General features: G+C 71.3%; 54 protein-coding genes (1 of these 54 running past the window's edge). 31 read left to right on the forward strand and 23 right to left on the reverse strand.

The window, feature by feature from the left end; genetic code table 11:
• Positions 1-15: 15 nt before the first annotated feature.
• Entirely contained in the window at positions 16-573 is a 558-nt protein-coding gene (locus FB047_RS03280; RefSeq protein WP_136585765.1) for a CGNR zinc finger domain-containing protein, read from the forward strand.
• Between the two features lie 368 nt (positions 574-941).
• On the opposite strand, the gene FB047_RS03285 is transcribed toward FB047_RS03280, so the two are convergent.
• A complete protein-coding gene (locus FB047_RS03285; protein WP_136585766.1) occupies positions 942-1,820 on the reverse strand; it encodes an alpha/beta fold hydrolase in 879 nt (292 codons plus the stop codon).
• Between the two features lie 236 nt (positions 1,821-2,056).
• Between FB047_RS03285 and FB047_RS03290 the strand changes: the two genes are divergently transcribed.
• The 3 genes from FB047_RS03290 (at position 2,057) to FB047_RS03300 (ending at position 5,645) form a co-directional block, all read left to right on the forward strand.
• Complete coding sequence (locus tag FB047_RS03290; RefSeq protein WP_205822613.1) at positions 2,057-2,791, forward strand: exonuclease domain-containing protein; 735 nt, start codon at positions 2,057-2,059, stop codon at positions 2,789-2,791.
• A gap of 242 nt (positions 2,792-3,033) precedes the next feature.
• On the forward strand, positions 3,034-4,608 hold the full coding sequence (locus FB047_RS03295; protein ID WP_136585768.1) for an HNH endonuclease signature motif containing protein: 1,575 nt from the start codon (positions 3,034-3,036) through the stop codon (positions 4,606-4,608).
• A gap of 221 nt (positions 4,609-4,829) precedes the next feature.
• Positions 4,830-5,645, forward strand: coding sequence for a carbon-nitrogen hydrolase family protein (locus FB047_RS03300; protein WP_136585769.1), 816 nt, complete (start codon positions 4,830-4,832; stop codon positions 5,643-5,645).
• On the opposite strand, the gene FB047_RS03305 is transcribed toward FB047_RS03300, so the two are convergent.
• The gene (locus FB047_RS03305; RefSeq protein ID WP_136585770.1) at positions 5,579-6,208 is read right to left on the reverse strand and encodes an RBBP9/YdeN family alpha/beta hydrolase; all 630 of its coding nucleotides are present in this window, start codon (positions 6,206-6,208) and stop codon (positions 5,579-5,581) included. The genes FB047_RS03300 and FB047_RS03305 overlap by 67 nt on opposite strands.
• A gap of 122 nt (positions 6,209-6,330) precedes the next feature.
• Here FB047_RS03305 and FB047_RS03310 point away from each other — a divergent pair, with 122 nt between their 5' ends.
• Positions 6,331-6,780: an Lrp/AsnC family transcriptional regulator gene (locus FB047_RS03310; RefSeq protein ID WP_136585771.1), complete on the forward strand. Its 450-nt coding sequence runs from the start codon at positions 6,331-6,333 to the stop codon at positions 6,778-6,780.
• A gap of 84 nt (positions 6,781-6,864) precedes the next feature.
• Here FB047_RS03310 and FB047_RS03315 read toward each other — a convergent pair whose 3' ends face one another.
• The 3 genes from FB047_RS03315 to glgA all read right to left on the reverse strand — a co-directional run bounded on the left by FB047_RS03315 (position 6,865) and on the right by glgA (position 9,507).
• Positions 6,865-7,116, reverse strand: a complete 252-nt coding sequence (locus FB047_RS03315; protein ID WP_055837630.1) for a type B 50S ribosomal protein L31 — start codon at positions 7,114-7,116, stop codon at positions 6,865-6,867.
• A 250-nt stretch (positions 7,117-7,366) separates the two neighbouring features.
• Positions 7,367-8,149, reverse strand: a complete 783-nt coding sequence (locus FB047_RS03325) for an ABC transporter ATP-binding protein (RefSeq protein WP_136585772.1) — start codon at positions 8,147-8,149, stop codon at positions 7,367-7,369.
• A 161-nt stretch (positions 8,150-8,310) separates the two neighbouring features.
• Positions 8,311-9,507: a glycogen synthase gene (gene glgA / locus FB047_RS03330; protein WP_136585773.1), complete on the reverse strand. Its 1,197-nt coding sequence runs from the start codon at positions 9,505-9,507 to the stop codon at positions 8,311-8,313.
• A gap of 76 nt (positions 9,508-9,583) precedes the next feature.
• Between glgA and glgC the strand changes: the two genes are divergently transcribed.
• The gene (glgC, locus tag FB047_RS03335) at positions 9,584-10,828 is read left to right on the forward strand and encodes a glucose-1-phosphate adenylyltransferase (RefSeq protein ID WP_136585774.1); all 1,245 of its coding nucleotides are present in this window, start codon (positions 9,584-9,586) and stop codon (positions 10,826-10,828) included.
• Positions 10,829-10,895: 67 nt separating this feature from the next.
• Here glgC and FB047_RS03340 read toward each other — a convergent pair whose 3' ends face one another.
• Positions 10,896-11,369, reverse strand: a complete 474-nt coding sequence (locus tag FB047_RS03340) for an S-ribosylhomocysteine lyase (RefSeq protein ID WP_136585775.1) — start codon at positions 11,367-11,369, stop codon at positions 10,896-10,898.
• Between the two features lie 211 nt (positions 11,370-11,580).
• Here FB047_RS03340 and serB point away from each other — a divergent pair, with 211 nt between their 5' ends.
• Together serB and FB047_RS03350 are read left to right on the forward strand one after the other, a co-directional pair.
• Entirely contained in the window at positions 11,581-12,222 is a 642-nt protein-coding gene (gene serB / locus FB047_RS03345; RefSeq protein ID WP_136585776.1) for a phosphoserine phosphatase SerB, read from the forward strand.
• Between the two features lie 207 nt (positions 12,223-12,429).
• Entirely contained in the window at positions 12,430-13,107 is a 678-nt protein-coding gene (locus FB047_RS03350) for an alpha/beta fold hydrolase (protein WP_136585777.1), read from the forward strand.
• 281 nt (positions 13,108-13,388) lie between these two features.
• On the opposite strand, the gene fabG is transcribed toward FB047_RS03350, so the two are convergent.
• On the reverse strand, positions 13,389-14,099 hold the full coding sequence (gene fabG / locus FB047_RS03355) for a 3-oxoacyl-ACP reductase FabG (protein ID WP_136585778.1): 711 nt from the start codon (positions 14,097-14,099) through the stop codon (positions 13,389-13,391).
• Between the two features lie 142 nt (positions 14,100-14,241).
• Between fabG and FB047_RS03360 the strand changes: the two genes are divergently transcribed.
• From FB047_RS03360 to FB047_RS03375, 4 genes are all read left to right on the forward strand, one after another.
• Positions 14,242-14,982, forward strand: coding sequence for a DUF4190 domain-containing protein (locus FB047_RS03360; protein ID WP_136585779.1), 741 nt, complete (start codon positions 14,242-14,244; stop codon positions 14,980-14,982).
• A 124-nt stretch (positions 14,983-15,106) separates the two neighbouring features.
• On the forward strand, positions 15,107-15,481 hold the full coding sequence (locus tag FB047_RS03365) for a DUF3099 domain-containing protein (RefSeq protein WP_136585780.1): 375 nt from the start codon (positions 15,107-15,109) through the stop codon (positions 15,479-15,481).
• Positions 15,478-15,684 carry a hypothetical protein gene (locus FB047_RS03370; RefSeq protein WP_136585781.1) on the forward strand — a complete coding sequence of 69 codons (207 nt, stop codon included), beginning with the start codon at positions 15,478-15,480 and terminating at the stop codon, positions 15,682-15,684. The genes FB047_RS03365 and FB047_RS03370 overlap by 4 nt, the downstream gene beginning before the upstream one ends.
• A 155-nt stretch (positions 15,685-15,839) precedes the next feature.
• Complete coding sequence (locus FB047_RS03375) at positions 15,840-16,766, forward strand: SURF1 family cytochrome oxidase biogenesis protein (protein ID WP_136585871.1); 927 nt, start codon at positions 15,840-15,842, stop codon at positions 16,764-16,766.
• A gap of 120 nt (positions 16,767-16,886) precedes the next feature.
• On the opposite strand, the gene FB047_RS03380 is transcribed toward FB047_RS03375, so the two are convergent.
• The gene (locus FB047_RS03380) at positions 16,887-18,485 is read right to left on the reverse strand and encodes an ABC-F family ATP-binding cassette domain-containing protein (RefSeq protein ID WP_136585782.1); all 1,599 of its coding nucleotides are present in this window, start codon (positions 18,483-18,485) and stop codon (positions 16,887-16,889) included.
• A gap of 235 nt (positions 18,486-18,720) precedes the next feature.
• Between FB047_RS03380 and FB047_RS03385 the strand changes: the two genes are divergently transcribed.
• The 4 genes from FB047_RS03385 to FB047_RS03400 all read left to right on the forward strand — a co-directional run bounded on the left by FB047_RS03385 (position 18,721) and on the right by FB047_RS03400 (position 22,786).
• Positions 18,721-19,752 carry an iron-siderophore ABC transporter substrate-binding protein gene (locus tag FB047_RS03385; protein WP_136585783.1) on the forward strand — a complete coding sequence of 344 codons (1,032 nt, stop codon included), beginning with the start codon at positions 18,721-18,723 and terminating at the stop codon, positions 19,750-19,752.
• A 25-nt stretch (positions 19,753-19,777) separates the two neighbouring features.
• Entirely contained in the window at positions 19,778-20,824 is a 1,047-nt protein-coding gene (locus tag FB047_RS03390; RefSeq protein WP_136585784.1) for a FecCD family ABC transporter permease, read from the forward strand.
• Positions 20,821-21,897: a FecCD family ABC transporter permease gene (locus FB047_RS03395; RefSeq protein ID WP_240752536.1), complete on the forward strand. Its 1,077-nt coding sequence runs from the start codon at positions 20,821-20,823 to the stop codon at positions 21,895-21,897. Before FB047_RS03390 ends, FB047_RS03395 begins: the two co-directional genes overlap by 4 nt.
• Before the next feature lie 64 nt (positions 21,898-21,961).
• Complete coding sequence (locus tag FB047_RS03400; protein WP_136585785.1) at positions 21,962-22,786, forward strand: ABC transporter ATP-binding protein; 825 nt, start codon at positions 21,962-21,964, stop codon at positions 22,784-22,786.
• A gap of 151 nt (positions 22,787-22,937) precedes the next feature.
• Here the strand turns inward: FB047_RS03400 and FB047_RS03405 are convergent, their stop codons facing one another.
• The 8 genes from FB047_RS03405 to sufB all read right to left on the reverse strand — a co-directional run bounded on the left by FB047_RS03405 (position 22,938) and on the right by sufB (position 31,149).
• Complete coding sequence (locus tag FB047_RS03405) at positions 22,938-23,867, reverse strand: siderophore-interacting protein (protein ID WP_136585786.1); 930 nt, start codon at positions 23,865-23,867, stop codon at positions 22,938-22,940.
• Positions 23,868-24,059: 192 nt separating this feature from the next.
• Positions 24,060-25,223, reverse strand: coding sequence for a MalY/PatB family protein (locus FB047_RS03410; protein WP_136585787.1), 1,164 nt, complete (start codon positions 25,221-25,223; stop codon positions 24,060-24,062).
• Between the two features lie 66 nt (positions 25,224-25,289).
• Positions 25,290-26,888 (reverse strand): serine hydrolase, encoded by a 1,599-nt coding sequence (locus tag FB047_RS03415; protein ID WP_136585788.1) that lies wholly within the window; start codon positions 26,886-26,888, stop codon positions 25,290-25,292.
• Positions 26,889-27,061: 173 nt separating this feature from the next.
• On the reverse strand, positions 27,062-27,391 hold the full coding sequence (locus FB047_RS03420; RefSeq protein ID WP_013586729.1) for a metal-sulfur cluster assembly factor: 330 nt from the start codon (positions 27,389-27,391) through the stop codon (positions 27,062-27,064).
• Between the two features lie 9 nt (positions 27,392-27,400).
• Positions 27,401-28,171 (reverse strand): Fe-S cluster assembly ATPase SufC, encoded by a 771-nt coding sequence (gene sufC / locus FB047_RS03425; protein ID WP_058625386.1) that lies wholly within the window; start codon positions 28,169-28,171, stop codon positions 27,401-27,403.
• Between the two features lie 42 nt (positions 28,172-28,213).
• Positions 28,214-28,543 (reverse strand): non-heme iron oxygenase ferredoxin subunit, encoded by a 330-nt coding sequence (locus tag FB047_RS03430; protein WP_058625385.1) that lies wholly within the window; start codon positions 28,541-28,543, stop codon positions 28,214-28,216.
• A complete protein-coding gene (sufD, locus tag FB047_RS03435; protein WP_136585789.1) occupies positions 28,540-29,730 on the reverse strand; it encodes a Fe-S cluster assembly protein SufD in 1,191 nt (396 codons plus the stop codon). Before sufD ends, FB047_RS03430 begins: the two co-directional genes overlap by 4 nt.
• Positions 29,731-31,149, reverse strand: a complete 1,419-nt coding sequence (gene sufB, locus FB047_RS03440) for a Fe-S cluster assembly protein SufB (RefSeq protein WP_136585790.1) — start codon at positions 31,147-31,149, stop codon at positions 29,731-29,733.
• Between the two features lie 249 nt (positions 31,150-31,398).
• On the opposite strand from sufB, the gene FB047_RS03445 reads away from it, so the two are divergent.
• From FB047_RS03445 to FB047_RS03455, 3 genes are all read left to right on the forward strand, one after another.
• Positions 31,399-32,385 (forward strand): COX15/CtaA family protein, encoded by a 987-nt coding sequence (locus FB047_RS03445; protein WP_136585791.1) that lies wholly within the window; start codon positions 31,399-31,401, stop codon positions 32,383-32,385.
• A 174-nt stretch (positions 32,386-32,559) separates the two neighbouring features.
• Positions 32,560-33,042, forward strand: coding sequence for a hypothetical protein (locus tag FB047_RS03450; RefSeq protein WP_136585792.1), 483 nt, complete (start codon positions 32,560-32,562; stop codon positions 33,040-33,042).
• Positions 33,043-33,129: 87 nt separating this feature from the next.
• Positions 33,130-33,684 carry a GNAT family N-acetyltransferase gene (locus tag FB047_RS03455; RefSeq protein ID WP_136585793.1) on the forward strand — a complete coding sequence of 185 codons (555 nt, stop codon included), beginning with the start codon at positions 33,130-33,132 and terminating at the stop codon, positions 33,682-33,684.
• Between the two features lie 95 nt (positions 33,685-33,779).
• Here the strand turns inward: FB047_RS03455 and FB047_RS03460 are convergent, their stop codons facing one another.
• Positions 33,780-34,706 (reverse strand): heme o synthase, encoded by a 927-nt coding sequence (locus tag FB047_RS03460; protein WP_136585794.1) that lies wholly within the window; start codon positions 34,704-34,706, stop codon positions 33,780-33,782.
• A 228-nt stretch (positions 34,707-34,934) separates the two neighbouring features.
• Between FB047_RS03460 and tkt the strand changes: the two genes are divergently transcribed.
• The 7 genes from tkt to FB047_RS03495 all read left to right on the forward strand — a co-directional run bounded on the left by tkt (position 34,935) and on the right by FB047_RS03495 (position 45,869).
• Entirely contained in the window at positions 34,935-37,034 is a 2,100-nt protein-coding gene (tkt, locus tag FB047_RS03465) for a transketolase (protein ID WP_136585873.1), read from the forward strand.
• Positions 37,035-37,052: 18 nt separating this feature from the next.
• Positions 37,053-38,174 (forward strand): transaldolase, encoded by a 1,122-nt coding sequence (tal, locus tag FB047_RS03470; RefSeq protein WP_136585795.1) that lies wholly within the window; start codon positions 37,053-37,055, stop codon positions 38,172-38,174.
• On the forward strand, positions 38,171-39,799 hold the full coding sequence (locus FB047_RS03475; RefSeq protein WP_136585796.1) for a glucose-6-phosphate isomerase: 1,629 nt from the start codon (positions 38,171-38,173) through the stop codon (positions 39,797-39,799). The genes tal and FB047_RS03475 overlap by 4 nt, the downstream gene beginning before the upstream one ends.
• A gap of 3 nt (positions 39,800-39,802) precedes the next feature.
• Positions 39,803-41,353: a glucose-6-phosphate dehydrogenase gene (gene zwf / locus FB047_RS03480; RefSeq protein WP_136585797.1), complete on the forward strand. Its 1,551-nt coding sequence runs from the start codon at positions 39,803-39,805 to the stop codon at positions 41,351-41,353.
• Positions 41,350-42,297 (forward strand): glucose-6-phosphate dehydrogenase assembly protein OpcA, encoded by a 948-nt coding sequence (locus FB047_RS03485; RefSeq protein WP_136585798.1) that lies wholly within the window; start codon positions 41,350-41,352, stop codon positions 42,295-42,297. The genes zwf and FB047_RS03485 overlap by 4 nt, the downstream gene beginning before the upstream one ends.
• On the forward strand, positions 42,294-43,085 hold the full coding sequence (pgl, locus tag FB047_RS03490; RefSeq protein ID WP_136585799.1) for a 6-phosphogluconolactonase: 792 nt from the start codon (positions 42,294-42,296) through the stop codon (positions 43,083-43,085). Before FB047_RS03485 ends, pgl begins: the two co-directional genes overlap by 4 nt.
• A 165-nt stretch (positions 43,086-43,250) precedes the next feature.
• Positions 43,251-45,869: a LuxR family transcriptional regulator gene (locus FB047_RS03495; protein ID WP_167494127.1), complete on the forward strand. Its 2,619-nt coding sequence runs from the start codon at positions 43,251-43,253 to the stop codon at positions 45,867-45,869.
• Positions 45,870-46,085: 216 nt separating this feature from the next.
• Here FB047_RS03495 and FB047_RS03500 read toward each other — a convergent pair whose 3' ends face one another.
• Positions 46,086-47,399, reverse strand: coding sequence for a glycosyltransferase family 2 protein (locus tag FB047_RS03500; protein ID WP_136585801.1), 1,314 nt, complete (start codon positions 47,397-47,399; stop codon positions 46,086-46,088).
• A gap of 318 nt (positions 47,400-47,717) precedes the next feature.
• On the opposite strand from FB047_RS03500, the gene FB047_RS03505 reads away from it, so the two are divergent.
• From FB047_RS03505 to FB047_RS16810, 5 genes are read left to right on the forward strand one after another with little or no spacing between them, the layout of a single operon-like run.
• A complete protein-coding gene (locus FB047_RS03505) occupies positions 47,718-49,091 on the forward strand; it encodes a nucleotide sugar dehydrogenase (protein WP_167494128.1) in 1,374 nt (457 codons plus the stop codon).
• Positions 49,088-50,149 carry an NAD-dependent epimerase/dehydratase family protein gene (locus FB047_RS03510; RefSeq protein WP_240752538.1) on the forward strand — a complete coding sequence of 354 codons (1,062 nt, stop codon included), beginning with the start codon at positions 49,088-49,090 and terminating at the stop codon, positions 50,147-50,149. The genes FB047_RS03505 and FB047_RS03510 overlap by 4 nt, the downstream gene beginning before the upstream one ends.
• Positions 50,149-51,957 carry a glutamine--fructose-6-phosphate transaminase (isomerizing) gene (glmS, locus tag FB047_RS03515; protein ID WP_136585803.1) on the forward strand — a complete coding sequence of 603 codons (1,809 nt, stop codon included), beginning with the start codon at positions 50,149-50,151 and terminating at the stop codon, positions 51,955-51,957. The genes FB047_RS03510 and glmS overlap by 1 nt, the downstream gene beginning before the upstream one ends.
• 38 nt (positions 51,958-51,995) lie before the next feature.
• A complete protein-coding gene (locus FB047_RS03520; RefSeq protein WP_136585804.1) occupies positions 51,996-53,519 on the forward strand; it encodes a polysaccharide deacetylase family protein in 1,524 nt (507 codons plus the stop codon).
• Positions 53,516-54,265 carry a hypothetical protein gene (locus FB047_RS16810; RefSeq protein ID WP_167494129.1) on the forward strand — a complete coding sequence of 250 codons (750 nt, stop codon included), beginning with the start codon at positions 53,516-53,518 and terminating at the stop codon, positions 54,263-54,265. Before FB047_RS03520 ends, FB047_RS16810 begins: the two co-directional genes overlap by 4 nt.
• 102 nt (positions 54,266-54,367) lie before the next feature.
• Here FB047_RS16810 and FB047_RS03530 read toward each other — a convergent pair whose 3' ends face one another.
• The 5 genes from FB047_RS03530 to gap all read right to left on the reverse strand — a co-directional run.
• Positions 54,368-54,721, reverse strand: a complete 354-nt coding sequence (locus tag FB047_RS03530; protein ID WP_055955187.1) for an RNA polymerase-binding protein RbpA — start codon at positions 54,719-54,721, stop codon at positions 54,368-54,370.
• A gap of 1 nt (position 54,722) precedes the next feature.
• The gene (gene secG / locus FB047_RS03535; RefSeq protein ID WP_013586744.1) at positions 54,723-54,971 is read right to left on the reverse strand and encodes a preprotein translocase subunit SecG; all 249 of its coding nucleotides are present in this window, start codon (positions 54,969-54,971) and stop codon (positions 54,723-54,725) included.
• A 114-nt stretch (positions 54,972-55,085) separates the two neighbouring features.
• On the reverse strand, positions 55,086-55,877 hold the full coding sequence (gene tpiA, locus FB047_RS03540) for a triose-phosphate isomerase (RefSeq protein WP_136585805.1): 792 nt from the start codon (positions 55,875-55,877) through the stop codon (positions 55,086-55,088).
• Positions 55,865-57,082, reverse strand: a complete 1,218-nt coding sequence (locus tag FB047_RS03545; protein WP_136585806.1) for a phosphoglycerate kinase — start codon at positions 57,080-57,082, stop codon at positions 55,865-55,867. The genes tpiA and FB047_RS03545 overlap by 13 nt, the downstream gene beginning before the upstream one ends.
• Before the next feature lie 6 nt (positions 57,083-57,088).
• Positions 57,089-57,109: the 3' portion of a type I glyceraldehyde-3-phosphate dehydrogenase gene (gap, locus tag FB047_RS03550; RefSeq protein ID WP_136585807.1), read on the reverse strand. The gene runs 990 nt beyond the window's last position; only the last 21 of its 1,011 coding nucleotides appear in the window; its start codon lies off the right edge, out of view — the gene reads right to left on this strand; the stop codon is at positions 57,089-57,091.

Genomic DNA, 57,109 nt, shown 5'->3' on the forward strand with positions numbered 1-57,109 from the left:
ATGTCAGGAGTCAACATGGTCTTCATCCGTGACACCGAACTGGTGCTGCGAGCGACCGTCGAACTGGTCAACACCCTGCCCCACACCGAGGTGAGCGGGGTCGACACCCTCACGACGATGGCGGAGCTCGACGACTTCGCCGAACGCCACACCTACACCGGCTCGCGCTCGCGCGACGACCGCGAACTGGCCGCCGTGCGCGGCATCCGGCGCCGGATCCAGGAGCTGTGGAGCGTCGATCGCGACGAGGCGGTCCCCCTCGTCAACGCGATGCTGCGCGACGGACGCGCCCTCCCCCAGCTCGTGCGGCACGACGAGTTCGACTGGCACATCCACGCGTCCGAGGCGTCGGACCACCTCGCCCAGCGCATGCTCGTGGAGACGGCGATGGCGTTCGTCGACGTCATCCGCGCCGACGAGTACGGCCGGGTGCGCGTGTGCGAGGCCGACGACTGCGACGGCGTCTACGTCGACTTCTCGAAGAACGGCTCGAAGCGGTACTGCGACTCCGGCAACTGCGGCAACCGCATGAACGTCATCGCTTATCGCAAGCGGAAGGCCGAGACGGCGTAGAGCGCGACCACGGCTGCCGGGTGGGGTCCCGCATCGCCCGCGGGATCTGTCCTGCCTAGCCCCGAGGCGCTGTCACGGCTGCCGGGCGGCGTCCTGCATCGCCCGCGGGATCTGTCCTGCCTGGCCCCGAGGCGCTGTCACGGCTGCCGGGCGGCGTCCCGCCTCACCGCCGGGCAGCGTCCCAGCGCACCCCCGGACGCCGTCCTGCCTCACGGGCCGGGCGCGGTCGCCCACCACCGGGCATCGTCCCGACTCACCGCCGGGCGCAGTCCTGCCTCACGGCCGGGCGCCGCCCCGCCGCCCCCGGGCGCCGCCCCGCCGGGCAGCGTCCTGCCTCGTCCTCCGAGTCACCGGGCTCGGGCCCTCCCTCAGCCCGCGTCGAGGAACTCCCTGATCGCGGATGCCGCCGCCTCGGGCGTCTCGTAGTGGATGAGGTGTCCGACGTCGGGGATCTCGACCAGCGCGGCATCCGGGAACAGTGTCGCGAGGTGCCGCTCGGCCTCGATCGGCGTGATGTCGTCCTTCTCGGCGGCGATGAGCAGCGTCGGCTGAGCGATATGCGGGGCGGATTCGCGGACGTCGTGCGACACGCTCGTGACGAACGCCTCGTGCAGCACGTCGCGGTCGGCGAAGCGCGAAAAGTACTCGTCGTGCTGCTCGTGCACGAAGCGGCGCAGGTCGGGGTCGCGCGTCTTGGCCATCGCGTTGCTCATGACGCGCACGATCAGCCCGTTGCGCAGCAGGGCCTCGCCGATCGGGCGCGGCAGTCTCGCCCCGGCCAGGTAGTAGAACACCGCGAGCCGGGTCAGCACACCACGCGGCCCCTCCAGCGCGGGGGCGCCGATGGGATTGACGAGGATGAGCCTCGGCGTCTCGAGCCCCGCCGCGACCGCCGCGGACGACACGATCGAGCCGAACGAGTGCCCGAGCACGACCGCACCCGGGGCGACGGCGTCGACGAAGTCGCGCAACCAGGCGGCGTAGGTGTCGAGGTCGTGGCGCCGACCGGGCAGCGGCGCCGTCTCGCCGAAGCCCGGAAGATCGGGAGAGACGACCCGGATGCCGGGGAGGTAGGCCACCACGGGATCGAGCCCGTGATGCTCGCCGCGGAACCCGTGCACGGCGACGATCGTCGTCGCGGCGTCGTCGTCTCCGTAGACCCAGTAGGCCGTGGTGCCGCCCAGGACGTCGATCTCGCGGCGCGCGACGGCGATCTCGGCGAGGCGCTCGGCGTAGGGGTTGGGCATGGGTCGAGTCTACGAGTGGGCTCCGACATCGCCGGCTCCTCGCCGCCGGGGCGGCCCCCTGGTCCGTATCGCCCGGTCCGGCCACCGGGTTGGCCGCCCGGGGTTGCCGCCGGCGTTGGCCGCCGGAGTTGGTCACCCAGGCCGACCGCCCGGGGTTGGCCGCCCGAGCCGGCCGTGCACCCCCGTCTCTGCGCGCCTGGTCGGCGATGTCGGACGCCCGTTCTACCGTGGGGCGCATGACCACGTGGCAGGCCGAGCCGCTCCCCCTCTTCCAGACGCCCGAGTGGGCGCGCCTGATCGGCGTCTTCGATCTCGAGACGACGGGTGTCGACGTCGAGAACGATCGCATCGTGACGGCGCACGTGGGAGTGCTCGACGCCGACGGCCACGTCGTCGACGCGCGCGACTGGTTGGCCGACCCCGGAGTCGAGATCCCCGCCGGCGCCGCGGCGATCCACGGCATCTCCACCGAGCGCGCCCGTGCCGACGGCGCGCCGGCTCCCCGCGTGGTGGCCGAGGTCGTCGAGGCTCTCTCGGCGCTCTTCGCCGCCGGCATCCCGGTCGTGGCGTACAACGCGCCCTTCGACTTCTCGATGCTCAAGAACGAGGCCGTGCGGCACGGGGTGGCGCCCATCCACGCCCCGTCGCCGGTGATCGATCCCCTCGTGGTCGACAAGACCTTCGACCGCTACCGTCGCGGCAAGCGCACGCTGTCGGTGGTGGCCGAGCATTACGCCGTGCCCCTCGACGCCGCTCACGAAGCCTCCGCCGACGCGGTCGCCGCGGGACGTCTGGCCCTGGCCCTCGCCGAGAAGTTCGGACCCTGGATGCCACCGACCCTCGACGAACTGCACACGCGCCAGATCGCGTGGGCCCGGGCGCAGGCCGCGAGCCTGACCGAGTACTTCGTGAAGATCGGGCGGTTGGATGCCGCGGCACCCCCGCTCGACGGAGCGTGGCCGATCCGCTGAGAGACGGAGCAGGATCGTCGACCGCGGTCGATCAGGGAGGACGCACGCGCACGGTCGTCACGAGCCGCCACCATCGGTGTTTCGAGGCTTCTCAGCGAGCGTGATCGCCTGCACGTCGGCCATCCCGCCGAGGCGTCCCCCGTCGCCGATCGATACGTCGCGCACATCGGCGATCCGATCGGGAGTCCCCCGTCATGCCGCCCCGCCCCGCCGATGTCGGAGGTCCCGGATACCGTTTCGACATGGACGCTGCCGCCCCTCTCACTGACCGGCCGTCACCGGCGGTGCGGGCGTGCGACGGGGTCCCGTGGCCGGCTGATGAAGAGCTCGACGACGAAGCGGCGTGGGCGCGGCTGCTCGATCTCGGCGCCGCGGGCCACGCCGACGACCCATTCGCCGCCGCCGAGCACTTCGCCGACGATCCGGGCACCCCGTTCGACGGCGCGTCCGTCTCGGTATCCGATCTCGACGCGGTTCTCGGTCATCTCGAGCTGATCGCCGCCGAGCGGCGACGCCTCGCGGCCGAAGAGGGCCGCCTCATCGCGACCGTGCTGCGCGACGCCGCCGCCGATCCGACGCCGTGGGTAGGCCCCGACCCGACCCTCGACCCCGCGTGGGACGATTCGCGGGGCCGCACCCTCGGTGCGGTACGACGTGACCGCATCGATCTCGCCCAGCGCGCTGCGGCTGCCGAAATGGCGGTGCGTCTGCGCCTCTCGGAGCAGACGATCCGCACGCGCGCTGCGCATGCCGAGGTGTTGCAGGAGCGCTGCCCGCGCCTGTGGGCCGAGTTCGCCAACGGGAACACGTCCGATCGCCATGCCGTCGAGGTGGCTCGGCTCGCGACCACGCTGCCACACGACGACACGGCTTGGAGCGCGTTCGACGACGGCGTCACCGATACGGCGACCACCCTGACACCCACGAAGTTCGCCATCGCCGCGCGTGCGCTCCGCGAGCGCGTCCACGCCGAGTCGATCGACGCACGCCACCGCCGCGCCGCGCGTGATCGCGGAGTGTGGATGACGCCCGAACTCGATGGGATGGCGTCGCTCAACGCCCTCCTGCCGGCCGAGAGAGCGCGCAGCATCCTGGCTCGCCTCGATCGTGCCGCTCGACACCTGCGCGCCGCACCCGACGAAGAGCGAACCCTTGCGCAGCTCCGCGCGGACGTGCTCGCCGACCTGGCGACCGCTCCCGCCCCCGGCGCGGCGATGACCGATGTCCCTCCCACTCCCGCCTCCCGCGGGGAGTCCGCGGGCGATCCGTCATCACCCCCCGCGCAACCGCGCGAGGCCGCCCGCCGCGACGAGCCCGCGCCCGCGGCAGCGCGCACGAGCCCCTCCGCTCCCACGGTCGTCGTCACCATCCCGGTGCTCACACTGCTCGGCGCTGGGCACGACCCCGCGACGCTCGAGGGTTACGGCCCGATCGACCTCGACACCGCGCGCCGCCTCGCCGGTGAGGCCAGGTCCTGGATCCGCTTGCTCACCCACCCCGTGACGGGCGCCCCGCTCGTCCTGGATCGCCAGACCTACCGCGTTCCTGCCGCCCTGCGCCGCTGGCTCGGCGTCACCTCGCCCACCTGCATCTTCCCCGGTTGCAACCGCGTCGCCCGCGACTGCGACCTCGACCACCTCACCGCCTGGGCCGACGGCGGCGCCACGAACGCCGACAACCTCGCGCCGGAGTGCCGACATCACCACCGCCTCCGACACGAGACCGGGTGGACCCCCGCGGTCGACCCCGTGACCGGCGACGTGCGATGGACGTCTCCGCTCGGGAGCACCTACGACACCGATCCGCCCCCGTTCTGATCGCGCGGCGGTGCCCCACCGCTCGCAACGCAACCCGACCACCCGCAACGCCCCACCCGCCGCAGCGCTGCCCCCGAGCCACGAGCCGCTGCCCACGAGCCGCTGCCCGCGACCCACGAGCCACGACTCACGAGCCACGAGCCACGAGCCGCGAGCCGCGAGCCGCGAGCCGCGGCGAAGCCTCGCCTCCCGCCCCTCGCCGCGGATGCCAAACTGAACCCGTGACCTGCCGCATCGCGACCGTGCAGATGGAGGCCGTCCCGGGCGACGTCGATGCGAATGCCGCGCTCATCGCGCGCCTCGTCGACGACGCCGCGGCGGGGGGAGCCTCTCTCGTCCTCTTCCCCGAGGCCGCCGTCACGGGGTATGACGAGCGTGCTTTCGCCGAGCCACTACCCGCGCTCACCCCCGGCGGGTGGTGGACCGCCGTGCAGGATGCCGTCGACCGCACCGGTGTCACCGCCGTCGTCAACACCGCCATGCAGCGGGCGGGATGCCGTTTCCTCAGCGACGTGATCTTCGCCCCCGGCCGCGAACCGCTCGCCGCCTACGACAAGCAACACCTTCATGACAGCGAGCGCACCCTCTTCACCCCCGGCGACCACGGCGCATCGTTCGTCCTCGACGGCCTCCGCTTCGCGCTCTCCGTCTGCTACGACGCGAACTTCCCCGAGCACGCGGCCGCCGCGGTCGGAGCCGGGGCGGACGTCTACCTCAACAGCGGCGCGTACTTCCCCGGGGGCGGACACCGTCGAGACCTCCACTACGCCGCTCGCGCTCTCGACAACGGCATGTACGTCGCGTTCAGCGGCCTCATCGGCGCGCCCCACGCGTTCATCGGCGGTTCAGCCGTCTTCGATCCCGTCGGCCGACGCATCGCCGCCGTCGGCGAAGGCGAACACCTGGCCTTCGCCGACCTGGACGCGGGGGTCATCGCCGAGACGCGCGAGCAGCAACGGATGTGGGCCGATCACCGCGACGGGCTCGGCCCCCACCGGCGCCTCGGGTCACTCGAGACGCCGGGCGCCGCGCGCTGACCGGTACACGCCCCCGAAGTCCGAACGAGGTCCGCGAGAACCGCCTTCCCCCACTCCCACTCGCCCAGGCCACTCGCGGTGTTGAGGTGCCCGAACCCGCCGGCGTCACGGAAGGCGCTTCCCCATCCGGAAGCGAACCGTTCGGCCACCTCGATCGGGCAGTACGGATCGTCGGAACTGGCGACGACCACGCTCCGGCACGAAAGCGGTCGCACCTCGACGCCGACGAAGCTCGACGCAGCCGCGCGCGGGAAGGCCTCGCCGGCGGGGTCCGGAGGTGCAACGAGCAGCATCCCCGCCACCGCCGCACGGGCGGGCCGCGCCTCCCACTCGGCCGCCGCCCAGCAGCCGAGGCTGTGCGCCACCAGGATGACCTCATCGTCCGACGCCGCAAGACGGGTGACAGCTCGATCCACGGCATCCACCCAATCCTCGAGCTCGGGCTCATCCCATGAGCGGGGCGCCATCCGCACGGCCTCGGCATCCCCTCGCCTCTCCCACCAGGTCTGCCAGTGCTGCTCCCCCGAGCCCCCGATGCCGGGAACGATGACCAATGCGACCATCGATGACCACCCCCTCACTTGTGCACCGCGCGAAATCGCGGCATCCCTCCCGAGAGAATGGAGGATGCACTCGCCAGATGCATCGAGCGCAAGCGATGTACAAGTGATCGGAGCCGAACACGATGGAATCACTCGACGCGATCGATCGCCGCATCCTCGAACTGCTGCAGGATGACGGTCGGCTGACCGGGGCCGAGGTGGGGCGGCGGGTCGGACTCTCGCAACCTGCCGCGAGCGCCCGCATCCTGCGGCTCGAACGCGCGGGTGTGATCGCCGGATACCGCGCGGTCATCGATCCCGCCGCCGTGGGGCTCGTCATCCACGCCGTCATCAGACTGCGCACCACCCACGCCCAGCTCGGCCCCGCCCGCGAGCTCGCCGAGCGCCTGCCGGAGGTCACGTCGATGGTCCGGGTCACCGGGGAGGACTGTCTCCTTTTCGACGTCAATTGCCCCGACGCCGCGCAGCTGGAGAGGGTGGTCGATACCCTGGCACGCTTCGGCCCCGTGACGACGTCCCTCGTCCTCAGTACCTACCCGCCGAAGCCGCTGCTGCCTCCGCGGAGCGCGTGATCGGCAGGCTTCGCATCCTCGACGAAAAGACGAGAGCCCCCCGTCCCGAAGGGCGAGGGGCTCTCGAAGCGGAACCGCTGCGGATCAACGACCGCCGAAGTTCTTGAAGCGCTGGTTGAACTTCTCGACGCGGCCGGCCGAGTCCATGATGCGCTGCTTACCCGTGTAGAAGGGGTGCGAGGCGGACGAGATCTCCACGTCGATGACGGGGTACTCCACGCCGTCGAGCTCGATCGTCTTGTCGCTCGAGACGGTCGAACGGGTGAGGAAGGTGTCGCCCGAACCGAGGTCGCGGAACACGACGGCCTTGTACGTGGGGTGGATGTCAGTCTGCATGGGAGGTCCTTTGAGAAGTGGTGCCCTGGATTCTGCCAGGACGTCAAAGTCTGCGGCGCCGGAGGCACCAACGGAAGAGTCTACCAGGCTCGAGCCGAAGCCGAAGCCGAAGCCGAAGCCGAAGCCGAAGCCGAAGCCGAAGCCGAAGCCGAAGCCAGAGCCAGAGCCAGAGCCAGAGCCAAACCTCGAGGCGTCACCCCGAACGGCTCACCCCCGACCCGACGTGGGCGGAACAACCCGCCCCCTCGGCTCAGACCGCGCGAGCGGCGTACCGCCCCGCCTCCTGCGTGAGGGTGATGTCGAGCCCGAAGGTGGCCGAGAGGTTCTCGGCCGTGAGCGCCTCGCTCAGGGGTCCGGATGCCACGACCTCGCCGTCCCGCAGCAGCAGCACGTGCGTGAACCCGACGGGGATCTCCTCGACGTGGTGCGTCACCATCACCATCGCGGGGGTCGTCGGCGCCTGCGCGTAACCCGACAGCAGCGACAACAGCTCCTCGCGGGCTCCGAGGTCGAGGCTCGCCGTCGGCTCGTCGAGGAGCAGCAGCTCGGGGTCGGTCATCACGGCGCGGGCGATCTGCACCCGCTTCTGCTCGCCGTCGCTGAGCGTGCCGAACGTGCGGTCGGCGAGGTGGTCGAGCTTCCACTCGGCCAGCACCCGCAGCGCGCGGCGCTCGTCGATGTCGTCGTAGTCCTCGCGCCAGCGCCCGACCACCGAGTAGGCGGCCGTCAGGACGACGTCGAGCACGGTCTCCTCCGGCGGCACACGACGAGCCATCGCCGACGACGCGAACCCGATGCGCGGACGCAGTTCGAACACGTCCGTGCGTCCCAGCCGCTCGCCGAGGATCGTCACCGCCCCGGACGTGGGGTGCAGCAGGGTGTCGGCGAGCTGCAGCACGGTGGTCTTGCCGGCACCGTTCGGGCCGAGCACCACCCACCGCTCGTCGTCCGACACCGTCCAGTCGAGGTGGGACACGATGTCCCGCGCGTTCCGGCGGACGACGACGTCGGAGAACTCGAGCACCTGAGGCATGTGGCTAGCCTAACGGGCGCGGCGGTTCGACCCGGATGCCACACGGCCCGCCCCCAGGGCTGTCGCGGCGTTCCTGCTCTCTCGGCGCGAAGTCTCCACGGGCCGCGATACCGGCGTCCCCGCGACCTCGACGCGAAACCCGCGCCGCCCGCCCGGAGCTGCTACCGCGCCGCCCCCGCGACCTCGGCGTACAGCGCCGACGTCTCCTGCGCGATCGCGCTCCAGCTGAACGCGTCGACGGCGCGCTGACGCCCGGCCTCGCCGTACGCGCGAGCCGTCTCGGCATCCGTCACGACCTCCGTGAGCACGCGGGCGAGATCGTCGACGAAACGGTCGGGATCCACGGGCGTCCCGGTGCCGTCCTGCACCTGCTCGATCGGCACGAGCCGCCCCGTCACGCCGTCGACGACGACCTCGGGGATGCCCCCGGTCGCGGTGCCGACGACCGCCGCGCCACAGGCCATCGCCTCGAGGTTCACGATCCCGAGAGGCTCGTACACCGAGGGGCACACGAACGTCGTCGCGGCGGTCAGGATCGCGCACAGCTCGTCGCGCGGAAGCAGTCGCTCGATCCACACGACGCCGTCCCGGGTGGCCTGGAGCCCCCGCACGAGCTCCTGCACCTCCGCCATGATCTGGGGCGTGTCGGGCGCACCGGCGCACAGGATCAGCTGCACCTCGGGCGGCAGCTGCTCCGCCGCGCGCAGCAGGTACGGCAGCCCCTTCTGCCGCGTGATGCGTCCGACGAACACGACCGACGGCCGCGCGGGATCGATGCCCTGCGCGCGCAGGAACGCTTCATCCGACACCGGATGCCACGACCCGGTGTCGATGCCGTTGTAGATCACGCGCACCTTCGCGGGATCCAGCGACGGGTAGCTGCGCAGGATGTCCTGACGCATGCCCTCGCTCACCGCGACGACGGCCGCGGCTCCCTCGTAGGCCGTCTTCTCGATGAAGCTCGACACCGCGTAGCCGCCGCCGAGCTGCTCGGCCTTCCAGGGCCGCAGCGGCTCCAGGCTGTGCGCGGTGACGATGTGCGGGATGCCGTGGAGGAGGGATGCCAGGTGCCCGGCGAAGTTCGCGTACCAGGTGTGGGAGTGCACGACGTCGGCGCCCGCGACGTCGGAGACGATCTCGAGGTCGGTGCCGAGCGTCTGGATCGCACCGTTGGCGGAGCCCAGTTCGACGGGCACGCCGTACGACGTGGTGTCCGCCTCGTCGCGCTGCGCACCGAACGCGCGCACCTGCACCTCGGTGCCCTCGGCCCGCAGCGCCTTGACGAGTTCGGTGGCGTGGACTCCGGCTCCCCCGTAGATCTCCGGCGGGTACTCCTTGGTCACGATGTCGACGCGCATGAGACGAACGGTAGTACAGCGAAGGGCGCGCCGACGACGTGTTTCCGCATCCCCCTCGGACCCCTAGGGTGGTGCCATGCCTGCAGCGCCGAAGGTCTTCGGAATCATCCTCGCCGGCGGCGAGGGAAAGCGACTCATGCCCCTGACGGCGGATCGCGCCAAACCCGCCGTCCCCTTCGGCGGCCAGTACCGCCTCATCGACTTCGCGATCTCGAATCTCATCAATTCGGGCCTGCGCCAGCTCGTCGTGCTGACGCAGTACAAGTCGCACAGCCTCGACCGCCACATCTCGCAGACGTGGCGCATGTCGCCCATGCTCGGCGCGTACGTGGCATCCGTCCCCGCCCAGCAGCGTCTCGGCAAGCGCTGGTTCTCCGGCTCGGCCGACGCGATCCTGCAGTCGATGAACCTGATCCGCGACGAGAAGCCCGACATCGTCGTCGTCATCGGTGCCGACCACGTGTACCGCATGGACTTCAAGCAGATGCTCGACGCCCACATCGCCTCCGACGCGCGGGCCACGGTCGCCGGCATCCGTCAGCCGATCTCGCTCGCGAACCAGTTCGGCGTCATCGACACCGACCCGAGCGACCCGACGAAGATCCGCGAGTTCCTCGAGAAGCCGCAGAACCCCACCGGTCTCGCCGACGCCCCGCACGAGGTGCTGGCGTCGATGGGCAACTACATCTTCGACGCCGACGCGCTGGTCGACGCCGTCACCCACGACGGCGAACTGCCCACCTCGGCGCACGACATGGGCGGCGACATCGTGCCGTACTTCGTCAACCGCGGAGAAGCGGCCGTCTACGACTTCAACCGCAACGACGTGCCGGGCTCGACGCCCCGCGACCAGTCGTACTGGCGCGACGTGGGCACGATCGAGTCGTTCTACGACGCGCACATGGACCTGATCTCGACCCTGCCCGTGTTCAACCTCTACAACAACGACTGGCCGATCTACTCGCAGACGTTCAACGCCCCGCCGGCGAAGTTCGTGCGCGACTCGGTCGGCCGCATCGGCAACGCGATCGACTCGATCGTGTCGCTCGGCTCGGTGCTGTCGGGAACCCACCTCGAACGCAGCGTCGTCGGCCCGTGGGCCCTCGCCGGGGGCGGGTCGACGATCACCGATTCGGTGCTCTTCGACAGCGTGCAGGTCGGTGCGGGAGCGCGCATCCACCGCGCGATCCTCGACAAGAACGTCGTCCTCGAGCCGGGAGCGACCATCGGCGTCGACCGCGAACGCGACCTCGCGCGCGGATTCACCGTCACCGAGACGGGCATCACCGTCGTCGGCAAAGACGTGCACGTCCACGCCTGAACGGACGATTCCGCCGACGCCACGGGGCGGTGACCGACATGGTCACCGCCCCGTTCGGCATCCGGGATCAGACGCCGACGCGCGCGAACGCGTCGCGCGAGATGCCCTTCTCGAGCACGGCCTTCGACCACTCGCGCGCGCTGTGCAGGCTGTGGTCGCGGTAGTTCCCGCAGCTGAACGCGTCGGTGCCGGGCACGTCGTCCCAGGTGACGTCCTCGGCGATCGCGCGCAGCGAATCGGAGATCGCTGTGACGAGCGCCTCAACGTCGGGCTCGCCCCACATGATCACGTGGAAGCCGGTGCGGCATCCGAACGGCGAGATGTCGATGAGACCGTCGATGCGGTCGCGCACGAGACTCGCGAGCAGGTGCTCGATGGTGTGGAGGCCGCCGGTCGGGATCTCCTGCTCGTTGGGCTGCACCAACCGCAGGTCGAAGTTGGAGATCACGTCGCCGCGGGGACCGGACTCGGTGCCGATCAGGCGGACGTACGGCGCCAGGACGGCGGTGTGGTCGAGGGTGAAGCTTTCGACGTCGGCCATGGGAGGGTCCCTTCTCAGGAGGCGGCGGAAACTCCCAGCCTACGGGCGGCCCCGCCCCCGGGCGCCGATCGTGACGCCGTGCGACGCCGCCGCGCGCGGCGCTCGGCGTGGGCGTATGGCGTGAGTGCCGTCACGCGCGGCGGTGAGCTGTTCGCGCGAGCTCCGGTCGGGGCGACGCGGGGCCCGGATGCCAGGCGCTAGGGTCGAGCGCGTGCCTGACACCGCTCGCTTCCTCGTCGTCCTCGACGCCGATTCGACCCTAATCCGCAACGAGGTCATCGAACTCCTCGCCGACGAGGCCGGCCGCGGCGCCGAGGTGGCCGCCGCCACCGAGGCGGCCATGCGCGGCGAGGTCGACTTCGCGACGAGCCTGCGCTCCCGCGTCGCCGCCCTCACCGGGGTTTCCACCGACGCCTTCGCCCGCGCGATCGCCCGGATCGAACCGACCCCGGGCGTCGACGAACTGGTCGCCGCGGTGCACGAGCGCGGCGGCGCGGTCGGCGTGGTCTCGGGCGGCTTCCACGAGGTGCTCGACACCGTCGCCCCCGCGCTCGGCGTCGACGTCTGGCGCGCGAACCGCCTCGCCGTCCGCGACGGCGCGCTCACCGGAGAGGTCGACGGCGAGATCGTGGATGCCGCGGCCAAGGCCGACACGCTGCGCCGGTGGGCCGACGAGTTCGGCGTTCCCCTGTACCTCACCTTCGCGATCGGCGACGGCGCGAACGACCTCGAGATGATGAAGGTCGCCGGACTCGGGATCGCGTTCAACGCCAAGCCCGCGGTGCGCCGGCAGGCCGATCTCGTGGTGGGGGACGTCGACCTGGCACAGGTCGTGGCGCTGCTGCCGCGCTGAGTTCGTCGGGGCGCCGGGGGCGGCGACGTGGCGGGGCGCCAAGCGGGACGGTGAGCGGGGCGCGACGCCGGGCGCGACGGTGAGCGGGGCGCGACGCCGGGCGCGATCGCGTGGCGCGGCACCGGGCGCGGCGGCGTGCCGCGACGCCGATCCCGCGCGACAGGGAGCCCTCTCGACGATGTCGGAGGGGCGTTCTACGCTGCGGTCATGGACGTGATCCTCGTACCCGGTCTCTGGCTCGACGCCTCCTCTTGGGATGCCGCACTCCCGGCCCTGCGCGCCGCGGGCCACCGCCCGCATCCCCTCACCCTCCCCGGTCCGGCCGCGGGCGACCTCGTCGTCGACGACTGGGTCGACGCGGTCGTCGCCGAGATCGACCGCCTCGACGCCCCGGTGGTGCTCGTCGGCCATTCCGGCGGCGGCAACGTCGTCTGGGGAGCCGCCGATCGCCGCCCCGAGCGCGTCCGGCGCGTCGTGCTCGTCGACACCGCGGTGCCCCCGCCCGGCGCGATGATCTCGGAGTTCCCCGTCGACGACGGCGTCGTGCACTTCCCCGGGTGGGACTTCTTCGACGACGACGACGTCTCCGACATCGACGACGCCACCCGTCGCCGCACCGCCGCGCAGGTGGTCGACGTACCCGGACGCGTCCCGAGCTCGCCGATCACCCTGACCGACGATCGGCGCTACGACATCCCCGTCACGATCCTGTCCGGTCGCCTCGACGCCGAGACGCTGCCGCGCATGCTCGCCGAGTGGGAGGCCTTCGCGCGGGAGTTCGAACGTCTCGCCGACGTCGAGGTGGTGCACCTCGACTCCGGCCATTGGCCGCAGTTCTCCCAGCCGGAGCGCTTCGCGGAGAGGCTCACTGCGTCCGTGAGGTGACGGGAGGGGCGGAGCGGGGTGTCTGAGCAAGACGCGACTCGCTGTACGGGCAAGCGCTCCCCGCGCCTAGACGTGCTGGCCTCGCCGTCAGTACCCCACGCCGAGGCCGCCGCCCACGGGAATCACCACACCGAGACGTGCTGGCCTCGCCGTCAGTGCCCCACGCCGAGGCCGCCGCCCACGGGAATCACCACACCGAGACGTGCTGGCCTCGCCGTCAGTGCCCCATCCCGAGACCACCGCCCACGGGAATCACCCCGCCGGGACGTGCTGTCCGCCCGTCAGTGCCCCATCCCGAGACCGCCGTCGACGGGGATCACCGCGCCGGAGATATATGCGGCGTCGTCACCGGCGAGCCAGGTGACGACTCCCGCGACCTCGTCGGACGAGGCGAACCGGCCCGCGGGGATGTTCTTCTTGTATTCCGCCTGCGTGTCAGCGGGCAGCTCGGCCGTCATGTCGGTCTCGATGAACCCGGGAGCGACGACGTTCGCGGTGATCCCCCGACCGCCCAGCTCGCGGGTGAGCGAACGCGCGAAGCCGACGAGCGCGCTCTTGGACGCGGCGTAGTTGATCTGCCCCGCCGAACCGTAGAGTCCCACGACGCTGGAGATCAGGATGACGCGGCCCCAGCGGGCCTTCAGCATCCCCTTCGACGCGCGCTTGACGACGCGGAACGCCCCGCCGAGGTTCGTGCTGACCACGCTGTCGAAGTCGTCCTCGCTCATGCGCAGGAGGAGGGTGTCTTTGGTCACCCCGGCGTTCGCGACGACGACGGCGATCGGACCGAGCTCCGCCTCGACCTGCGAGAACGCCGCGTCGACGGCGGCGGCGTCGGTCACGTCGGCGCGCACCGTGAGCGTGCCCTCGGGGCCCTCACCCGAGCGGGCGGTGACGGCGACCTTCCATCCCTCCGCCACGAAACGCTCGGCGATGGCACGGCCGATGCCCCGGTTTCCTCCGGTGACGACGACGACGCGGTCCTGGGACATGGCGGAACTCCTGAGATGCGAGGGACGGAATCGCCCCAGCCTACCGAGCGGGGGTCGGACGACCGTCGATCGGCGGCCGCGAGGTTTGACACGGGACGAGCGGCGCTGGAACGCTGGAACGAGCGCGACGAAAGGGAACACCGTGAGCGACGACCGCACCCCCGCCTCGAATCGACCCGAGGACACGACGGAGAACGGTACGCCCCTCTCCGCGTCGTCCCCGTCGGAGACTCCTTTCGCTCCCCGCGACGAGTCGAACGCTCGCGACGAGACGAGCGCTCGCGACGAGACGAACGGATCGGACTCCGCGGCGCACACCGACGCGGCCGCCGCGCGCGGTTCGGCGGACAGCGCCCCGGCGGCATCCGCCTACGGCGCGTCATTCGCACCGTACGGCGCGCCTGCCTCGGCCGCCCCGGCGCAGCCCGCGACGCCGCCGTACGACACGACCGGATCGCAGGAGGTCCCCGCGTACGGCGCTGCCCCCGCGTACGGCGCTCCCCCCGCCCCCGACGCCCCCGCGTACGGCGCCCCGGCCTACAGCGCCCCGGCCTACGGTGCTCCCGCCTCCGGTGGCGGCGCGTACGGGGCCTCCGGATACGGCATGGCCTCCATGCGCACGAACTCCCTCTCGATCGTGTCGCTCGCGGCATCCCTCATCGGTCTGCTCGTCATCCCGGTGATCGGCCAGATCGTGGGCATCGTGACCGGCCACATCTCCCTTCGGCAGATCAAGGCGACCGGCGAACGCGGTCGCGGAATGGGACTCGCCGGCCTGCTGATCGGCTACATCAGCCTCGGCCTCGGACTGCTGTTCGCCGTCGGGATCGCGATCCTCATCGCCGTGACCACCGGGTCGAGCGGCTCCCGCTACGGCGTCTGATCCTCTCCGGCGACATCCCGCCCGCCACCGCGACGGCGGGCGGGATGTCGCTTGTCATGACGTCGAGAAGACCGTCCGCCGAACGCGCCGCCCCTCCCCCGGACGGGCGTACCCTGAGACCACTGTGAAGACAAACCGCGCCCAGTCCGCGACGTCGCTCCCCAAGGCTCCCCGGGAGGACGCCGACAGCCGTTTCGCCAAGTACATGGTGATGATGGGGATCCGCATCGCGTGCTTCATCGCGATGGCGGTCGTCACGCCCTACGGCTGGTACACGTTCGTCTTCGCCGCCGGCGCGATCTTCCTGCCGTACCTCGCGGTCATCGTCGCCAACGTCGGCCAGGATGCCGCCGACACCACCGCCATCAGCCCCGAGCGGGCGATCGAGGCTCCCCGTCCCGCACCCGCCGCCGCCGCAGCCGGACCCGATGCCCCGGTGGTCATCCGCATCGCCGAGACCCCGCGGCTCGACGCGCGCGACCGCGACGACCGCTCGTGAGCGACGCCCCCGTCGAGTGCTCCCGAGCAGGATGCCGCGACGTCGCGGTCTGGGCCGTGCGGTGGCGCAATCCGCGCATCCACGCCGCCGACCGCCGCAAGGTGTGGGTCGCGTGCGACGCGCACGTCGCCTACCTGCGGGAGTTCCTCGCGGCTCGCGACTTCCCCGTCGAGGTCGCGGCGCTGACGGTCGAATCGGCCTGAGCGCCGACGCGACGTACCCTGGTTGACGTGGATGCGAGGCGTGGAGTGAGCGTGCGCGACGCGAACGGCGCGGGTGCGACGCCCGCGAACGCGTCACGCGCGGATGCCGTGCGCGCGGACGCACCGCCGGAGGCGGCCGCGTGAGCGCCCGCGAGATGCCCGCCGCCGGACGCTGGGCGATCTACGTCGGCATCGCCGTCGTCTTCGCGATCGCGTGCGCGTTCCTGTCGAACTGGCAGTTCTCGCGCAACGCCGAACGCAGCGAGCAACTGCAACTGGTGGCCGAGAACTACGACGCACCGGTCGTCCCCCTCGGCGACCTGCTCTCCCCCGGAGCGGACCTCACCCCCTCCGACGAGTGGCGGCCCGTGCGCCTCGAGGGGCAGTACCTCGCCGACGAGCAGCTGCTGGTGCGCAACCGCGCGCACGGGGGCTCCGCGGCGTACGAGCAGCTGGTCCCCTTCCGTCTCGACGACGGACGCGTCTTCCTCGTCGACCGCGGCTGGCTGCCACCCGGGAATCAGCAGGCCGAGCCCGACGACATCCCCGCTCCCCCCTCCGGAGAGGTGGTCGTCGAGGTGCGCCTGCGGCCGGGAGAGGCCGCGCCCACCTCGGGCCGGACCGCCGAGGCGGGACAGGTGCCCACCATCAACCTGGGCCTCGTCGCCGAGCAGACGGGGCCGCTGGAGCAGGGCGCCTACGGACTGCTGATGTCGGAGACCCCCGCGCCGGCGACGGCGCCCCTCGCGGTCGACCCGCCCAGCAACGACCCCGGGCCCTATCTCTCGTACGCGATCCAGTGGATCCTCTTCGCCGTGATGGGCTTCGGCTTCATCACCTACGTCATCATCAACGAGCGCAAGCTCCGTCGCGAGGATGCCGAAGAAGACGACGACGCGGATGCCACCGCCACCGCCACCGCCACTGACGCTGACGCTGACGCTGAGGTCGAGGTTGCGGCCGAACCCGTCGCGGCCGGATCGGGCCGTCGCCGCGTCGACCCGGTCGCTCTGCACCGCGCGCGCAAGCGTCCGCGCGACCGCGACGCCGACGACGAAGACGCCCTTCTCGACGCGCACTGATCGACGCGCACTGACCGACGCGCACTGACCGGCGCGCACCGACCGACGCGCACCAACCGGCGCACGCGAGCGACGATCCCGCGCTTTCACGCTCGAGACCGTTCGCTCAGCCCCTCGCGCTCAGGCCAGCGTGATCAGGTCGGCGTAGTCGCGACCCCAGATGTCCTCGACGCCGTCGGGGAGGATGAGCACGCGCTCGGGGTTGAGCGCCTCGACGGCGCCCTCGTCGTGCGAGACGAGCACGACGGCGCCCTCGTAGTGCGCGAGCGCGCCGAGGATCTCCTCGCGCGAGGCGGGGTCGAGGTTGTTCGTGGGCTCGTCGAGCAGCAGCATGTTCGCCGACGACACCACGAGCGTCGCGAGCGACAGACGGGTCTTTTCTCCACCCGAGAGCACCCCGGCGGGCTTGAGCACGTCGTCTCCGACGAACAGGAACGAACCGAGCACCTTGCGCGCCTCGGTGGCCGTGATGTGCGGCGCCGACGACATCATGTTCTCGAGGACCGACCGGTTCACGTCGAGGTTCTCGTGCTCCTGCGCGTAGTAGCCGATCTTGAGGCCGTGACCCGGCTCGAGCTGGCCGGTGTCGGGCTGGTCGACGCCCGCGAGGATGCGCAACAGCGTCGTCTTGCCGGCACCGTTGAGGCCCAGGATGACGACGCGCGACCCGCGGTCGATCGCCAGGTCGACGTCGGTGAAGATCTCGAGCGACCCGTACGACTTCGACAGACCGGATGCCATGAGCGGCGTCTTGCCGCAGGGCGCGGGCTTCGGGAACCGGAGCTTGGCGACGCGCTCGTCCTGACGCACGTCGTCGAGGCCCGACAGCATCTTCTCGGCGCGCGCGACCATCTGGTGCGCGGCCGCGGCCTTCGAGGCCTTCGCGCCGAAGCGCGCGGCCTGCAGCTGCAACGCCGTGGCCTTCTTCTCGACGTTGGCGCGCTCCTTCTTGCGACGCTCCTCGTCGGCCACCCGCTGGCGCAGGTAGTTCTTCCAGTTCATGTTGTAGACGTCGATGACCTGGCGGTTGGCGTCGAGGTAGAACACGCGGTTCACCGTCTCGCCGACGAGCTCCACGTCGTGCGAGATCACGATGAGCCCGCCCTTGTAGCCCTTGAGGAACTCGCGCAGCCACACGACGCTGTCGGCGTCGAGGTGGTTGGTCGGCTCGTCGAGGATCATCGTCTGCGCGTCCGAGAAGAGGATGCGCGCGAGCTCGATGCGGCGCCGCTGACCACCCGAGAGGGTCTTCAGCGGCTGGTCGAGGATGCGGTCGGGCAGCGACAGGTTGTGCGCGATCGAGGCCGCCTCGGCCTCGGCGGCGTAGCCGCCCGCCGCTTCGAACTGCTCGGTGAGGCGCGCGTACTTCTTCATGGCCTTCGCCGCGACCGCGGCGTCGTCGTCACCCATCGCCATCGACGCCTCGTGCATGCCGAGGGCGAGCGAGCCCAGCCCGCGGGCATCGAGGATGCGCGTACGCGCGAGCATCTCGGGGTCACCGGATCGCGGATCCTGGGGCAGATACCCCAGTTCGCCGGAGCGGTCGACGCCGCCGTTCGAGGGCAGCAGGTCGCCGGCGAGCACCTTGGTGAGGGTGGTCTTTCCGGCTCCGTTGCGTCCGACGAGGCCGATCTTGTCGCCGTCGGAGACGCGGAACGCCACGTCGGACATGAGCACGCGGGCGCCCACGCGGATCTCGAGGTCGTGCACGGCGAGCACAGCGAACGTCCGTTCAGTCGGGGAAGGGTGAGAGGCCGAGAGAGGCCAGCCATCCAGTATACGGCGCGCCGCGAGCGGCCTCGGCGCGACCGCCGTCGCCCGACGGAGGAGACATCGGATGCCGGTACCTCGGCGTCGAGACGATCGCCCGGTTCATCGGCATCCGGGTTTGCGTTCTCACCCGGAGCCTGACCTAAACTAAGCCTATCCTTACCTAACACGCAGGAGGCTCTTCGTGTCCCGATTCCGCGCTCTGGCGGCCCTCGCCGTCGGTTCCGCCCTCGTCCTCACCGGCTGCGCCGGCACCTCGGCCGCGCCCGGCGAGGAGCAAGCCGCGTCCGACGACGCCGGGTTCCCCGTCACGATCGAGCACGCCCTGGGCGAGACCACGATCCCCGCCGCGCCGAAGCGCGTCGTCACCGTCAGCTGGGGCAACCAGGAGGCTGCGCTCGCTCTCGGCGTCGTCCCCGTGGCCATGCCCAAGGTCACCTGGGGCGACGAGGACGGCGACGGCATGCTGCCCTGGGTCAAAGACAAGCTCGACGAGCTCGGCGCCGAGACCCCCGTGCTCATGGACGAGACGAACGGCTTCGACTACGAGGCCATCGCCGACGCCAAGCCCGACGTCATCCTCGGCGCCTACTCCGGCATGACGCAGGAGCAGTACGACACCCTGAGCAAGATCGCGCCCGTCGTGGCCTACCCCGAGATCGCCTGGGGCACCACGTGGCAGCAGATGACGCTGACGGATGCCAAGGCCCTCGGCCTCGAGGACGAAGCCGAGGCCCTCGTCTCCGACCTCGAGAAGCACGTCACCGACACGGCGGCGGAGTACCCCGCACTCGCCGGCAAGAAGACGCTCTTCACCTACATCGACCCGACCGACCTCAGCACGGTCGGCTACTACTCGACGAAGGACCCCCGCGCGACCTACCTCACCGAGCTCGGGATGACGCCGTCGTCGGCGGTCGAGACCTCCAGCGCCGCGGGAGACACGTTCTGGTTCACCGAGAGCACCGAGAACATCGAGAACTTCTCCGACGTGCAGGTGCTCACCGGATACGGCACCGACGCCACCCTCGCCCAGCTGCAGGCCGACCCGCTGTGGTCGCGCATCCCGGCCATCGCCCAGGGAGCGGTCGCGTTCCTGCCCGACGACACCACGATGGCCGCGGCCGGCAACCCCAGCCCGCTGTCGATCGGCACCTCCTACGGCGACGACTACATCGCCCTCGTGGGGGCCGCCGCCGCCAAGGCCACGTCCTGATGCACGGCCTCCGTCCCTCGACGCGATGACCGCTCACGCACCGACCGTCACCGCCCCCGGCGCCGCCCCCGCGCGTCGCTGGGGGCGGCGACGCGTCGTCGGCGTGACGGTCCTCGTCGCGCTGCTCGTCGCCGCGGCGGTGCTGTCGGTCACCTTCGGTGCGCGCGATGTCACGGCCGCCGACGTCTGGGCGGGCCTCGCCGGCTCCACGGACTCCACCTCGGCCGCCGCCGTCGCCAAGCGCATCCCGCGCACGGTCCTCGCGATCCTCGTGGGAGCCGCTCTCGCCGTCTCCGGCGCCGTGCTGCAGGGGGCGACGCGCAATCCGCTCGCCGACCCCCAGATCCTCGGGATCAACGGGGGCGCGGGACTGGCCATCGTCACCGGCATCGCGTTCTTCGGCCTCAGCTCGCCCTCCACCTATATCTGGGTCGGCATGGCCGGCGCCGGCGCCGCGGCCGTGCTCGTCTACGCGATCGGTTCGCTGGGCCGCGGCGGGGCGACCCCTCTCCGCCTCGCGCTGGCCGGAGCGGTCACCGCGGTGGCGTTCAGTTCTCTCACCAGCGCGATCCTGCTGCCCCGCACCGAGGTGATGAACGTCTTCCGCTTCTGGCAGATCGGCGGCGTCGGAGGCGCCACGGTCGAGACCATCGGCCAGGTGCTGCCGTTCCTGATCGTCGGTCTGATCGTGTGCCTCGCGAGCGCGCCGGCGCTGAACACCCTCGCGCTGGGCGACGAGCTCGCCGCGGGCCTCGGCGCCCGCGTGCGCACCGCCCGCCTCATCGCCACCGCCGGCGCCGTCGTCCTGTGCGGCGCCGCGACCGCCGTCGCTGGCCCCATCGGCTTCGTGGGACTCGTCGTCCCGCACATGCTGCGCCTCATCGTGGGCGTCGACCACCGCTGGCTGCTGCCCGTCTCGGCCCTGGGAGGCGCGACCCTGCTCACCCTCGCCGACGTCGTCGGTCGCGTCGTCGCCCGCCCCGAGGAGATCGAGGTCGGCATCGTCACCGCGCTCATCGGCGCCCCCTTCTTCATCGCCCTCGTCCGCCGCCAGAAGATGAGGGCCCTGTGACCACGTCCCTGACCCGCCCCGGCGCCCTCGCGTCCGCCGCGCCCGACACCCTGGCATCCGTCGTCTCCGGCCGACGTCGCCGCCGCCGCCGCTGGGTGGCCGTCACCGGCACGCTCGCCGCACTCGTCGTCGTGGCGTTCGTGCTGAGCCTCATGCTCGGCCAGACCTTCTACACGCCCGCCGAGGTGTGGGGCGTACTGACCGGCCAGCGCGTCGCGGGCGCGTCGTTCACGGTCGGCGAGCTGCGCCTGCCGCGCGCGATGACCGCTCTGCTGACGGGACTGTGCTTCGGCATGGGCGGTGTCGTGTTCCAGACCATGCTGCGCAACGCCCTCGCGAGCCCCGACGTCATCGGCATCAACACGGGTGCGAGCGCCGCCGCGGTGATCGGCATCGTCGTGCTGGGCTGGGGCGAGACCGCGGTGTCGTTCCTCGCGATGGCGGCGGCCCTGATCGCCGCCCTCGCGATCTACCTGCTGTCGTACCGCGACGGCAGCTCCGGCGCCCGGCTCATCCTCGTCGGCATCGGCGTCGCCGCGATGTGCCAGGCGGTGGTGTCGTACGTCGTGGCGCGCGCCGCGCAGTACGACCTCCCGGCCGCGATGCGGTGGATCACCGGCAACCTCAACGACGCGACGTGGGATCGCGCGCTCCCGGTGCTGTTCGCCGTACTCGTGCTCGGGCCGGTGCTGCTCGTCCTGTCGGGGCGCCTCGAGATCCTGCGGATGGGCGACGACACCGCCGCGGCGATCGGCCTCCCCGTCGAGCGCAGCCGCCTGCTGCTCATCGTCGCCGCCGTCGGTCTCCTCGCCTTCGGCACGGCGGCGGCGGGCCCGATCGCGTTCGTGTCGTTCCTGGCCGGGCCCATCGCGGTGCGCCTGCTCGGACCCGTCGGTTCGCCGATCCTCCCCGCCGGCCTCGTCGGCGCCCTGCTCGTGCTGGTGGCCGACTACGTCGCCCAGTACGCCTTCGGCACGCGCCTGCCCGTCGGTGTGATCACCGGCGTGCTCGGCGCGCCCTACCTCATCTTCCTGCTCATCCGCAGCAGCCGATCCGAAGGAACCTCGCTATGACGCGAGCCGCCATGACGCTAGCCGCCTCGGCATCCGCCGCCACCCGCCTCGAAGGAACGACACGATGACTCTTGAGCGCAGCCTGACCGCCGAGGGCGTCACCCTCGGCTACGGAGACCGGACGATCGTCGACTCCCTCGATCTCTCCCTGCCCCCGGGCAAGGTCACCGCGATCGTCGGCGCGAACGCGTGCGGCAAGTCGACGCTGCTCAAGGCCATGGCGCGTCTGCTCTCCCCCACCACCGGACAGGTGCTGCTCGACGGCAAGGCGATCCACCGGATGCCGACGAAGCAGGTCGCGCGCGTGCTCGGGCTCCTCCCCCAGTCCCCCGTCGCCCCCGACGGCATCGCGGTGTCCGACCTCGTCAGCCGCGGTCGGCACCCGCACCAGGGCGCGCTCTCGCGGTGGACGCGCACCGACGACGACGCCGTGGCGCGCGCGCTCGACGCGACCGACACGGCCCACCTCGCCGACCGTCACGTCGACCAGCTCAGCGGTGGTCAGCGTCAGCGCGTGTGGATCGCGATGGCCCTCGCGCAGGAGACCGACGTCCTGCTGCTCGACGAGCCCACGACGTTCCTCGACATCAGCCACCAGATCGACGTGCTCGACCTGCTCACCGACCTCAATCGCGAGCGCGGCACGACCGTGGCGATGGTGCTGCACGACCTCAATCTCGCGGCGCGCTACGCCGACCACCTCGTCGCGATGGCGGAGGGCCGCATCGTCGCCGCGGGCGACCCGGCCGAGGTGCTGACCGAGGAGACGGTCGAGGAGGTCTTCGGCTTGCGCAGCCGCGTCGTCGCGGATCCGCTCACGGGCCGGCCGATGATCGTGCCGATCGGTCGGCACCACACGGTCGTCGACGAGCCGGCGACGGCTCGCTGAGGGGGTTCGGCGCGGAGGGTACGCGCGGACGCGCAGGTCCGGCACGCGGGACCGGGTGTTGCGCACGCCCACGTTCGACACGCGCAAACCGGGCGCTCCGCGCCTCGGGTCGCACGCTCGGCGCGCCCGACCCGATCCCCTCGGCGCCGCGTCAGGCGGTGCGCTCGACCTGGCCCTCGCGCCAGTAGCCCATGAACGCGACGCGCTTGCGGTCGACGCCGTGCCCCTGTACGAGCAGTCGGCGCAGCGTCTTGACCGTCTGCGACTCCCCCGCGATCCAGGCGTAGAACTCGCCCTCCGAATCGGCGGGGCTGTCCCAGAGCAGGTCGACGTCGAGGTCGATGTCCTCGAGCACCTGGGGGCGGGGCGCCGCGGCACGCGAGAGGACGGCCCCGGATGCCGCGGTCCACGCCTCGACCGCGTCGATCAGCGCCTCGCCGTGGGGGCGGTCGTCGCGGGCGATCCAGGTGACGGGCAGCGTCCCGGGCGCGAGCGCGAGGGCGTCGTCGATCGTGGGCACCTCGACGAAGGCGTCGACGACGAAGCCGGAACCCAGGCCCTCGAGGATCGCGCAGATCGCCGGGGCGGCCGTCTCGTCGCCCACGAGCAGCAGGCGCTGCGCCGTTCCGGGGTGGAAGTCGATGCCCTGCGCCGAGTCCTCGCTGCGCGCGTCGGGGCCGACCACGAGGATGCTCTCCCCCTCCGCCGCCGTCTCCGCCCACGTCCCCGCGGGACCGGCGTCGTGGTGCAGCACGAAATCGATGTCGAGCTCGAGCGCCTCGGGGTCGATCCGTCGCACGGTGTAGGTGCGGAACGGCATCCGCTCCGCCTCCGGAAGGTCGCGCCAGCGCGTGTACCACTCGCCGCCGTCGATCGCCGCGGGGTCGTCCTGCCCGATGTCGCACAGGCGGCCGTCGGAGCCGGGGAGCACGAGCTTCACGCGCTGGTCGCGCCGGTCCGTGCCGAACACGGCGAAGTCGGGGCAGGTGAACGTGATGCGGGCGAAGTGCGGCGACAGGCGGCGGGCCCTCTTCACCACGGCGACGTACGGACGGTAGGCGGGGCGCGTGGCGGTCTTCACTCGCTAAGGATATCCTTACCTATCCTCGGATGCCAGGCGAGCGCCGCGCGAAACCTCGCGCGTGGACGAACACCCGGTCACGGCGCGCCGGTCAGGGAACACCGTCACGGCACGCCGGTCACGGGACGAAAGTCACGACCCCGACGGTCACGACACGCCGATCGTCCCCTGTGACCCGCGTCGTTCGGGGCCTCAAGCCCCGGAAGCCAGTCTCCCGATGCGCTCCACCGCGTCGCGCAGCACCTCGGGCGCGCACCCGACGTTGATGCGCACGTGACCGATGCCCTCCGTGCCGAACAACGGACCGTGATGCAGCGCGACGTGCGCCTCGCGGCGGATGAACGGGGCCGGATTGTCGCCCCACCCGTAGGCCGACACGTCGACCCACGCGAGGAAGCCCGCGTCCGGCATCCGGTAGCGCGCACGCGGAAGGTGCTCGGCCAGCAGGTCGGCGAGCAGCCGTCGGTTCTCGTCCAGCGCCGCCAGCAGCGACGCGAGCCACGGGTCGCTCTCCGCGGCGAAGGCCGCGCGGTTGGCGATCACTCCGAACAGGCCCGCGCGCCACTCCACCTCCCAGGGCAGCGAGCGCACGACCTGGGCCGTCTCCTCCGCCCCGGTCACGATCACCGCGCACTTCAGCCCCGCGAGGTTGTAGGTCTTGCTCGCGCTCGTCACGGCGTAGCCGACCGCGGCGGCCTCAGGGCCGGCATCCAGGAAGGGCGTGAACACCGCGGGAGCGTGCGTGAGGGGGGCGTGGATCTCGTCGCTCACCACGCTCGCGCCGTAGCGCGCCGCGAGGCGGGCGAGGGCGGCGAGGCTGTCGCGCGTGTGCACCGTTCCGGTCGGATTGTGCGGATTGCACAGCAGCACCGCACGGGCCCCGGATGCCAGGGCCCTCTCGATCCCGTCGAGGTCGAGGCTCCACCGGTCCCCGTCGTCGACCAGCGGCACGCGCTCGACGACCGCGCCGGCCTCCTCCACCGTGTCGTAGAACGGCGGATAGACCGGGGGCGTCACCACCACGCGATCGCCCGGGACGGTCACGGCGCGGAGCACCTCGACGACGCCCATCATGACATCACCCGTCCACCGCACGCGCGACGGGTCGATCGTCCAGCCCCACCGCCGGTCGGCGTAAGCGGCGAAGTCGAGATCGATGCCCGGACGCGGCGGGGTGTATCCGGTGTCGCCGATCTCGACCGCGCGCTGCAGCGCCGCGGTGATCGCGGGCGCGAGGGGGAAGTCGGTCTCGGCGACGAACATGGGGATGACGTCGTCGCCGTACGAGCGCCACTTCGTGCTGGAGCGCTGGCGGAGGAGGTCCAGGGGCAGGGCCTTCAGGGGGGTGACGCTCATGTCATCGAGGCTACCGAAGGCGCGCCGGCGCCTCGCGGTCCCTCGACACCCTGCGTCATGCGCGATTCACCGCCGGAACGTCCCCATCCGATGCTGGTCGAAGTACTCGAGCACGAGCGAGCCGTCGGAGCCGAACGTCGCTCGCGAGACCGTTCCCTCGGTGGCGTTCTCCCCCGTGGGGGCGAACGTGAACACGTCGCCGTCCCAGGGGCTCAGCGTCCATCGCCCGGTCGGGCCCAGCGCCAGCTGCAGCGCGCCGTCGACGACGCTCACCGTGGCGTCGCCGAAGTAGTCGTTCCGGTAGACGCCCGCGTACCGGTCCAGCGCGGCCGGGGGCGTCGCATCCGCGGGGCGGTCCTTCCCGGCGAGGGTCCCCAGCGGCGCGGCCATGTCCGCGAAGATCCCGGTGTACAGCCCGAGCCAGTCCTGACGCTGCGCGCCGTACTGCGCGATGTCGGCGAAGCGACCCGCGATGCCCTCCGCGACGCCGTTGGCCTCGCCATTCGAGAGCACCACGATCCCGAGGTCGGCCGCGGGCAGCATCTTCACCGTCGTGCCGGTGCCGAGCCGGAACGCACCCGAGTGGTTGACGTCGACGAGACCGCCCGCGGTCGTCGTGACGTTGAAGCCGTACCCGTAGAAACCCGCCCTCTGGCTCATCGTCGACACGGCCGGGTCCCGCCCCGTCATGATCTGCGGGGTGACGGCGGGCAGCAGCGCCTCTCGGCTGACGAATGCGTCGTCGCCCGCTCCGGCGGCGAGCACCATCGTCATCCAGCGCGCCATGTCGGTGACACTCGAGCTCACCCCTCCGGCCGGCGACTGCGCGTCGGGCCGGCGCGGCTCGGGACTCACGACCCACGCGCCGTCCACCCGCTGGTGCCCCAGGGCGCGGTTCTCGCGCGCCTCGAGATCCGAGAACCGCGACGAGGTGGAGGTCATGCCGAGGGGCGCGTAGAGCCACCGCTCGGAGAGGTCGGCCCAGTCCTCACCGGCCGCGGCGGCGACCGACTCGGCCGCGGCGGTGATGTCGAAGTTGCCGTAGGCGTAGGTGCGGCGGAACCCCTCGAGCGGGACGAGCCGCAGCCGCTCCAGCACCGCGGCGCGGTCGTAGCCGATCTCCTCCAGCTCGTCGCCCGCGTGCTCGAACAGCCCGGACCGGTGCGCGTACAGATCGCCGATCGTGAGGTTCGCCGACACCCACGGGTCCGACAGCGCGAAGGAGGGCAGGTTCTCCTGCACGGGCGTGTCCCACGTGACCACGCCCTCGTCGATCGCGCGCGCGATCACCGTCGCGCCGACGGACTTCGACACGGATGCCATCGCGAACACCGTGTCCTCGTCGACCGGCTCCCCGGTGTCGAGGTTGCGCACGCCGTATCCGCGGGCGAACACGGTCTCTCCCCCGTGGACGACGGCGACCGCGACACCGGGAGTCCCGGTCGCGTCCATCGCCGCTTTCACGGAGGCGTCGATGTCGGCCACGGCGGCCGCCACGGTGGCATCCGTCACGTGAACCAGAGCGTCGACGCGAGGGTCCGCGGCGACGGGGGCGGAGGTCGTCTCTACCGCCGGAACGGGGTCGGCGGTGCATCCGGATGCCACCGCCGGGAGCAGCAGCACGGGGACGACGACCGCGGCGATGCGGGGTGCGCGCGTTCTCATGCGCGAAGTGTGCTCGCCGGGGACACGGACGGCAACGGCCCGCGGGGCAGTGTTGTCGTTTCGCAACGCGACGCCGCCCGGGACGACCGCGGATGCCGCGCTCTCGACGTCCCTCGACTGCCGCGAACGACGAACGCCCGCCCCCGGAGGGGCGGGCGTTCGTGCAGCGGGCGTCAGATCGCGAAGCCGAGGGCGCGCATCATGTCGCGGCCATCGTCGGTGATCCGCTCGGGGCCCCACGGCGGCATCCACACCCAATTGATGCGGAAGCGATCCACGACGTTGTCGAGGGCCTGAGCCGTCTGCTCTTCGAGGACGTCGGTCAGGGGGCACCCGGCCGAGGTCAGGGTCATGTGGATGACGAGCGCGTCGTTCTCGTCGTCCCACGCGAGGTCGTAGATGAGGCCGAGGTCGACGACGTTGATCCCCAGTTCGGGGTCCATGACGTCTTTCAGGGCCTCGGTGACCTCGTCGTACTTCTCGGGAGCGAGCGTTGCGGTCATGTAACGATCTTACGCGTCGATCGGCGTACCGGCCTCGAGGAAGCGGTCGTAGCCCTCTTCCTCGAGTCGGTCGGCGAGCTCGGGGCCGCCCTCTTCGACGATGCGGCCCTTGACCACGACGTGCACGAAGTCGGGGCGGATGTAGCGCAGGATGCGCGTGTAGTGCGTGATGAGCAGCACACCGAGGTCGGTCTGCTCCTTCGCGCGGTTCACGCCCTCCGACACGATCTTCAGCGCGTCGACGTCGAGACCGGAGTCGGTCTCGTCGAGCACGGCGATCTTCGGCTTGAGCAGCTCGAGCTGGAGGATCTCGTGGCGCTTCTTCTCGCCGCCCGAGAAGCCCTCGTTGACGTTGCGCGACGCGAACTTCGCGTCCATGCGCAGGTTCTCCATGGCGCCCTTGACGTCCTTGGTCCAGCTGCGGATCGCCGGCGCCTCGCCGTCGATGGCCGTCTTGGCCGTGCGCAGGAAGTTGGTGACCGTCACGCCCGGGATCTCGACCGGGTACTGCATCGCCAGGAAGAGACCGGCGCGGGCGCGCTCGTCGACGCTCATCTCGAGAACGTCCTCACCGTCGAGGGTGATGGAGCCGCTCGTGACGGTGTACTTGGGGTGACCGGCGATCGTGTACGCCAGGGTCGACTTGCCGGAGCCGTTGGGGCCCATGATGGCGTGGGTCTCACCGGTGCGCATGGTCAGCGTCACGCCGTTGAGGATCGGGGTCGTACCGTTCTCCGTCTCGACCGTCACGTGGAGGTCGCGGATCTCGAGGACAGACATGGGGGTGATTCCTTACTCGTAAAGTCTCGGGTCGGGCGCGGCTCAGGCCGTCGCCTTGGTGACGGACGGATCGATGAGCACGTCGTCTCCGTCGATCACGACCTCGAACACGGGGACCGGCTCGTAGGCCGGGAGGTTCAACGGGCGGCCGGTCTTCAGCGAGAACGCCGAGCCGTGGGCCCAGCACTCGAGCGTCTCGCCCTCGACGAAACCGTCGGAGAGCGAGATGTCGCCGTGCGTGCAGACGTCGCCGATGGCGTGCACGTCACCGTTGCCGTCGAGCACGACGGCGATCGCGACGCCGTCGATCTCGACGCGACGGGCCTCGTCCTGGACGAGTTCGCTCAGCGCGCAGGCGCGGGTCGCGCTCACGCGGCAGCCCCCTCGGCCAGCTCGTGCTCGATGGCCTCGATGAGCTCGGTCTCGAGCTCGGGGATGCCGATGCGCTGCACGATCTCGCTGAGGAAGCCGAGCACGACCAGGCGGCGCGCCTCGTCTTCGGCGATGCCGCGGGCCTGCAGGTAGAACAGCTGCTCGTCGTCGAAGCGACCCGTGGCGCTGGCGTGACCCGCGCCCTGGATGTCGCCGGTCTCGATCTCGAGGTTCGGGATCGAGTCGGCGCGCGCGCCGTCGGTGAGCACGAGGTTACGGTTGGCCTCGTAGGAGTCGGTGCCGGTGGCATCCGGTCCGATGAGCACGTCGCCGATCCACACGCTCCGGGCGCTCTCGCCCTGCAGGGCGCCCTTGTAGAGCACGTCGCCGACCGTGTGGGGTCCCTTGTGGTGCAGGTACACCTGCGACTCGAGGTGCTGGCCGGCGTCGGAGAACGACAGGCCGTACAGGCGCCCCTCGGCCCCCGGACCCGAGAGCTCCACGGAGGGGTTGACCCGCACGACGCCGCCGCCGAAGCTCACCACGACGTGCGTGAGCTTGGCGTCGCGGTCGACGCGGGCCTGGTGCGAGGCCGCGTGCACGGTGTCGTCGTTCCAGCGCTGCACCGACACGACGGTCAACTCGGCCCCGTCGCGGACGATGATCTCGACGTTCTGCGCGTGGTTCGCCGAGCCCTCGTGACGCAGCACCACGGTGCCGCGCGAGTTCGGCTGCGCCTCGATCACGACGTGGGCGTGCGCGAGGCCACCCGTGCCGGTGAGGCGCACGACGACGGGCTCGTCGAGCTCCACGTTCGCGGGGATGCGCAGCAGCGGAGCCTCGGCCTCGTGCGTCCAGGCGAGGGCGGCGGGCAGGTCCTCCGGACGGAAGTGCTCCCCGCGCGGCGCGTCGCCGGCCGCGAGACGCAGCTGCTCGACAGCGGCGGGCGCCTCGACGTCGACGGTCATGACGCCGGTGGGACCGGCCTCATCGACGAAGAGCGGCGCGAGCCGGTCGATCGGGCTGAGCTTCCAGTTGACCTCGCGCCCCGTGGGGGTGCCGAAGTCGGCCGGGTCGAACGAGGTCTTCCGCTCCGAGCGCGTCTGCACCGGAACGACGGATGCCACGAGGGCTGCCGGGTCGATGTGACCCTCGGCGGCTGCGGGGGTTTCGGTCGCAGTCGTCACTTAACCAACACTGCCTTCCATGCCCATCTCGATGAGCTTGTTGAGTTCGAGCGCGTACTCCATCGGGAGCTCGCGGGCGATCGGCTCGATGAAGCCGCGCACGATCATCGCCATGGCCTCGTCTTCGGGGAGGCCACGCGACTGCAGGTAGAAGAGCTGCTCCTCGCTGACCTTCGAGACCGTGGCCTCGTGGCCGAGCTGCACGTCGTCGACACGGATGTCGATCGCGGGGTACGTGTCGCTGCGCGAGATCGTGTCGACCAGCAGGGCGTCGCAGCGCACCGTGTTCGCGGAGTGGTGCGCGTTGGCGTCGACGCGGACCTCGCCGCGGTAGCCGGCGCGACCGCCGCCGCGGGCGATCGACTTCGAGACGATCGACGACTGCGTGTACGGCGCCATGTGGATCATCTTCGCGCCGGCGTCCTGGTGCTGACCGGGACCGGCGAAGGCGACCGAGAGCGTCTCGCCCTTGGCGTGCTCGCCCATCAGGTAGATGGAGGGGTACTTCATCGTCACCTTGGAGCCGATGTTGCCGTCGACCCACTCCATGGTCGCGCCCTCGTGGGCGACGGCGCGCTTGGTGACGAGGTTGTAGACGTTGTTCGACCAGTTCTGGATCGTCGTGTAGCGCACGCGGGCGTTCTTCTTCACGATGATCTCGACGACGGCCGAGTGCAGCGAGTCGGACTTGTAGATCGGGGCCGTGCAGCCCTCGATGTAGTGCACGTAGCTGTCTTCGTCGGCGATGATCAGGGTCCGCTCGAACTGACCCATGTTCTCGGTGTTGATGCGGAAGTACGCCTGCAGCGGGATCTCGACGTGCACGCCCTTCGGGACGTACACGAACGAACCGCCCGACCACACCGCGGTGTTCAGCGCGGCGAACTTGTTGTCACCGGCCGGGATGACGGTGCCGAAGTACTCCTCGAAGAACTCGGGGTGCTCGCGCAGGGCCGTGTCGGTGTCCATGAAGATGACGCCCTGCTGCTCCAGGTCCTCACGGATCTGGTGGTACACGACCTCGGACTCGTACTGCGCGGCGACGCCGGCGACGAGACGCTGGCGCTCCGCCTCGGGGATGCCGAGCTTCTCGTAGGTGTTGCGGATCTCCTCCGGGAGGTCCTCCCACGACTGCGCCTGCTTCTCGGTCGAGCGCACGAAGTACTTGATGTTGTCGAAGTCGATGTCGCTGAGGTCGGCGCCCCAGGTGGGCATCGGCTTCTTTCCGAAGAGCTGGTACCCCTTCAGACGGGTCTTCAGCATCCACTCGGGCTCGGACTTCAACGCGGAGATGCCGCGCACGACGTCCTCGTTGATGCCGCGCTGCGCGACGGCGCCCGCGGCGTCGGTGTCGTGCCAGCCGAACTCGTATTGCCCCAGGCTCTCGAGCTCTGGTCGGTCGATGAGGACATCGGACATGGTGATCACTCTCCTTCTCGGGCCTCAACGGTGTCATCCGCCCCGACATTCCGGACTTCGGTCGAAGTCCCAGGTTCGTCGCTGGTGGGCCCGCTCGAAGGCGCTGGCTGCGCGCCTAGACTGTCTCTCGTGCGGATCGCGTGAGCGCTGCACACGGACCCTTCGATTCTACAGGCAACACCCGCTCCCGGCATGGCAGACCCGCTCCCCCGCACGCCGGGACCGCCCCGACGCCAGGAAGCCGCACGCATGCCCTCCGCCCCGTCCTCCTCCCCCTCGACCCGCATCCCCGCGGTGCTGCAGCGCGTCGTCGCCTGGCTGCCCGCGCAGGTCGACCGCCGGGTCCGCGTCTTCGCCTGGCTCTCGTTCGTAGCCGAGGTGCTCATCATCGGCACCGGCGGCGCCGTCCGCCTCACCGGCTCCGGCCTCGGCTGCCCCACGTGGCCGCGATGCACGCCCGACTCCCTCGTGAACACCCCCGAGATGGGCATCCACGGGATCATCGAGTTCGGCAACCGCACGCTGACGGGTCTCGTCGGCATCCTCGCCCTCGCCGTCGTCGTGCTCGTCTGGCGCATGCGGCACGAGCGCCGCGTGCTGTTCGTGCTCTCGCTCATCGTGCTGGGCGGCATCGTGGCCCAGGCGATCGTGGGCGGCATCACGGTGCTCACGGGCCTCAACCCCTTCATCGTCGGCTTCCACTACGTCGCCTCGGTGTCGCTGGTGGCGGTGTGCGCGGCCTTCCTCGTGCGGATGTACCAGCCCGCGGGGGCGCGCACCCTCGCCGTGCCGCGGTGGTTCGCCGGTCTCGTGCACGCCACCACCGGAGTGCTCGCCCTGACGATCGTCTTCGGCGTGCTCACCACGGGGGCCGGCCCCCACTCCGGCGACGAGGCCTCGGTGCGCAACGGTTTCGATGCGCAGACTCTCGAGCACGTCCACGCGTGGCCCGGGTACGCCCTGTTCGCCCTCACCCTCGTCGTCGTGGTGACCGCCTGGCGTCTGCGTCTGCCGGTGCGCCGCTGGGCGACCGCGCTGCTGGCGGTCGAGCTCGTGCAGATCGCCGTGGGCCTCTACCAGGCGCGCAACGGCCTGCCCGAGATCGCCGTGGGCACGCACATGGTGCTCGCCGCCCTCGCCGCCGCGACCATGACCGTCGTGGTGCTGCGGCTGAAGAAGCCGGTCGCCGCCGCCGACGCGGAGCGCCGACGCGTGACCGCCGACGCCCACGCGTGAGCGCTCGCGGGCCCCTTATACGCTCATAGGGCATTCATCGGCGACCCCTAGGGCCCATGAGGGGTGGTGGGACACCCTGGACATTCCGGGTTCGCGCCCGGGCCGCCCGATGCCACCGCGTCGGGACACGCCAGTCCGGTGACCCCCGCACCGGAACGACAAGGAGTACATCCCATGAAGACCCGTCCCCGCCTGGTGACCAGCATCCCGTTCTGGGTGCTCGTCGTCGGATCCCTGGCCGCCATCGCCGGTGGACTCGCGATCGTCCTCAACGGGATCGACGCGATGGAGCAGGTGCTCAACGACCCCAACGCCACCGTCGTGCAGGTGTACGTCGGCCAGTCCTGGGTCGTCGTGGGCGCCGCCGTCCTCGGAGCCGGCGCCATCGGCATCGTCGCCGTCCTGGCCCTCGCCGCCGCGACCGCCCTCGTGCGTCGCCCCGACGTGTCGGTCGAGACGATCGACTGGTCCAGCGACGAGGAGACGGCTCCGCAGAGCGCCGCCCCCTTCGCCCCGGCCACGACCGCCACCCCCCTCGCGGTCGAGGATGCCGATGTCGAGGTGCCCTCGACGGCCACCGCTCCCCCGCAGGCCCGCGCGGCCGCGAACCACGATGAGCCCCGCCTCGACGCCGGAGACGACGCGACGCGTCGCTGATCCGCTCTCCGCGAAGCGCCCGCCCCACTCACCCGGGGGCGGGCGCTTCGCGCGTCGGGGACGAGAGACGTCGCCTAGGCTGAACCGATGTTCTCGTTGCGCACGACCCGGGAAGAGGACTGGCCCCACGTGCGGGAGTTCCGCATCGAGAACGCCTTCGACAACCCCGTTTCGTGGACCGCGACCGTCGAGGAGACGTTGCTCATCCCCGAGGACGGCTGGAGGATGCGTGGGCGCCGCGGCGAGAATGCCGACACGACCAGCGTCGTCGCCACGGACGATGCGTCAGGCCGCTGGCTCGGCATGATGAACGCGCAGCTCGGCGACGCGCACGGCCCCGAGCCCGTGCTCACGGGCGTCTACGTAACCCCCGACGCGCGCGGGCGCGAGAACGGCGTCACCGATGCCCTGCTCGACGTCATCGTGCGGTGGGCCGATTCGCGCGGAACGGTCCTGCGACTCTGGGTGGCTGACGGCGCGGTGGCCGCTCGACGGTTCTACGCCCGCAGGGGTTTCGTACCCACCGGACGGACGCAGGAACTGCGCGTGCGCGGACGAGCGCCTCGCCCCGACGACGGAGAAGTCGTGGAGATGAGCCTTGCACTCACCACGGATGCCGACGGCCCCGCGTCCCACGACTGACCGCGACCGCGGGGCGTCCCCGTGAGGCCGAGAGCCGGCATCCGGAAACGGCGAAGCGCCCGCCCCGAGAAAGGGACGGGCGCTGTCGGATCCGATCAGAAGGGCAGCAGCGGGTCGACCGCGATGGCCACGAAGAGCAGGGTGAGGTAGGTGATCGACGCGTGGAACACGCGCATCGGCCGCGGCTCGCCCCCGCGGACGGCGCGCGAGTAGAGGCGGTGCGACTCGTAGATGAACCATCCGCCGAAGACCAGCGCCGAGACCGTGTAGACCAGTCCCATCGGAGCGACAGGGATCAGCAGCAGCGAGCACGCCACGGTCGCCCACGCGTAGAGGATGACCTGCAGGCCCACCTGCGATCCGCTGCGCGTGGCGCCGAGCATCGGCACGTCGACCTCGTCGTACTGGGCGGCGTACTTCATCGACAGCGGCCAGTAGTGCGGCGGCGTCCACAGGAACACCAGGGCGAACAGGATGAACGGCGCCCACGACAGCGAGCCCGTCACCGCGGACCAGCCGATGAGCACCGGGAAGCAGCCCGCGATCCCGCCCCACACGATGTTCTGCTCGGTGCGGCGCTTGAGGATCATCGTGTAGATGACGACGTAGAAGAAGATGGCCGCTGCGGACAGCCCCGCCGCGAGCGGGTTCGTGAAGGCCCACAGCCACACCGTGGAGAAGACCGCGAGCGTCCACGCGAAGACGAGGGCCCCGCGCGGCGAGACCTCTCCCGTCACGAGCGGACGGTTCACCGTGCGCTGCATGTGCGCGTCGATGTCGCGGTCGAGGTACATGTTGAACGCGGCCGCCGATCCGGCGCTCAGCGAGCCGCCGATGACGGTCGCCAGGATCAACCAGAGGTTCGGCAGGCCGCCCTGCGCGAGGATCATCACCGGAACGGTGGTCACCAGCAGGAGCTCGAGGACGCGGGGCTTCGTCAGAGCGACGTAGGCCCGAAGAGTGCGTCCGACGGAGCGGCGATCGGTCGTCGCAATGACGTGCGACGTCGTCGAGATGTCCATCGTCCCCCGGGGTAGCGCGGATGTAACCCTGTCGATTCTAAGCCATCCCCACCACACCCCCGGCCGCCTGTCGACCCCCCGTCACGAACGGCAACGGCCTCGGTCGTTCTCGCTATGCTGGCGAGGAACGCGCGCCCCGCGCCGACACCCCACCCCCCTCCCACTCCTACGGTGACGAGCGCGGACGTCGGTACGTGAATCGGGCGCAGGATCGAGAAAGGCACCGTGTTGTCGGACTTCGAATGGGACGAGATCGATCGGCGCGCGGTGGACACCGCACGCATCCTGGCGGCTGACGCCGTCGAGAAGGTGGGCAACGGCCACCCGGGTACGGCCATGTCGCTGGCCCCCGCCGCCTACCTGCTGTACCAGCGGGTGCTCCGCCACGACCCGGCCGACACGCACTGGCCCGGGCGCGACCGCTTCATCCTCTCCGCCGGTCACTCCTCGCTCACGCAGTACGTGCAGCTGTACCTCGGCGGCTTCGGCCTCGAGCTGAAGGACCTCGAGGCGCTGCGCACCTGGGGCTCGCTCACCCCCGGCCACCCCGAGTACGGCCACACCGACGGCGTCGAGATCACGACCGGACCGCTCGGCCAGGGCCTGGCCTCGTCCGTGGGCTTCGCGTACGCCGCCCGGTACGAGCGCGGTCTCTTCGACCCCGAGACCCCCGCCGGTGAGAGCGCCTTCGACCACTACGTCTACGTGATCGCCGGCGACGGCGACCTCCAAGAGGGCGTCACCAGCGAAGCCTCCTCGCTCGCCGGCCACCAGGAGCTCGGCAACCTCATCGCGATCTACGACTCGAACCAGATCTCGATCGAGGACGACACCAATGTGGCCTTCACCGAGGACGTCCAGAAGCGCTACGAGTCGTACGGCTGGCACGTCCAGACCGTCGACTGGAAGAAGACCGGTCAGTACGTCGAAGACGTCGCCGAGCTGCACGCCGCGATCGAGGCCGCGAAGGGCGAGACCAGCAAGCCCTCGCTCATCATCCTCAAGACGATCATCGGCTGGCCCTCGCCCGGCAAGCAGAACTCCGGCAAGATCCACGGCTCCGCCCTCGGCGCCGACGAGCTGAAGGCCACCAAGGAGGTGCTCGGCTTCGACCCCGAGCAGCACTTCGCCGTCGCCGACGACGTCATCGCCCACACGCGCGAGCTCGTGCAGCGCGGCGAGGCCGAGAAGGCCGCCTGGCAGGAGAAGTTCGACGCGTGGGCCGCCGCCCACCCCGAGCGCAAGCAGCTGTGGGACCGCATGCAGGCCCGCGAGCTCCCCGCCGACATCGCCGACGCCCTCCCCGCCTTCGAAGCGGGCAAGGACGTCTCCACCCGTGCGGCCTCGGGCACGGTCATCAACGCCCTCGCCGCCGAGCTCCCCGAGCTCTGGGGCGGATCAGCCGACCTCGCCGAGTCCAACCTCACGACGATCAAGAACGCCAAGTCGTTCATCCCCTCGTCGTGGTCGACGCACGAGTGGTCGGGCGACCCCTACGGCCGCGTGCTGCACTTCGGCATCCGCGAGCACGCCATGGGCGCGATCCTTAACGGCATCGTGCTGCACGGACCGACCCGTCCGTTCGGCGGCACGTTCCTCATCTTCAGCGACTACATGCGCCCGCCGGTGCGTCTGGCCGCGCTGATGAACATCCCGACGATCTTCGTCTGGACGCACGACTCCGTCGCCCTCGGCGAAGACGGTCCGACGCACCAGCCGATCGAGCAGCTCGCGACCCTCCGCGCCATCCCGAACTTCGCGCTCGTGCGCCCCGCGGATGCCAACGAGACCTCCGTCGTGTGGCTCGAGATGCTCCGCCGCACCGCCGGGCCCGCCGGTATCGCGCTCACCCGCCAGAACATCCCCGTGTTCGCGCGCGGCGAGGGCGCGGCATCCGGTGACGAGTTCGCGTCGGCCGAGGGCGCCGTGAAGGGCGCCTACGTGCTCGCGGAGGCCAAGAACGGCGAGCCCGACGTCATCCTCATCGCGACCGGCTCCGAGGTGCAGCTGGCCGTCGAGGCGCGCGAGACGCTGGCCGCCGAGGGCGTCCACGCCCGCGTCGTGTCGGCCCCGTCGCTGGAGTGGTTCGCCGAGCAGGACGAGGCGTACCGCGAGTCGGTCCTGCCGTCGTCGGTGAAGGCGCGCGTCTCGGTCGAGGCCGGTTCGGCGCTCAGCTGGCACGGCATCGTCGGCGACGCCGGTCGCTCGGTCGCGATCGAGCACTTCGGTGCGTCGGCCGACTACAAGACCCTGTTCCAGAAGTTCGGCATCACGGCCGAGGCCGTCGTCGAAGCCGCCCGCGACTCGCTCGCCGCGGCGAAGAAGTAATCCGAGGAGAACAACGAAATGAGCACTCCCACCGCAGACCTCGCCGCTCAGGGCGTCAGCATCTGGCTCGACGACCTGTCGCGTCAGCGCATCCAGTCCGGCAACCTCGCCGAGCTCATCGACTCGCGCAACGTCTCGGGCGTCACGACCAACCCGACCATCTTCGCCGGGGCCCTGTCGAAGGGCGAGGCGTACGAGGGCCAGGTCAAGGAGCTCGCCGCGGCGGGCGCCGACGTCGACGAGGCGATCTTCTCCATCACCACCGACGACGTGCGCGACGCGTGCGACATCTTCCTGCCGGTGTTCGAGGCCACGAACGGCGTCGACGGCCGCGTGTCGATCGAGGTCTCGCCCGACCTCGCGCACGACACCGAGGGCACCGTCGCGCAGGCCAAGGACCTCTCGGCCCGCGTGGACCGCAAGAACGTCCTCATCAAGATCCCCGCGACCAAGGCGGGACTGCCCGCCATCACCGAGGTCATCGGCGCGGGCATCTCGGTGAACGTCACGCTGATCTTCAGCCTCGAGCGTTACGAAGAGGTCATCGACGCGTACGTCGCGGGTGTCGAGAAGGCGCACGCCGCCGGTCACGACATCTCGACCCTGCAGTCGGTCGCCTCGTTCTTCGTCTCCCGCGTCGACACCGAGATCGACAAGCGTCTCGCCGCGATCGGCACCGACGAGGCGGCGGAGCTGAAGGGCAAGGCGGGCATCGCCAACGCCCGTCTGGCATACGAGCTGTACGAGAAGAAGTTCTCCGAGGACCGCGCGAAGAAGCTCCTGGATGCCGGTGCCACGGTGCAGCGTCCCCTGTGGGCCTCGACGGGCGTCAAGGACCCCGCGCTGCCCGACACGCTCTACGTGACCGAGCTCGTCGCCCCCGGCACCGTCAACACGATGCCCGAGAAGACGCTCGAGGCCACCTTCGACCACGGCGTCATCACCGGCGACACCGTCACCGGCGCGTACGCCGAGGCGCACGAGGTGTTCGACCGGCTCGCCGCGGCGGGCGTCGACGTGGCCGACGCCACGCAGACGCTCGAGGACGAGGGCGTGGAGAAGTTCATCGCCTCGTGGCACGAGCTGCAGGACACCGTGAAGACCGCTCTCGACGCCGGAAGCGCCCAGGCAGCCCAGTGAGCTTCGCCGTCAAGGTCACGGGCCGAGTCGCCTCGGTCGTCCATGCGGAGCTCCCGGCACTGACCGGGTCGCTCATCGCGTCGGGCATCACCGCGGGGGATGCGAGCCTGTGGGGCGCGGCAGCCGAGGACGAGGCCTCTCGTCGGCTCGGGTGGGTGGGGGCCGTTTCGGTCTCCCGCCCGCTCGTGCCCGAGATCACCGCCCTGCGCGACGAACTCGTCGCGCAGGGCGTGACCCGGGTGGTGCTGGCCGGAATGGGCGGCTCCTCCCTCGCCCCCGAGGTCATCGCGCAGTCGGCCGGTGTGCCGCTGGTCGTCCTCGACTCCACCTCGCCCGGCCAGGTCCTGGCCGCGATCGACGGCGATTCCGAATCGGGCGGCCTCGAGCAGACCGTCCTGGTGGTGTCGAGCAAGTCGGGATCGACCATCGAGACCGACTCCGCCAAGCGCGCCTTCGAGGCCGCCTTCCGCGACGTGGGCATCGACCCCGCGCAGCGCATCGTCGTGGTCACCGACCCCGGCTCCCCCCTCGAGCAGTCCGCTCGCGCGGACGGATACCGCGTCTTCACCGCCGACCCGACCGTGGGCGGACGGTACTCCGCCCTCACCGCGTTCGGCCTCGTGCCCGCGGGACTGGCCGGCGTCGACATCGACGACCTCCTCGATGAGGCAGATGCGACCCTGCTCGAGGTCGCCATCGACGCTCCCGAGAACCCGGCCCTCGTGCTCGCCGCGGCGATCGCGGGCGGCGGCGCAGGTCGCCGCGACAAGCTCGGACTGGTCACCGACGGGAGCCACCTCATCGGTCTGCCTGACTGGATCGAGCAGCTCGTCGCCGAGTCCACGGGCAAAGACGGCACGGGCATCCTGCCGGTCGTGCTGCTGCCCGTCTCGCCCGAGCTCGAGGCGAAGCCCGACGACCTGCAGATCGTGCGGTTCGTCGACGACGCCGACGCCTTCCACCTCTTCGAGCGCCACACCGATGAGGTGCTGGTCAGCGGCTCCCTCGGCGCGCAGTTCGTCGTCTGGGAGTACGCGACGGCGATCGCCGGGCGCATGCTCGGCATCGACCCGTTCGATCAGCCCGACGTCGAGTCGGCGAAAGAGGCGACGCGCGGCCTGCTCGAGGCGCAGCCCGAGCCCACCGCGCCGGCCTTCGTCGCGGACGGCGTCGAGGTGCGCGTGTCCGACCCGGCCCTCGCCGAGAGCGGCACGGTCGCGGGCGTGCTCGCCGCGCTGTGGAGCCGCGTGCCCGCGGACGGCTACGTGAGCCTGCAGGCGTACGTCAACCGCCTCGAGCTCGCCCAGCTCTCCGGGCTCCGCGAACTCGTCGCGGCCGAGATCGGTCGACCGACCACGTTCGGGTGGGGACCGCGGTTCCTCCACTCCACCGGGCAGTACCACAAGGGAGGACCCGCCACCGGCGTGTTCCTCCAGATCATCGAACGCACCGACGTCGACCTCGAGATCCCGGGGCGACCGTTCACGTTCGGACAACTCATCCAGGCACAGGCCGCGGGAGACGCGAGCGTGCTGGCGGGAGCGGCCCACGGCCGTCCCGTCGTCACGCTGACGCTGACCGACCCGCAGGTCGAGGTGCTCTCACTCTTCGAGGCGGCACAGTAAGACATGGTCGTAGAGATCACACCGGGTCACAATCCCCTCCGCGATCCCGAGGATCGCCGACTCAATCGCATCGCCGGGCCCAGCGCCCTGGTGATCTTCGGCGTGACGGGAGACCTGTCGCGCAAGAAGCTCATGCCTGCGGTCTACGACCTCGCCAACCGCGGGCTCCTGCCCCCCGGGTTCGCGCTGGTGGGCTTCGCCCGCCGCGACTGGGAGGACCAGGACTTCGCGAAGGTCGTCTACGAGTCGGTCAAGAAGTACGCCCGCACGGAGTTCCGCGAGGAGACGTGGAAGGAGCTGCTCGAGGGCATCCGCTTCGTGCAGGGCGAGTTCGACGACCCCGAGGCCTTCGCACGACTGCGCGACACCGTCGACAAGCTCGACACCGAGCGCGGAACGATGGGCAACCACGCCTACTACCTGTCCATCCCGCCGAAGGCGTTCCCCCTCGTCACGACCCAGCTGAAGGCCTCCGGCCTCGTGGGCGACAGCGCCGAGGACACGAAGGGCTGGCGCCGCGTCGTCATCGAGAAGCCGTTCGGTCACGACCTGGCATCCGCCCGCGAGCTCAACGAGGTCGTCGAGAGCGCCTTCCCGGCCGACGCGATCTTCCGCATCGACCACTACCTCGGCAAAGAGACCGTGCAGAACATCCTCGCGCTGCGCTTCGCGAACGAGCTGTACGAGCCGATCTGGAACCGCAACTACGTCGACCACGTGCAGATCACCATGGCCGAGGACATCGGGGTGGGCGGCCGGGCCGGCTACTACGACGGCATCGGCGCGGCGCGCGACGTCATCCAGAACCACCTCCTGCAGCTGCTCGCCCTCACGGCGATGGAGGAGCCCATCAGCTTCAACGCCGCGGACCTGCGCGCCGAGAAGGAGAAGGTGCTCGCCGCCGTCCGCCTCCCGGAAAACCTCGCCGAGGCGACCGCGCGCGGTCAGTACGCCGGCGGCTGGCAGGGCGGCGAGAAGGTCCTCGGCTTCCTCGAGGAAGACGGGATGAACCCCGAGTCGGTCACCGAGACCTACGCGGCGATCAAGCTCGAGATCAACACGCGCCGCTGGTCGGGAGTGCCGTTCTACGTCCGCAGCGGCAAGCGTCTCGGCCGTCGCGTGACCGAGGTCGCGGTGGTGTTCAAGCGCGCCCCGCAGCAGTTGTTCTCGCGCAGCCAGACCCAGGAGCTCGGCCAGAACGCGCTCGTCATCCGCGTGCAGCCCGACGAGGGCGTCACGATCCGCTTCGGATCGAAGGTCCCCGGCGACGGCACGCAGGTGCGCGACGTCACCATGGACTTCGGCTACGGCCACGCCTTCACCGAGGCCAGCCCCGAGGCCTACGAGCGCCTCATCCTCGACGTGCTGCTGGGCGACCCGCCGTTGTTCCCGCGCCACGAGGAGGTCGAGCTCAGCTGGAAGATCCTCGACCCGATCGAGGAGTACTGGGCCGCCGAGGGCGGTCCTCTCGAACAGTATTCGCCCGGGTCGTGGGGGCCGGCATCCGCCGACGAACTCCTCGCCCGCGACGGCCGCACCTGGAGGCGCCCGTGATCATCGATCTGCCCGACACGACCGTGAGCGCGATCTCGAAGAGCCTCGTGAGCGTGCGCGAAGAGGGCGGCGCCGTCGCCCTCGGACGCGTGCTCACGCTCATCATCGTCACGCACCACGGTGCCGAAGAAGAGGTCATCGAGGCCGCGAACGACGCCTCCCGCGAGCACCCGATGCGCGTCATTGCCGTGCTCTTCGGCGACGAGGGCGAAGAGCCGCGGCTCGACGCGCAGATCCGCGTCGGCGGCGACGCCGGAGCGAGCGAGGTCGTCGTCCTGCGCGCCCACGGCGCCGCGGGCTCGAACGCCGAGAGCCTCGTCACCGGCCTGCTGCTGCCCGACGCTCCGGTGGTCGCGTGGTGGCCCGCCGAGGCCCCCGAGGACCCCTCGCATTCCGCGATCGGCCGCATCGCCCAGCGCCGCATCACCGACGCCTCGTCGCAGGCCGATCCCGCGGCCTGGGTCGCGCGACTCGGCGAGCACTACGCGCCGGGAGACACCGACTTCGCGTGGACCCGCGTCACCCGCTGGCGCGAGCAGCTCGCCGCGGTGCTCGACCAGCCGCCGTTCGAGCCGGTGACGGCGATCGAGGTGCGCGGCGCCGCCGACTCCCCCTCGACCGCCCTGCTGGCGGCATGGCTCGGCATGAAGCTCGACGCCCCCGTCGACTACGCCTACCTCCCGGCCGACGAATGGGCGAGCGGCATCAAGTCCGTGCGCCTCACGCGGCCGAGCGGTGACACGCTGCTCGAGCGCCCTGAGGCCGGTATCGCCGTGCTGACGCAGCCCGGACAGCCCACTCACGACCTCGCCTTCCCGCGGCGGACCCTGCGCGAGTGCCTCGCCGAGGAACTGCGCCGCCTCGACCCCGACCTGCTCTACGGGCGCGTGATCACCGAGGGCCACGACCTGCTCCTCGCGGCGAGCACCGAGGACGCCTCGTGACCGACAACGGCGCGGCCAAGCGCGTCATCATCAAGCGCGACGCCGACACCCTCGCCGAGTACGTCGCGACCCGGTTCATGAACCGCATCGTCAAGCGCGTCGCCGAGGGCAAGCGCATGCACATCTGCCTCACCGGCGGCACGATGGGCGGAGCGGTGCTGCGGACGGCGGCGCGCGATGAGCGTGTCTCCGACGTCGACTGGTCGCTGGTGCACTTCTGGTTCGGCGACGAGCGGTTCGTGCCGCGCGACAGCGACGACCGCAATGAGAAGCAGGCGCGCGAGGCCTTCCTCGATCACCTCGACATCCCCGCCGAGAACATCCACGTCGTGGCCTCCACCGACGACGGTCTCGACCTTGATGCTGCGGCGATCGCCTACGCCGACGAACTGGCTCAGTTCGCCCCCTCGGACCGCAGCGAAACCGGCCCCTGGCCGTCGTTCGACATCTGCTTCCTGGGTGTCGGGCCCGACGCGCACATCGCGTCGCTTTTCCCGGACCGGCCGGAGATCTCGGTGACCGATCGCGCCACCGTGCCGGTGCGCGACTCCCCCAAGCCTCCCGCCGAGCGCGTGTCGCTCACCCGCCCCGTCATCAACTCGTCGAAGCGGGTCTGGATGGTCATCGCGGGAGCAGACAAGGCCGCCGCCCTCGGGCTGGCCCTCGCCGGAGCGAGCTATCAGAGCGTCCCGGCGGCCGGGGCCAAGGGCCGCCGCCGCACCGCGTTCTTCGTCGACGAGGTGGCCGCAGACCAGGTTCCCCCGCAGCTCATCGACCGCGAGTACTGAGCGCTCGTCGCCGAGAGACCGGACCCGATCCGGTCTCTCGGCGTTCTCCGGGCCGGCGGGGGCTTGTCAGAACGCGGAACCCGACTTACCCTTCGGATGGGGGGCATCCCGGTTCGACGCGACGGTCACGGCCGTCGGTCGGCAGACGCGCGAGGGAGCGTCCGGATGCCATTTGTCGGTCGTCAACGAGAGCTGCACGTCGCTGCGAACCTGATCGGTTCCGGAAGCGGTGCGGCGGGACTCTTCGTCGGAGAGGGCGCGTCGGGGAAGACGACGCTCGCGCGCGAGATCGCCACGCGACACGACGCCGTCCTGGTCACGGCGAGTCCGAGCGAGCGGATGTGGCCGCTCTCCGGTCTCACCGCGATGATCGCCGCGCTCGACGATGAGCGCAGGGCCGCCGTCGACACGGTGCTCGCGCGCGGGCGGGACTGGCCGGAGCATCTCATCGCCGAGGAGGTGAGCCGCACCCTGCACCTGCTGCGCGCCGACCCGCACGTCGTTGTGATCGACGACCTCGACGAGATGGACAGCGCGAGCATCACCGTCCTGTCGTACGTGTTCGCGCGACTGCGCGGCACCGGGGTGAGCGTCATCGCGACCAGCGGCACGTTCGAGGGGCGACACGACTTCGCCGGACTGCTGCAGACCCGCATCCACCGTCTGTCGTTCGCGGAGTCCGTCGAACTGGCCGGTCACGTGCTCGGACCCGGTGCGTCGCGCGCCGTGCTGCACGTCGTCGCCGAGTTGACGGCGGGAGACCCCGGCATCCTGACGGCCCTGCGCCTGACGGCCCCCGAGGTCGCCGGCGAAGAGCCGCTGTCCCTGCCGCTGCGCGTCGTCGGGTCGAGCTCGCGTCGACGTCCGTCGGACGACCGCCCCCGCGACCCGCGCCTGTCGGCGCTTCTCGACCTGCTCGCGGTCGGGCCCGTCTACGGTGTCGACAGGCTGCGCGAGAGGGCGCGCGCCGACGGCGTCGACATCGACGATCTGCTGGAGGACGGCAGCGTGATCGTGCGCGGGGAGCTCGCGCGCATCGCCGACCCGGCCCATCGGCTGCGTCGGCACGCCGGCCTGCGCCCGGAGCAGCGTCGCACCCTGCACGCCCAGGCCGCGGAGGATCACGCCGTCGACTACCCCGCGACACGGCGGTGGCACGAGAGCTTCCTCGACCCCGCCGCCGACCGCGCGCGCCTCCTGCAGGGGGCCGTGCTGCTCACGCGCGAGGACGAGGTGATCGCCGCGGTGGAGTTCGCCGAACGCGCGCTGGCCGGCGAGATCGACGAAGCGCGGCGCTGCGACCTCCTCGTCGAGCTCGGCGACGCCCTGGTCCTCGACGGTCACGACCTCCTCGCGCAGCACTACCTCCGCAGGGCGGGGGTGAGCGCCGACCCCGACACCCGGCTCCGCGCGGCGATCGCCCGCCTGCGCGCCGGTGCGGTCGCCGATCACGTCGTGGACGACAGCGTGCTGACGCACGCCGATCCGCGGATCGGGGCCGACCCCGCGGCATCCGAGATGCTCCTGTGCGAGTCCGCGGCGCTGCACCTGCACCGCGGGGAGGTCGACGCGGCCGTGGCGTGCATCGCGATGGCCGCCGAGCGGGGGGTCGCGTCGACGCAGACGGCCCTGTTGGCGCGCATCGCGGAGGAGATGGGCGGATGCCGCTCGACCGGCGCCCTGGCCCGCCCCCTGGATGCGATCGAGACGGGGGCGATCGACCTCCCCGTCCCGCAGACGACCCTCGAGCAGACGTCCCTCGAGCAGACGTCCCTCGAGCAGACGTCCCTCGAGCAGGCGCCCGTCGAGCAGGCGCAGCTGCAGGCGGGACTTCTCCTGCTGCGCGAGGACTACCCCGCCGCCCGTCGCGTCGTGCGGGCGCAGCTCGACCGCTCACCGCGGATCGCGCCGATGTGGCGGGAGCACCTGCTGCGGCAGCTGGTCACGATCGACGTGCGGGCCGGCGACCCGGCGTCCGCCGAGGAGACGGTGACGGCCTGGCGACGCGAATGGATCCCCGGGCGCAGCACCGACGCCTCCAGCACCCTCGTGCTCGCCGCCGCGGCCGCCCTGCAGTCGCCCCCGGTGGGCGCGGAAGATCTCGTCCGGCAGGGTCGGGACCGTGCGCGGCGCGAGGGGGCGACCGCCCTGCTGCCGTGGTTCGACGGCGTCGAGGGGACCATCGCCCTCGACGAGGGCCGCTACGCCGAGGCCGTCGACCTCCTGCGCGCGGCGCGGACGGCGACCTCCGACACCGACCCCGCCGTGGCGCGCACCCTGGCCGATCTCATCGAGGCGCTGTGGCTCGCCGGGCGTCTTACCGAGGCCCGCCGCGAACTCGAGCGCTTCGAGCGCGATGCGGCGGGAGCCCCGCCCCGTCGGTGGACGACCCTCGCGCTCGCGCGCTCACGGGCCGTGTGCGGCTCCGACCGCGACGGTCTCGAGGCGTTCCGCGTCGCGGAGTCGGTCTTCCGCAGCGACGACGCCCCTCTCGAGCAGTCCCGCCTGCGTCGCGCGCGCGAGCGCTGCCTCCCCGGCGAGGCCGCGTCCCCCCTGCGCCCCCTCGTGCCGACGGCGAGCGCGGGAGAGGGAATGCGCGCGCTCACCGCGCACGAGAGGGAGATCGTCGAACTGGTGGAACGAGGGCTGCGCAACCGCGAAATCGCCTCGGCGCTGTTCGTCTCCCTGCGCACCGTGGAGCTGCGACTGACCGGCATCTACCGCAAGCTCGGGGTGACCTCGCGCGTGCAGCTCGTCAGCCGGCTGCGCGGCGCGGTCGGCTGAGCCGCGTCGACGCGCGCGACGTGGAGCCGCGCCTCGAGCCCCAGGCGGCGCGGGGTTCCGGCACGCCGCGAGCCCCGGAGGTCCCGGCACGCCACGAGCCCCGCGACCGGCGCGAGGTCCCGCCACGCCACGAGCCCGCGGCATCCCCCTACGCCGGCAGGCTCGAGCCCGCCGCGGGGACGAGGCCCCGCCATGCCTCGAGCCAGCGGCATCCCCCTACGCCGTCAGACCCGCCGCCCGCCGATCGCGCCGCGTGTGCGCCGCCCCCGGGCGCTGCACCGCGCGCCGATCGGGGCTGCGCCAGCGGCCGTCGGAGGGCCGGCCCCACGCGGCGCCCAACGCGCGCAGGCAGAGCAGGGCGTCCCATACGCGCATGAGCGGGTACAGCAGCATCGCCGGCCGCGGTCGCGTGCGCGACACCAGGCACGTGAAGACGCTCATCGCCAGGTCGACGACGACGAAGCCGACCAGCAGCGGCACCAGGGGCAGCTGCGCCGCCACCTGCCCGGCGACCGCCGCCCCCTCGCCGGTGGCGAGCGCGCTCACGGCGGCCGCGGCGGCCGCGAGCAGCAGCAGGGGCAGGATCGCGGCGAGGACCAGGCTCGACACCACGGTCTCGAGCGCGAACACGCCCACCGACAGCCAGAAGAGCCCGCGATGCGGCCCGTGGCGGCGCAGCGTCTGCCAGAAGCCGAGGCTCCACCGTCGCACCTGGGCGGAGTAGTCCCGCAGCACCGCGGGATCCTGCGTCTCGGCGATCGCGCACGCGGGGTGGAAGGCGATGCGCCCGAGCCTCTTCGCGTGCACCTCGAAGGTCATGTTGAAGTCCTCGATCGACAGTCCCGGGGCGTCGATGTCGATGCGATCGAGGACGTCGGTGCGGTACAGGCTCGCGAACCCGGGCACGATCGCCACGGCATCCGCTCCGGCCGCCGCCTGCCCGAACTTGTGCAGGTACTGCGTGCAGACGTACGTGCGCTCGCGGTACGCGGTGAGGAAGCGTCCCATGCGCGTCGCGGGCGTCTCGGTCGAGGTGGTCGCCCGGCCGGCCACGGCGACCACCCCGTCGTCGGTGAACAGCGGCAGCGCCGTGCGCAGGTAGTCGGGCCGCGGCCGCGAGTCGGCGTCGAGGAGGAGCAGCAGGGGGAAGCGGTCCGCGATCCGGAAGCGTTCCAGCCCCGCGCGGATCGCCCCCGCCTTCCCGCGGTTGGGCGAGAGGTCCCACGCCGTCGCCCCCGCGGCACGCGCGCGCGCGACGGTGTCGTCTCGCGACCCGTCGGAGACGACGAAGACGTTGCCGGCGGGGACGAGCCTGCGCGCCGCCCGCACGGCATCCGCGATCACGAGCTCCTCGTCGTGCGCGGCGATGAGCACGGCGACCTCGTCGCCCCGGTAGTACATCGAAGGGGTGAGCAGGCCCGGCCGACGGTGGCGCTCGGCCACGAGACGGACCACCGCGACGGTGCCCCAGACCAGGGTCGAGACGCCGATCGTACAGACGGCGATGAAGACGACGAGCGCCACGGTCATGGCATCCCCTCTCCGAGACGACGGCCCGGACGGCGGCCGGTCCGCTTCCGGGTCGCGGATCGGTCCCGACGGTACGCCGGAGCCGGCCCCGCGCACCCGGTGCGGACCGCACTCGCGGTTGCGGTTCCCCGCATATCGCCGTGCGGGCCGCGGGAGTCCGCACGATCGGCCGGGGTCGCTTGACCACGGTGTCGGGGACGCAGGAACGTGGGCCGCGGATCAGCGCCGATCCTCACCCGACGCCTGACCACCCACCCGAATCGTCCGAGGGGGCATGGCCCCCCACCGCCCCCTCGGACCCGCTGTTGGAGGATGAAGATGTCCACGCTCGATGTCCGCCCTGACGTGATCGCTCCGACGACGCCGCTCCCCCGCGACGGCGCCTCCCCTGCCCCGGACACGCCGATCGCCGCCGCCGCGCCGGCGCCCGCGTTCGACTTCGACGTCGCGATCGTCGGTCTGGGCTACGTCGGGCTGCCGACCGCCCTGGCGTATCACGCGAGCGGTTCGCGCGTACTGGCTCTCGACGTGTCGTCGCGGCGCCTGCGCACGATCGCGGCCCGCGGCGCCGACCTGATCGACTCCGACCGGGAGCGACTGGATGCCGCACTCCGGCGCCCGAGCGAGTTCCGCCTCACCGGCGACGTGAGCGAGCTCTCCCGGGCGAGCGCGATCGTCGTGTGCGTGCCCACCCCGGTCGACCACCAGCAGGTCCCCGACCTCGCTCCCCTGCGGGCCGCGTGCGCCACCGTCGTCGCCGCGGCCCGCCCGGGGCAGCTCGTCATGCTGACCTCCACGACCTACGTCGGCTGCACGCACGACCTCGTCGAGCAGCCGCTGCGCGAGCGCGGATTCGAGATCGGCCGCGACGTCTTCGTCACCTTCAGCGCCGAGCGCATCGACCCCGGCAATGTCGGCTTCGCCCAGGAGGTCGTCCCCCGCGTGGTCGGCGGCGCGACCCCCCGCTGCGAGGAGCAGGGCGCTCAGCTGCTCTCGCGCTACGCCGCCCGCGTGCACCGCGTCTCGAGCCTCGCCACCGCCGAGATGACGAAGCTCCTCGAGAACACGTTCCGCGCGGTCAACATCGCCCTCGCGAACGAGTTCGCCGACATCTGCGGAGCTCTCGACGTCCCCGTCACCGAGGTGATCGAGGCGGCCAGCACGAAGCCCTACGGGTTCATGGCGTTCTACCCGGGTCCGGGGGTGGGCGGTCACTGCATCCCGTGCGATCCGCACTACCTGCTGTGGCAGCTGAAGGCGCTGCACGTCGACGCGGGGGTGATCACCGAGGCGATGACGCGCATCGCCGCCCGGCCGCGTCGCGTGGTCGAACGCATCCGCGACGTGCTCGGACGCGCCGGCAAGGGCACGCTCGGCGCCCGCGTGCTCGTGGTCGGGGTGACCTACAAGCCCGATGTCGCCGACCTGCGGGAGTCGCCCGCCCTCGAGATCATCGATCACCTGATCGACGTGGGCGCCGAGGTGCAGTACGTCGACACCCACGCCCCGCACATCCATCTCGACTCCGGCCGCGAGCGCGACTCGCTCGACGATCCGGGGGCGTTCCACCCCGACGTGGTCCTCGTGCACACGCGCCACCACGACTGCGACCTCGGCTGGCTCGACGGCGAGGCCCTCGTGGTCGACGGCACCTACCGCAGCACCGACATCGCGGGGCGGGTGCTCCTGTGAGCGCCGTCCCGGTCTTCGGCTCCGCGGCCGGAGGGATGCGCACCCTCGTCACGGGCGGGGCGGGCTTCGTCGGCAGCCACCTCGTCGAGCACCTGCTCGCCGCCGGCGACGAGGTCGTCGTGCTCGACGACCTGTCGACCGGATCGGCGCGCAACCTCGCCGGCGTCGCCGACAACCCGCGCCTGGAGATGATCCACGGCTCGATCCTGAACAGCCGGACCGTCGACCAGGCGATGCGCACGTGCGACCGCGTGTTCCACCTCGCCGCGGCCGTCGGGGTGAAGCTCATCGTCGAGCAGCCCCTGCGGGGTCTGCGCATCAACATCCACGGCACCGAGAACGTGCTCACCGCGGCCATCGAGCACAAGGCGTCCGTCCTGCTGGTGTCCACGAGCGAGGTTTACGGCAAGAACACGGCCGATCGTCTGCGCGAGGACTCCGACCGCGTGCTCGGCGATCCGCTGCTGTCGCGCTGGACGTACGCCGGGGCGAAGGGCATCGACGAGGCGTTCGCGAAGGCGTACTGCGACCAGGAGGGCCTCGACGTGGCGATCGTCCGCCTGTTCAACACCGTGGGCCCCCGGCAGACGGGCAGGTACGGGATGGTGCTGCCCAACCTCGTCGGTCAGGCCCTGCGCGGGCATCCCCTCACCGTGTTCGGCGACGGTCTGCAGACCCGCTGCTTCTCGGCCGTCGAAGACGTCGTGCCCGCGATGGTCCGCATCGAGCGCGACCCCCGCGCCCGCGGCCAGGCCTACAACCTCGGCGGATCGCGCGAGATCTCCATCGTCGACCTGGCCCGCGAGATCATCGCGACGCTCGACAGTCGCAGCGAGGTGGAGCTGGTCCCGTACGAGCGGGCGTACGCCCCCGGTTTCGAGGACATGCGGCGGCGCGTCCCCGACAACACCAAGGCGCACGACCTCGTCGGCTACCAGCCCACGACCCCGCTCACGACGACGATCATGCGCGTGGCCGCCGATCTGCTCTCCCGCGAGCGGCTCGGGTCGGATGCCATGCCCCTGGCCGCCGCAGGATCGTTCCGGGGCGTGCTCTGATGTGCGGCATCACCGCCTACCGCGGCCCCACCGCGGCGGCATCCCGTGCGCGCAACGCCCTCGAGCGCCTCGAGTACCGCGGCTACGACTCCGCAGGGATCGCCGCCCGGCGTCCCGACGGCTCGACGATGCACGCGCGCACGCTCAGCGGAGTCGCCGCCCTCGCCGTCGTCGTCGGAGAAGAGCCGGCGGATGCCACGACCGCGGCGATCGGGCACACCCGATGGGCGACGCACGGCGAGGTGAGCGAGGCGAACGCGCACCCCCTGGAGGACTGCGGCGGCCGCCTCTACGTGGTGCACAACGGGATCATCGACAACGCCGACGCGCTGCGGGCGCGGCTCGTCGGCGCCGGACACCGCTTCGCCACCGGCGTGGACAGCGAGGTCATCGTCCACCTCGTCGAGCAGGCGCAGCGCCCCGGCGTCGGCCTCGGCGACGCCCTCGCCGACGCGGTGACCCACCTCTCGGGCTCGTGGGCGGTGGTCGTTCTCGACGCGCGCAGCGGCGCCCTCGCGGCGACCGCGCACGGCTCCCCGCTGATCTGCGCCGAGGCGGGTGGCGGCACGTACTTCGCGAGCGACGTGGGCGCGATCGCCCCCGAGGTCGACGAGTTCCGCGTGCTCGAGGACGACGACGTGGTCGAGGTCGATGCCGCCGGCCCGCGCTGGCACCGCTCCGGTGGCAGCTGCCGACCCCGGGGCCTGTGGCCGGTGCCGCGGACGGCGCTGCTGGCCAGCACCGGCCGCCACCGCGACCACATGGGCAACGAGATCGACGAGCAGCCCCTCATCGCCCGTCGCGTGCTCGAGGCCCTCTCCCCGGGCATCGCCGACGGTCGCCTGTGGAGGGGGCTCGGGCTCCCCTCCCTCGACGGCATCGACCGCGTCGCCGTGCTCGGCTGCGGTACGTCGCTGCACGCGGGTCGCGCCGTCGCCGGGGTCTTCGGCCGCCTCGGGGGGATGCCGACGCGCACCCTCGTCGCGAGCGAGGTCGCGCACGAGGTGTGGGAGCCGCGGACTCTCGTGATCGCGATCAGCCAATCCGGCGAGACCGCCGACGTGCTCCGCGCCCTCGATTCCCTGCCCCCGCGCCACGGCACCGTGCTCGCCCTGACCAACAACACCTCCTCGACGCTCGCTCGCCGTTCCGATGCGGTCATCGACTGCCTGGCCGGTCCCGAGGTGGGGGTCGCGGCGACCAAGACCTTCGTCGCACAGGTCCTCACCGGGGTGTGCGTGGCCCTGTCGGCTCTCGCGGCCGCCGACCGCGGCGACTCCGCGTGCGTGGACGCGGATCTGCGCGCCCTCGCGGCGACGCCCGACGCCCTCGCCGCCGCCCTCGACACGTGGCGGGGTCCGTGCGCGCAGCTCGCCGCCGACCACGCGCGGGCATCGGGCTTCCTCTTCCTCGGTCGAGGGGCCGGTCTCGTGTACGCCGCCGAGGGAGCTCTCAAGCTGAAGGAGCTGTCGTACCGCTGGGCGGAGGCTCATCCCGCGGGCGAGTTGAAGCACGGCCCGCTCGCTCTGGTGACCACCGGGACCCCCGTGTTCGTCGTCGACAACGGCGATCCGCGTCTCGATGTCGATATCGCCGAGGTGACCGCGCGCGGAGGACGTGTCATCCGGATCGGCGAACGCGTGCTGAACGTCGGCGGGGTGGCGCTCCACCTGCCGCGCACCGGACCCTCGTGGGGCCCGCTCGAGAGCGTCATCCCCCTGCAGATGTTCGCGCGCGAGCTCGCCCTGCGACTGCACCGCGACGTCGACAAGCCGCGCAACCTCGCGAAGTCGGTGACGGTGTCATGAGCGCGATCGACGCCCGCCGGCCCGAACGGACGACAGAGATGGACACCGATCCCATGAACGCACCCCGGCTGCGCCGCGAACGGCGCCTCCTCTCGCCCTCCGATCGGCGCCGTGATCGTCGGCTCAGCCTGCGCCGTCTGCGGGGCCGTCGCCTGGGCCTCGGTGCGCTCGCCGTGCTCTCCGCCCTGGCCGTGGTGCTCGCGGGGGGCCTCGCGCTGACCCCCGCGCCCGCCGAGGCCGCGACCCGCACCGTGGTCAGCCTCACCTTCGACGACGCCAACGCCGACCAGCTCAACGCTCTCCCGGCGCTGAAGGCGAACGGGATGAAGGCCACGTTCTACGTCCCCTCCGGGTACATCGGGGCGTCCGGACACATGACCCGCGCCGATCTGACGAACCTGAAGAACGCCGGCCACGAGATCGGCGGCCACACCGTCAACCACCCCGACCTCGCGCAGGTCAGCGTCGACGAGGCCACCCGGCAGATCTGCCAGGACCGCAAGAACCTCACCTCCTGGGGTTTCACGGTCAAGAGCTTCGCGTATCCGTTCGCCTCGTCCACCCCCGACGTCGAGAAGGCCGTGGCCGCGTGCGGTTACAACAGCGGCCGGCTCCTCGGCGACATCAAGAGCCGCTTCGGCTGCCCCGACTGCGCGTACGCCGAGACGATGCCGCCCGCGGACCCGTTCGCGCTCGCCGCCCTCGATCAGGTGGATGCCACCTGGACGCTCGCCGATCTCAAGCAGGGCGTGACCAACGCCGAGAAGAACGGCGGTGGATGGGTGCAGTACACCTTCCACGACGTCTGCGACGACGCGTGCAGCGATCTGGCCGTCACCACCTCGACGTTCAGCCAGTTCGTGTCGTGGCTGAAGACCCGCCAGTCGGCGGGGACGGTCGTCAAGACCATCGGCAGTGTGATCGGCGGCACGACCAAACCCGTCGTCGACGGACCCGCCGTGCCCGCCCCGACCGGCTCGACGAACGGCATCGTCAACCCCAGTATGGAGACGGGCGCGCCCGACTGCTGGATGCGAGGGGGGTACGGCACCAACACGCCGGAGTTCAGCACCGGCTCCCCGGCCCACACCGGCAACATCGCCAGCGGCATCAGCATGACCGGCTACGTCGACGGGGATGCCAAGCTCCTCCCCCAGTTCGACCTCGGCCAGTGCTCCCCCACGGTCACGCCCGGCCGGTCGTACACGCTGCGCGAGTGGTATCAGGCGAGCGGGCCCACGCAGTTCGCCGTCTATCTGCGCTCGACGAGCGGAAGCTGGTCGTACTGGACCTCGAGCCCGTGGTTCGCCGCGGCCGGTGACTGGACGGAGGCCGATTGGACGACCGCGCCCATCCCCACCGGATACAACGGCATCAGCTTCGCGCTGAACATCTTCGGCAACGGCACCCTGCGCACCGACGACCTCGGCCTGTACGACAGCGCGAGCGCTCCCCCGCTCACCGTGATGAGCGCCACCGCGCCCGTCGACACCTCCGCACCGGCGACACCGCCCGGTCCGCTCGAGGTCTTCCGGCCGACCGAGAGCGACGTCACCGGATGACACCCCGCTCGCGCCGCACGGCGACGACCGCCCTCGCGGTGGCCGTCGCCGTCGGCGCGGTGGGGTGCGCCCCCACGCCCGCGCCCCTGCCCGACACCGGTTACCCCTGGCACACCGGCATCGTCTCGACGACGTTCTGGGTCGGCGAGGTGTTCGATCCGCAGGCGGCGGACGGCAGCCAGCGGATCTCCACCTACGACTCCGACTGGCTGGGCTCGTACGGCGGATGCGACGGCGTCGTCGAGGGCGACGGATGCCGCACCGAGAAGCGCACCGCCGACAACGGGTACTTCCCCACGCGCATGACCCCGCTCGAGAACCCGTTCTACCTCGACCTGCCCTTCGACGACGTCAACGACGAGGAGGGCTTCGCCACGCGGGGAGAGGTCGTGCCGTGGGCCGGACAGCCGGAGTACGCCGCGACGGTCGACGATCCCGACGCGAGCCTCATGAAGAACCGCTGGGTGGTCCTGCGCAAGGGCGACCGTATCTGCTACGGCCAGATCGAGGACGCCGGCCCCGGTGAGTACCGCGACAGCGCGTACGTGTTCGGCTCCGACGACCGCCGTCCCGCGAACGAGCGCTTCAACGGCGCCGGCCTCGACGTCTCCCCCGCGCTGAACGGATGCCTCGGCTTCGCCGAGCTCGACGGCGACGGCGACCACGTCGACTGGGCCTTCGTCGACGACGTCGACGTCCCGCCCGGTCCGTGGACCACGATCGTCACGGATTCCCCCGTCCGCTGAGGCGGACGCCGTGCCGGAAGGCGTCCGTCGCCGGACGCCGGAAAAGACGGAAGGGCCGGATGCCACGGCATCCGGCCCTACTGACGTCGGCGATCGAGGACGTCACTGTCCCCGACGCTCGCGGAGCTGCTGCAGCGCGTCGTCGAGGAGCGATGCGGCCTCTTCGTCGCTGCGGCGTTCCTTCACGTACGCGAGGTGGGTCTTGTAGGGCTCGGCCTTGGCCAGCGCCGGGGGGTTCGCCTTGTCGCGGCCCGCGGGAAGGCCCGAGTGGGGCGAGTCGATCGTCTCGGGGATCTCGTCGTCGGGGATCCCCGCCGCGAAGTACCGCACGGTCTCGTTGCCCAGGGCGTCCCAGTACGACACCGCGACGCGGTCCGCGTGGAAGCCGTGGTCCTGTTCGCCCATGGGGCCCGCGCCGACGCGCGAGCCACGGATGGCATTGCCGCCAGTGGCCATGTCAGATCTCCGCGAATTTGGTCAGCAGACCGAGGCCGACGATGGTGACGAACCACACCAGCGCGAGCACGATCGTGAAACGGTTGAGGTTGCGTTCGGCCAGTCCCGACGATCCGAGGGCGGAACTCATGCCGCCGCCGAACATGTCGGACAGACCGCCGCCGCGACCCTTGTGGAGCAGGATGAGCAGGGTCAGCAGGAGGCTGGTGACGCCCAGGAGAACCTGCAGGACGAACTCGAGAATCTGCACTGTCGAAAGCCTTTCGCGCGCGGACGGGACGACCGCACAAGCGTCAAGTATACGGGGACGCGTCTCAGACGCACGGATGCCCGCGGCGCGCGGCCGCGGGCATCCGGAAGGGCGTCAGACGCCGACGTGCTTCTGGAAGCGGATGATCGCCGCGAACTCGTCGACGACGAGGCTCGCACCGCCCACCAGCGCACCGTCGACGTCGGGCTCGCGCATGAAGCCGGCGATGTTGCCCGACTTCACCGAACCGCCGTACAGCACGCGCGTGCGCGCCGCCGCGTCGGCACCGAGCTTGTCGGCGACGACAGCGCGCAGCTTGGCGCAGACTTCCTGGGCCTGGTCGGGCGTCGCCGCCTGACCCGAGCCGATGGCCCAGACCGGCTCGTACGCCACGACGATGTCGGCATCCGCCGACACGCCGTCGAGCGCCACCTCGAGCTGCCCGACCGGCACGGCGCTCGCACCGAACTTCTCGAGGTCCTCCGAGGTCTCGCCGACGCAGATCACCGGGACGAGACCGTGGCGCAGGGCGGCCTGGGTCTTCGCCGCGACGACCTCGTCGGTCTCGTGGTGGAACTGACGACGCTCGGAGTGACCGATGATCACGTAGGTCGCGTCGAGCTTCGCCAGGAACTGACCCGAGATCTCGCCGGTGTACGCGCCGGAGTCGTGGGCCGAGAGGTCCTGACCACCGAGCGCGAACTCGATCTTGTCGGCGTCGAGGAGCGTCTGCACGGTGCGCAGGTCGGTGTACGGCGGGAAGACCGCGACCTCGACACTGCCGTTCTCGTGCTTGGCCTCCTTCAGCGTCCAGTGCAGCTTCTGGACGAACGCAACCGCCTGGAGGTGGTCGAGGTTCATCTTCCAGTTGCCCGCGATGAGGGGGGTTCTGTTCACTGTTGCCATCCGAGGACCTCCAGTCCGGGGAGCTTCTTGCCTTCGAGGAACTCCAGGCTGGCGCCGCCGCCGGTGGAGATGTGACCGAACTGGTCGTCCGCGAAACCGAGCTGACGCACCGCGGCCGCGGAGTCGCCGCCGCCGACGACGCTGAGGCCGTCGACCTCGGTGAGCGCCTGGGCGACGGTCTTCGTGCCGGCTTCGAACGCCTTCATCTCGAACACGCCCATCGGGCCGTTCCAGAAGACGGTGCGCGAGCCGCGGATCGCGTCGGCGAACAGCTCCGCCGTGCGCGGTCCGATGTCGAGACCGAGGCCCGAGGCGCCGAAGGCGGTGTCCTCGAGGGCGTCGGCATCCGCCACCACGTGCTCGGCGTCCGCCGAGAACGAGGCCGCGACGACCGCGTCGACCGGGAGGACGATCTCGACGCCGCGCTCCTTCGCCGTGGCGAGGTAGCCCTTCACGGTGTCGATCTGATCCTGCTCCAGCAGGCTCGAGCCGACCTTGTGACCCTCGGCCACGAGGAAGGTGAACATCATGCCGCCGCCGACGAGGAGCTTGTCCACGCGCGGGAGAAGGTGCTCGATGACGCCCAGCTTGTCGCTGACCTTCGAGCCGCCGAGGACGACCGTGTACGGACGCTCGGGGTTCTCGGTGAGGCGATCGAGGACCTCGAGCTCCTTCTGGATGAGCAGGCCCGCGGCCGAGGGCACGAGCTGGGCGAGGTCGTAGACGCTCGCCTGCTTGCGGTGCACGACGCCGAAGCCGTCGGACACGAGCGCGTCGCCGAGACCGGCGAGCTCGCGCGCGAAGGCCTGGCGCTCGGCCTCGTCCTTCGAGGTCTCCCCCGCGTTGAAGCGGAGGTTCTCGATGACCGCGACCTCGCCGTCTTCCAGCGACGCCACGGCATCCTGAGCCGACTCGCCCACCGTGTCGCGTGCGAACGCGACCGGCTGGCCGAGCAGCTCGGACAGGCGCTGCGCGACCGGCTCGAGCGAGTACTTCGGGTCGGGCGCCCCGTCGGGGCGGCCCAGGTGCGAGCACACGACCACACGCGCGCCGGCGTTGATCAGTGCGTTGAGGGTCGGCAACGACGCGCGCACGCGGCCATCGTCCGTGATGACGCCGTCCTTGAGGGGGACGTTCAGATCACAACGGACGATGACGCGCGTGCCGGCGAGCGACCCCAGCGAATCGAGGGTGCGCAGAGCCATGGAGTGTCAGAGACGCTCGGCGACGTA

The sequence above is a fragment of the Microbacterium hydrothermale genome (genome assembly GCF_004854025.1).
In the GTDB taxonomy this organism is placed as follows: Bacteria; Actinomycetota; Actinomycetes; order Actinomycetales; family Microbacteriaceae; genus Microbacterium; species Microbacterium hydrothermale.

Coding starts and splice junctions, on each gene's coding strand:
- FB047_RS03415 (WP_136585788.1), bottom strand. CDS start 26,888: ATGAGAACGCGCGCACCCCGCATCGCCGCGGTCGTCGTCCCCGTGCTG.
- FB047_RS03295 (WP_136585768.1), top strand. CDS start 3,034: ATGGACGCTGCCGCCCCTCTCACTGACCGGCCGTCACCGGCGGTGCGG.
- FB047_RS03285 (WP_136585766.1), bottom strand. CDS start 1,820: ATGCCCAACCCCTACGCCGAGCGCCTCGCCGAGATCGCCGTCGCGCGC.
- FB047_RS03315 (WP_055837630.1), bottom strand. CDS start 7,116: ATGCAGACTGACATCCACCCCACGTACAAGGCCGTCGTGTTCCGCGAC.
- FB047_RS03450 (WP_136585792.1), top strand. CDS start 32,560: ATGAAGACCCGTCCCCGCCTGGTGACCAGCATCCCGTTCTGGGTGCTC.
- FB047_RS03455 (WP_136585793.1), top strand. CDS start 33,130: ATGTTCTCGTTGCGCACGACCCGGGAAGAGGACTGGCCCCACGTGCGG.
- glgC (WP_136585774.1), top strand. CDS start 9,584: ATGCCTGCAGCGCCGAAGGTCTTCGGAATCATCCTCGCCGGCGGCGAG.
- fabG (WP_136585778.1), bottom strand. CDS start 14,099: ATGTCCCAGGACCGCGTCGTCGTCGTCACCGGAGGAAACCGGGGCATC.
- FB047_RS03400 (WP_136585785.1), top strand. CDS start 21,962: ATGACTCTTGAGCGCAGCCTGACCGCCGAGGGCGTCACCCTCGGCTAC.
- sufB (WP_136585790.1), bottom strand. CDS start 31,149: ATGTCCGATGTCCTCATCGACCGACCAGAGCTCGAGAGCCTGGGGCAA.
- FB047_RS03390 (WP_136585784.1), top strand. CDS start 19,778: ATGACCGCTCACGCACCGACCGTCACCGCCCCCGGCGCCGCCCCCGCG.
- FB047_RS03520 (WP_136585804.1), top strand. CDS start 51,996: ATGGACACCGATCCCATGAACGCACCCCGGCTGCGCCGCGAACGGCGC.
- FB047_RS16810 (WP_167494129.1), top strand. CDS start 53,516: ATGACACCCCGCTCGCGCCGCACGGCGACGACCGCCCTCGCGGTGGCC.
- FB047_RS03545 (WP_136585806.1), bottom strand. CDS start 57,082: ATGGCTCTGCGCACCCTCGATTCGCTGGGGTCGCTCGCCGGCACGCGC.
- FB047_RS03460 (WP_136585794.1), bottom strand. CDS start 34,706: ATGGACATCTCGACGACGTCGCACGTCATTGCGACGACCGATCGCCGC.
- FB047_RS03410 (WP_136585787.1), bottom strand. CDS start 25,223: ATGAGCGTCACCCCCCTGAAGGCCCTGCCCCTGGACCTCCTCCGCCAG.
- tpiA (WP_136585805.1), bottom strand. CDS start 55,877: ATGGCAACAGTGAACAGAACCCCCCTCATCGCGGGCAACTGGAAGATG.
- FB047_RS03530 (WP_055955187.1), bottom strand. CDS start 54,721: ATGGCCACTGGCGGCAATGCCATCCGTGGCTCGCGCGTCGGCGCGGGC.
- FB047_RS03375 (WP_136585871.1), top strand. CDS start 15,840: ATGCCCGCCGCCGGACGCTGGGCGATCTACGTCGGCATCGCCGTCGTC.
- FB047_RS03505 (WP_167494128.1), top strand. CDS start 47,718: ATGTCCACGCTCGATGTCCGCCCTGACGTGATCGCTCCGACGACGCCG.
- FB047_RS03305 (WP_136585770.1), bottom strand. CDS start 6,208: ATGGTCGCATTGGTCATCGTTCCCGGCATCGGGGGCTCGGGGGAGCAG.
- sufC (WP_058625386.1), bottom strand. CDS start 28,171: ATGTCTGTCCTCGAGATCCGCGACCTCCACGTGACGGTCGAGACGGAG.
- zwf (WP_136585797.1), top strand. CDS start 39,803: ATGGTCGTAGAGATCACACCGGGTCACAATCCCCTCCGCGATCCCGAG.
- FB047_RS03340 (WP_136585775.1), bottom strand. CDS start 11,369: ATGGCCGACGTCGAAAGCTTCACCCTCGACCACACCGCCGTCCTGGCG.
- FB047_RS03325 (WP_136585772.1), bottom strand. CDS start 8,149: ATGCCTCAGGTGCTCGAGTTCTCCGACGTCGTCGTCCGCCGGAACGCG.
- FB047_RS03495 (WP_167494127.1), top strand. CDS start 43,251: ATGCCATTTGTCGGTCGTCAACGAGAGCTGCACGTCGCTGCGAACCTG.
- FB047_RS03280 (WP_136585765.1), top strand. CDS start 16: ATGGTCTTCATCCGTGACACCGAACTGGTGCTGCGAGCGACCGTCGAA.
- FB047_RS03420 (WP_013586729.1), bottom strand. CDS start 27,391: ATGACCGCAACGCTCGCTCCCGAGAAGTACGACGAGGTCACCGAGGCC.
- FB047_RS03290 (WP_205822613.1), top strand. CDS start 2,057: ATGACCACGTGGCAGGCCGAGCCGCTCCCCCTCTTCCAGACGCCCGAG.
- FB047_RS03445 (WP_136585791.1), top strand. CDS start 31,399: ATGCCCTCCGCCCCGTCCTCCTCCCCCTCGACCCGCATCCCCGCGGTG.
- FB047_RS03500 (WP_136585801.1), bottom strand. CDS start 47,399: ATGACCGTGGCGCTCGTCGTCTTCATCGCCGTCTGTACGATCGGCGTC.
- tal (WP_136585795.1), top strand. CDS start 37,053: ATGAGCACTCCCACCGCAGACCTCGCCGCTCAGGGCGTCAGCATCTGG.
- FB047_RS03350 (WP_136585777.1), top strand. CDS start 12,430: ATGGACGTGATCCTCGTACCCGGTCTCTGGCTCGACGCCTCCTCTTGG.
- glmS (WP_136585803.1), top strand. CDS start 50,149: ATGTGCGGCATCACCGCCTACCGCGGCCCCACCGCGGCGGCATCCCGT.
- FB047_RS03310 (WP_136585771.1), top strand. CDS start 6,331: ATGGAATCACTCGACGCGATCGATCGCCGCATCCTCGAACTGCTGCAG.
- glgA (WP_136585773.1), bottom strand. CDS start 9,507: ATGCGCGTCGACATCGTGACCAAGGAGTACCCGCCGGAGATCTACGGG.